The 41,541-nt window shown below is 68.6% G+C and carries 33 protein-coding genes and 2 pseudogenes; 5 read left to right on the forward strand and 30 right to left on the reverse strand.

Annotation, left to right across the window (positions count from 1 at the left end):
- The 8 genes from AB0C29_RS01045 to AB0C29_RS01080 form a co-directional block, all read right to left on the reverse strand.
- A partial coding sequence (locus AB0C29_RS01045; protein ID WP_360813701.1) for an NAD(P)/FAD-dependent oxidoreductase occupies positions 1-1,117 on the reverse strand: 1,117 nt, incomplete at its 3' end.
- A gap of 53 nt (positions 1,118-1,170) precedes the next feature.
- Positions 1,171-1,800: a putative glycolipid-binding domain-containing protein gene (locus AB0C29_RS01050; RefSeq protein WP_360813703.1), complete on the reverse strand. Its 630-nt coding sequence runs from the start codon at positions 1,798-1,800 to the stop codon at positions 1,171-1,173.
- Between the two features lie 57 nt (positions 1,801-1,857).
- On the reverse strand, positions 1,858-2,202 hold the full coding sequence (locus AB0C29_RS01055) for a hypothetical protein (RefSeq protein ID WP_360813705.1): 345 nt from the start codon (positions 2,200-2,202) through the stop codon (positions 1,858-1,860).
- Positions 2,199-2,429 (reverse strand): hypothetical protein, encoded by a 231-nt coding sequence (locus AB0C29_RS01060; protein ID WP_360813707.1) that lies wholly within the window; start codon positions 2,427-2,429, stop codon positions 2,199-2,201. The genes AB0C29_RS01055 and AB0C29_RS01060 overlap by 4 nt, the downstream gene beginning before the upstream one ends.
- A gap of 148 nt (positions 2,430-2,577) precedes the next feature.
- Positions 2,578-3,129, reverse strand: coding sequence for a MarR family transcriptional regulator (locus tag AB0C29_RS01065; protein WP_360813709.1), 552 nt, complete (start codon positions 3,127-3,129; stop codon positions 2,578-2,580).
- Positions 3,130-3,165: 36 nt separating this feature from the next.
- Positions 3,166-4,287: an enolase C-terminal domain-like protein gene (locus AB0C29_RS01070; RefSeq protein ID WP_360813711.1), complete on the reverse strand. Its 1,122-nt coding sequence runs from the start codon at positions 4,285-4,287 to the stop codon at positions 3,166-3,168.
- Entirely contained in the window at positions 4,284-7,283 is a 3,000-nt protein-coding gene (locus tag AB0C29_RS01075) for an FAD-binding and (Fe-S)-binding domain-containing protein (protein WP_360813713.1), read from the reverse strand. The genes AB0C29_RS01070 and AB0C29_RS01075 overlap by 4 nt, the downstream gene beginning before the upstream one ends.
- On the reverse strand, positions 7,280-9,052 hold the full coding sequence (locus AB0C29_RS01080; RefSeq protein WP_360813715.1) for a thiamine pyrophosphate-dependent enzyme: 1,773 nt from the start codon (positions 9,050-9,052) through the stop codon (positions 7,280-7,282). The genes AB0C29_RS01075 and AB0C29_RS01080 overlap by 4 nt, the downstream gene beginning before the upstream one ends.
- Before the next feature lie 270 nt (positions 9,053-9,322).
- Here AB0C29_RS01080 and AB0C29_RS01085 point away from each other — a divergent pair, with 270 nt between their 5' ends.
- A complete protein-coding gene (locus AB0C29_RS01085) occupies positions 9,323-9,820 on the forward strand; it encodes a copper chaperone PCu(A)C (protein ID WP_360813717.1) in 498 nt (165 codons plus the stop codon).
- A 362-nt stretch (positions 9,821-10,182) separates the two neighbouring features.
- Here AB0C29_RS01085 and AB0C29_RS01090 read toward each other — a convergent pair whose 3' ends face one another.
- The 8 genes from AB0C29_RS01090 to AB0C29_RS01125 form a co-directional block, all read right to left on the reverse strand.
- Positions 10,183-10,470, reverse strand: a complete 288-nt coding sequence (locus AB0C29_RS01090; protein WP_360813719.1) for an FtsX-like permease family protein — start codon at positions 10,468-10,470, stop codon at positions 10,183-10,185.
- Between the two features lie 307 nt (positions 10,471-10,777).
- Entirely contained in the window at positions 10,778-13,519 is a 2,742-nt protein-coding gene (locus tag AB0C29_RS01095; RefSeq protein WP_360813721.1) for an AAA family ATPase, read from the reverse strand.
- Positions 13,520-13,570: 51 nt separating this feature from the next.
- A complete protein-coding gene (locus tag AB0C29_RS01100; protein ID WP_360813763.1) occupies positions 13,571-15,049 on the reverse strand; it encodes an AAA family ATPase in 1,479 nt (492 codons plus the stop codon).
- Positions 15,050-15,112: 63 nt separating this feature from the next.
- On the reverse strand, positions 15,113-17,881 hold the full coding sequence (locus AB0C29_RS01105) for an AAA family ATPase (RefSeq protein WP_360813723.1): 2,769 nt from the start codon (positions 17,879-17,881) through the stop codon (positions 15,113-15,115).
- On the reverse strand, positions 17,878-20,424 hold the full coding sequence (locus AB0C29_RS01110) for an ATP-binding protein (RefSeq protein WP_360813725.1): 2,547 nt from the start codon (positions 20,422-20,424) through the stop codon (positions 17,878-17,880). Before AB0C29_RS01110 ends, AB0C29_RS01105 begins: the two co-directional genes overlap by 4 nt.
- Positions 20,425-20,547: 123 nt before the next feature.
- Positions 20,548-21,591: a DUF4331 family protein gene (locus AB0C29_RS01115; protein ID WP_360813727.1), complete on the reverse strand. Its 1,044-nt coding sequence runs from the start codon at positions 21,589-21,591 to the stop codon at positions 20,548-20,550.
- A 47-nt stretch (positions 21,592-21,638) separates the two neighbouring features.
- A complete protein-coding gene (locus AB0C29_RS01120) occupies positions 21,639-22,571 on the reverse strand; it encodes an NADP-dependent oxidoreductase (protein WP_360813729.1) in 933 nt (310 codons plus the stop codon).
- A 2-nt stretch (positions 22,572-22,573) separates the two neighbouring features.
- Positions 22,574-23,362: an alpha/beta hydrolase gene (locus AB0C29_RS01125; RefSeq protein WP_360813731.1), complete on the reverse strand. Its 789-nt coding sequence runs from the start codon at positions 23,360-23,362 to the stop codon at positions 22,574-22,576.
- 224 nt (positions 23,363-23,586) lie between these two features.
- On the opposite strand from AB0C29_RS01125, the gene AB0C29_RS01130 reads away from it, so the two are divergent.
- From AB0C29_RS01130 to AB0C29_RS01140, 3 genes are all read left to right on the forward strand, one after another.
- Complete coding sequence (locus AB0C29_RS01130) at positions 23,587-24,447, forward strand: alpha/beta hydrolase (protein ID WP_360813733.1); 861 nt, start codon at positions 23,587-23,589, stop codon at positions 24,445-24,447.
- A gap of 45 nt (positions 24,448-24,492) precedes the next feature.
- Positions 24,493-24,684, forward strand: a complete 192-nt coding sequence (locus tag AB0C29_RS01135) for a hypothetical protein (RefSeq protein WP_360813735.1) — start codon at positions 24,493-24,495, stop codon at positions 24,682-24,684.
- A gap of 71 nt (positions 24,685-24,755) precedes the next feature.
- Entirely contained in the window at positions 24,756-25,178 is a 423-nt protein-coding gene (locus tag AB0C29_RS01140; RefSeq protein WP_360813737.1) for a DUF1622 domain-containing protein, read from the forward strand.
- A gap of 1,791 nt (positions 25,179-26,969) precedes the next feature.
- Here the strand turns inward: AB0C29_RS01140 and AB0C29_RS01145 are convergent.
- From AB0C29_RS01145 to AB0C29_RS01155, 3 genes are read right to left on the reverse strand one after another with little or no spacing between them, the layout of a single operon-like run.
- Positions 26,970-27,650: a DUF4386 domain-containing protein gene (locus AB0C29_RS01145; RefSeq protein WP_360813739.1), complete on the reverse strand. Its 681-nt coding sequence runs from the start codon at positions 27,648-27,650 to the stop codon at positions 26,970-26,972.
- A 55-nt stretch (positions 27,651-27,705) separates the two neighbouring features.
- Positions 27,706-27,963, reverse strand: a complete 258-nt coding sequence (locus tag AB0C29_RS01150; RefSeq protein ID WP_360813741.1) for a hypothetical protein — start codon at positions 27,961-27,963, stop codon at positions 27,706-27,708.
- A 33-nt stretch (positions 27,964-27,996) separates the two neighbouring features.
- Positions 27,997-28,920: an NAD(P)/FAD-dependent oxidoreductase gene (locus AB0C29_RS01155; protein ID WP_360813743.1), complete on the reverse strand. Its 924-nt coding sequence runs from the start codon at positions 28,918-28,920 to the stop codon at positions 27,997-27,999.
- 77 nt (positions 28,921-28,997) lie between these two features.
- Here AB0C29_RS01155 and AB0C29_RS01160 point away from each other — a divergent pair, with 77 nt between their 5' ends.
- Positions 28,998-29,615, forward strand: coding sequence for an XRE family transcriptional regulator (locus AB0C29_RS01160; protein WP_360813745.1), 618 nt, complete (start codon positions 28,998-29,000; stop codon positions 29,613-29,615).
- 164 nt (positions 29,616-29,779) lie between these two features.
- Here the strand turns inward: AB0C29_RS01160 and AB0C29_RS01165 are convergent, their stop codons facing one another.
- From AB0C29_RS01165 to AB0C29_RS01215, 11 genes and pseudogenes are all read right to left on the reverse strand, one after another.
- On the reverse strand, positions 29,780-30,298 hold the full coding sequence (locus AB0C29_RS01165; RefSeq protein WP_360813747.1) for a CBS domain-containing protein: 519 nt from the start codon (positions 30,296-30,298) through the stop codon (positions 29,780-29,782).
- The gene (gene narI / locus AB0C29_RS01170) at positions 30,295-31,023 is read right to left on the reverse strand and encodes a respiratory nitrate reductase subunit gamma (RefSeq protein WP_360813749.1); all 729 of its coding nucleotides are present in this window, start codon (positions 31,021-31,023) and stop codon (positions 30,295-30,297) included. Before narI ends, AB0C29_RS01165 begins: the two co-directional genes overlap by 4 nt.
- On the reverse strand, positions 31,020-31,715 hold the full coding sequence (narJ, locus tag AB0C29_RS01175) for a nitrate reductase molybdenum cofactor assembly chaperone (RefSeq protein ID WP_360813751.1): 696 nt from the start codon (positions 31,713-31,715) through the stop codon (positions 31,020-31,022). Before narJ ends, narI begins: the two co-directional genes overlap by 4 nt.
- Complete coding sequence (gene narH, locus AB0C29_RS01180) at positions 31,712-33,361, reverse strand: nitrate reductase subunit beta (RefSeq protein ID WP_360813753.1); 1,650 nt, start codon at positions 33,359-33,361, stop codon at positions 31,712-31,714. The genes narJ and narH overlap by 4 nt, the downstream gene beginning before the upstream one ends.
- A 1-nt stretch (position 33,362) precedes the next feature.
- Complete coding sequence (locus tag AB0C29_RS01185; RefSeq protein WP_360813755.1) at positions 33,363-37,124, reverse strand: nitrate reductase subunit alpha; 3,762 nt, start codon at positions 37,122-37,124, stop codon at positions 33,363-33,365.
- A 73-nt stretch (positions 37,125-37,197) separates the two neighbouring features.
- Positions 37,198-37,644 carry a hemerythrin domain-containing protein gene (locus tag AB0C29_RS01190; RefSeq protein WP_360813757.1) on the reverse strand — a complete coding sequence of 149 codons (447 nt, stop codon included), beginning with the start codon at positions 37,642-37,644 and terminating at the stop codon, positions 37,198-37,200.
- 19 nt (positions 37,645-37,663) lie between these two features.
- Complete coding sequence (locus AB0C29_RS01195; RefSeq protein WP_360813764.1) at positions 37,664-38,887, reverse strand: MFS transporter; 1,224 nt, start codon at positions 38,885-38,887, stop codon at positions 37,664-37,666.
- A gap of 239 nt (positions 38,888-39,126) precedes the next feature.
- The gene (locus AB0C29_RS01200) at positions 39,127-39,381 is read right to left on the reverse strand and encodes a DUF2249 domain-containing protein (protein ID WP_360813759.1); all 255 of its coding nucleotides are present in this window, start codon (positions 39,379-39,381) and stop codon (positions 39,127-39,129) included.
- A gap of 53 nt (positions 39,382-39,434) precedes the next feature.
- Positions 39,435-39,767, reverse strand: a complete 333-nt coding sequence (locus AB0C29_RS01205; RefSeq protein ID WP_360813761.1) for a cupin domain-containing protein — start codon at positions 39,765-39,767, stop codon at positions 39,435-39,437.
- A gap of 126 nt (positions 39,768-39,893) precedes the next feature.
- Positions 39,894-40,694: pseudogene (locus AB0C29_RS01210) on the reverse strand (IS481 family transposase); the annotation flags it as partial.
- 307 nt (positions 40,695-41,001) lie between these two features.
- A pseudogene (locus tag AB0C29_RS01215) lies at positions 41,002-41,541 on the reverse strand (SPFH/Band 7/PHB domain protein); the annotation flags it as partial.

The following is a 41,541-nucleotide window of genomic DNA, read 5'->3' on the forward strand; positions in this document are numbered from 1 at the left end:
GCAGGCCCCGCAGCGGCAGCCCGAGCGGTTTCGCGGTGGCCGCGGTGCCGCCGAGGTCGACGGCGAAGCCGAGGCTGGCGTGCCGGTACGGCCGGCGTTGCCCGATGCCGTAGTCGGCGGCGATGTTGCCCGCCGCCCGGACGCCCTGGCGCTGGGCGTGCTGGGCGGTCATCGCGGTCAGCTTTCCGGGCCGGGTCAGGTCCGGCACCGCAGCGGCGTCACCGCAGGCGTAGATGCGCGGGTGACCCGGCACCCTCAGGTAGGCGTCCACGGCGATGCGACCCTGCTCCAGGCGCAGGCCGGTGTCGGTCACCAGCGGATCGGGCCGCACACCGACCGACCACACCAGGGTGCGGCCGGCCACGAACTCGTCGCCGAGGCGCACCCCGTCAGAGGTGACTGCACTGACGGAAGTACCGGTGCGCACGTCTATGCCGCGCCGAGTCAGCACACCCGTGGCCGCCTCGGACAGCCGGTGGTCGAGGTGCGCGAGGATCCGGTCGCCGTGGTCGATGAGCATCCACCGGGGCTTTTCGATCAGGTGCGGGTAGCGCTCGGCGAGCTGCGCGGTGAGCAGCTGACCCTGGGCGGTGACTTCCGTGCCGGTATAGCCGGCCCCCACGACCACAAAGGTCAGCCGGGCAGCGCGTTCGACAGGGTCGCTGCTGCACGCGGCGAGTTCGACCTGGCGGATCAGGTGGTCGCGCAGGTACAGCGCCTCAGGCAGGCCGCGGAAGCCGTGGGCGTTGTCCGCCACACCCGGAATGGGCAACAGCTTGTTGACGCTTCCGACGGTCACCAGTAGCCGGTCGTATCCCAGCGACGCACGACGGCCTTCCGGGTCGTGGTAGTGCACCCGCCGCTGGTCAGGCTCGACGGCGGTGGCCTCGCCCGGGACATGCCGGATGCCGGGCAGGGTTTCGGCCAGGGAGATAGTGACGTGGCGGGGGTCCAGGATCCCGCCGGCGACCTCGGGAAGAAGCGGCAGGTAAAGGAAGTAGTCGGTCGGGTTGATCAAGGTGATGTCGGCGTTGCCTCGGGCCAGCCGCGACAGGCGGCGGGCGGCGTGATAGCCGGCGAAACCGGCGCCGATGATCACGATGTGTGGGCGCGTCAAGGCGGTCCTCCGCGAGGTTGTGCTGCGCGAGCCAAGTTTCAGCGGCCCAGGACTCAGTGGGCCAGCCGCAGCCGGGCCGGTTGATAGGTGACGACCCGGTCATCGTCGAGCTCGTAGCCGGAGGCCGGCTCGTCGCCGCTGACGCGTAGCCGGTGTTCGCTGACGAGCTGATAGGTCGAGACGCCGGGGAGCACGACCAGCGATGGGGTGAGGATCCGGATCGTCGGCGCGGCGACAGCCCGGTCGCCGGCGGCCAGCCGTAGCCGCCGCAGCGCCCAGGTAAGGAATATCGGTGAGTCGCTCAGCCGGATGATCGCATCCGGGTGCAGCCGTGTGGAGTCGTCGATGCCGGGCAGCGGTGCGCCGCGGTGGCCACCGTCGGTCAGCGCGCCGTCGAGGTCGCCGGTCTCTTCGGTACGGCAGGTCCACCCGTGCTCAGGATCGCGGGCCAACCGTAGCGTTCGGTTCCAGTCGCCGCCCTCGCACGTCACGGTCAGGTCACGCACGACCGCGTCGGCGTCCAGTTCGGCGTGCCAGCGCTTGGTGTGCGGCACCGGCCCGGCGATGACGGCCGAGCCGCTCGCCGCCCGCGGGTCGTTGCCGACCGGGAAGACCAGCTCAGTGCCGACCGTGTCCGTGCGCTGCCAGATCAGCGGCGCGCGCTGCGCGCTGGTGTCTCGCACGCGATGTCCGGCAGTGCCCTGCGACGAGGCCAAACCCATGGTCATCTCCTGTTCAGGTCAAGCGGCGGACGGTCGTGCGTAGGAGCCGCCGAGAGCCACATGGGCGGCACGTTGTGCGTCGGTGAATGCGGCACGGCAGCTCGCGGCGTCACGATGGACGGCCGGCGATTCGGCGATCACCATCCCGTCGCGGCTGGTCAGCTGCCATTTGAGGTGACCATCACGAGCTGCCACGACGCTGACCGTGCCGTTGCCGTCACGCAGCCGCGCCAGCGCCTGCCGGCTCGACGCGGCGTCCGGTCCAGCAGTGGTGCGTGCCAGCACGTCGGCGCCGTTGCCGGTGCGGCTGACCAGCCGCCAGCCGGACCCGGCGCCGCGGGGGCCGGGCACGAGGGCTATCACGGCCGCCCTCCTCCCGTGTCGGTGGCTGCCGCGGTGTCGCCTTGCTCCGCTCGCGGTGGGCGACCGGCGGCCTTGCGCCGACCGGTGAGTCCGTTGACGACGGCCTCGATGGTCTGTTCGAGGTAGTTGAAGTCCGGTACGGCGACCGCTTCGGCCCGTTCGTGCAGGTTGGCCGCGGTGACGGTGTCGTCGATACGAGCGACGTGATGCTCGCCGTTGTTGTCCATGATTGCGCTCCGCTCATCCTCCAAGACTTCTTACCCAGTGCCTTGCACATAACCATCATTGCACTATGCAAATGTTTGTGCCAGTGAGCCCGGGCAGATGCGACCAGGATGAGATCGGCGTGGCAGCGTGCGCGGCAACAGGCTCCGGTCAGGTGGACTGACCGTCCTCCGACGCGACGGCGTCGTCCGGGCCGTCCGGTTCGTCGTCGGCCTCGGTGGCGTGTGCGCTCCAGCCCAGCCACCAGTCGTGCTCGTCCGGCTCCCCCGCCGCCTCGGCGAACGCGCACAAAGCCTGCGTGACGACCGGCTCCCAGAGCTCAGCCGTCGCGGTTACCAACCGTTCGAGTTCGGCGCGGCGGCGGGTCATCACCTGTTCGACGATGTCGTGGCCGGCCTTGGTCAGCCGCAGGCGTACGACCCGCCGGTCGCTGGATGAACGCGTTCGCCGGACCAGGCCTTTGCGGACCAGCCGGTCACACATGCGGGTGCCGGTGGACGGGTTGACCCGCAGTTCCTCGGCGATGTCGATGCTGCGCTGCGCGCCCCGCACGGCCAGCACCACCAGGGCGCGGAACTGCGGCAGGGTGACGTCTCCGTCGATGCCGGCCAGGGAACGGGCGGTCAGGCCGACGAAGGCTCGGCTGGCCAGCATCAGGGCCTGAACGGCGTCCTCGTTGACCGCGGGAACAGATGTTTGCATACGGACATCATTGCATTGTCATGACACTGGAGCGGGTCAGCCGATGCGGTACGGCGAGGCGGTCTCGTCGCGGAAGGTGAGACCGTGCCCGGGTCGCGACAGGTCCGGTCGCAGCAGGCCGCCGGGCAGGGGCGCGGCGGCGCCGTCGAACAGCATGGTCTCGATGCGCACGTGGTCGTGGAACCATTCCAGATGTCGCAGGTTCGGTGTGGCAGCGGCGGCGTCGAGGTGCAGATGGGGCGCGCAGTGCCCGGAGATCTGCAGGTTGTTCGCGGCGGCGACGGCGGCGACGCGCTGCCACTCGGTGATGCCGCCGCATCGTGACAGGTCGGCTTGCAGGCAGTCCACGGCGCCGGCCTGCACCATGCGGGCGAAGTACGGCAGGTCGTAGCCGTATTCGCCGGCCGCGACGTCCGCGGCGATGGCGCTGCGGATCTCGTGCAGGCCGACGAGGTCGTCGGAGGACACCGGTTCTTCGAACCATCGCACGTCGCAGTCGGCGGCTTCGCGGGCGACGCGGATGGCTTGTTTTCGGGTGTATCCACCGTTGGCGTCGACGTACAGTTCGGTGTCGTCGCCGATGATCTTCCGGGCGTGGGAGATCCGGGTGAGATCGCGGCCGACGTGCTCGCCCCAGGATTCGGCGATCTTCATCTTGACGCGGGGGATGCCCTGCTGGTGCACCCAGTGGTCGAACTGGGCGGTGAGCTGGCTGTCGTCGTAGCTGGTGAAGCCGCCGCTGCCGTAGATCGGCACCTCGTCGTGGACCATGCCGAGCAGCCGGGCCAGCCTCAGGCCGAGCAGCCGGGCTTTCAGATCCCACAGGGCCACATCGACGGCGGAGATCGCGCAGGCGGCGATGCCGAGCCGGCCGATGTTGCGGGCGCCGCGCGACATCGCGTCGTAGGCGCCTGCCACATCGAATGCGTCGCGGCCCCGCACCAAGGGCGCGAGCACCTCCTGGACGAACGGCCGGCAGGCCGCCGCGCCGTAGGTCCATCCGGTGCCCACCTGATCGCCGGCGTGGGCGCGGACCACGATCATCGTCGTGGAGGTCCAGGTGATGGTGCCGTCGGCCTCGGGGGCGTCGGTCGGAATGCGGTAGGCGGCCGCGGTGACGAACTCGACCGGGAGTTCGGCTTCTATGAAAGAGGTCATCGTTGCCTGGCTTCCGGTCGCGTCGACACGGCCCGTTCCGGGAGCTCGTCGATGGTGACGCCGCGCAGGGCGGCGTTGACCACTTCGGCGAGGTGGACGGGTTGGCGGGTGGTGCCTGCCTCCTGGATCTGTGTACGGCAGGAGAATCCGTCGGCGAGGATCAGGGTGGTGTCGGCGGCGGCGCGTACGGCCGGGAGCAGGGCCTGCTCGCCGACGGCGAGGGAGACCTCGCGGTGATCCGGCGTCATGCCGAAGTTGCCAGCGAGGCCGCAGCAGCCTGAGGCCAATTTTTCGTTGTCGAGGCCGACGCGGCGCATCAGCTCCTGGTCGGCGTCGTAGCCGAGGACCGCGTGGTGATGGCAGTGGGTCTGGCTGATCGCCTGCGGTCGCTGCCCGCCGACATTGCGCAGCGGGGGCAAGGCGATGTCGTGGTCGTCGACCAGTAGTTCGGCCAGGGTGCGGGTCTGCTTCCTCAGGCGGAGCACGTCCTGGTCGTGGCCGAGCAGGTCGAGGGCATCGGAGCGGAACACCGCGGTGCAGGAGGGTTCCAGGCCGATGATCGGGGTGCCGGCGTGCAGCCAGGGGGCGAGCACGCCCAGGGTGCGTCGCAGCACCTTGCGGGCGATGTCCAGTTGTCCGGTGGAGATCCAGGTGAGACCGCAGCAGACCTGCTGCCTGGGCATGTCGACGCGGAAGCCGAGCCGTTCGAGTACACCGACCGCCGCCGCGGCGATGCCCGGGGCAAGGTAGGTGGTGAACGTGTCCGGCCACAGCAACACCGTGCCGCGCTCCCCCGTCCCGCCTGGCGTACGCGCGTGGAACCAGCGTTTGAAGTCAGCGGTGGCGAACCGGGGCACGTCACGTTTCGGGTCGATGCCGCCGAGCCGTTTCACCAGTGTGCCGAGCAGCGGGGCGTGGGTGAGCGTGTTCGTCAGGCCGGGGGCGAGGGCGGCGGCGCGGGCGGCGGCGGGCAGCCAGCCGAGCGTGTAGTGCGCGGCCGGGCGTAGCCGGCCGGCGTAGTGGTGGGCGAGGAATTCGGCTTTGTAGGTGGCCATGTCGACGTGCATGGGGCAGTCGCGCTTGCACCCCTTGCAGGCCAGGCACAGATCCAGAGCGTCGGCGACGGATTCGTCGCGCCAGCCGTTGATGGTTTCACCGCGCAGCATCTCGAACAGCAGCCGGGCCCGGCCGCGGGTGGAGTGCTGTTCATCGCGGGTCACCTGGTACGACGGGCACATCACGGCGTCGCCCGGGTCCTGGCGGCGACATTCGCCCACTCCGGCGCAGCGCAGTGCGGCGCGCGCGAAACTGCCATCGTCATCGCGATAGTGGAAGTAGGTGTCCGGTTCCGCCGGCGTGTAGTCCGCGCCCAGCCGCAGCTGACCGTCGATGGGATTGGCGTGAACGACCTTGCCGGGGTTCATCCGGTTGTCCGGGTCGAAGATCGCCTTGAACTCCTCGAACGCGTGCACGACGTCGTCGCCGTACATCTTGTTCAGGAGCCGGCCGCGGGCCTGGCCGTCGCCGTGTTCGCCGGAGTAGGAGCCGCCGTAGCCGCTGACGAGGGCCGCAGCGTCCTCGACGAAGCTGCGGAAGTCACGGACACCGTCGGCGGTGACCATGTCGAACGGGATGGAGGTGTGCAGGCAGCCGTCGCCGAAGTGGCCGTACAGGCTGGCGGCGTCGTAGCCGTAGCGGTGCAGCAGCTTCTGGAAGTCGCGTAGGTAGTCGCCGAGCTTGTCGGGCGGTACGGCGGAGTCTTCCCAGCCGGGCCAGGTGTCCGGTCCACCGCCGGGTGTGCGTGCGGTGGCGCCGAGCGCGGCCTCGCGCACGGCCCACATCTGCTCACGGTGTTTCGGGTCGTCGTAGAACTTGGCTTCGTCGTGGTGCAGTTCGGCGAGCATGTCGTGGATGGTGGCCTTGGCCTGCTCGGCGGTGTCGGCGCCGAAGTCGGCCATGAGCCAGGCGCCGCCTTCCGGCAGCATTCGCAGTGCTTGTGGGCGCATGTGCTCCTCGCCCTCGTAGTGCACCAGTTTGTCGTCCAGGCCTTCGAGCGCGACCGGCGCGTACTTGTTGACCGTCGGTACCGCGTCGGCGGCCGTGGCGATGTCCGGGAACGCCAGCAGCACCAGGACACGTTCGGGTGGTTCGGGCAGCAGCCGTAGCTCCGCGCGCAGCACGGTGACACAGGTGGACTCGGTGCCGACCAGCGCCTGGGCCAGGTCGAAACCGTGCTCGCTAAGTAGAGCGGGCAGGTTGAATCCGGAGATGCGGCGGGGTAGCTGTGGGAAGGCGCGGATGCGGTCGGCGTTGCGGTCGCGAAGGGCACGGACCCGCCGGTAGATGTCCGCCTTTCGATCGCCTGCGGCGAGGATCGCCTCGAGTTCGTTGTCGCTGGTGGCACCGACCCACATGCGGGTGCCGTCGTAGGTCAGGACCTCCAGACGGCGCACGTTCGCGGCGGTGGTGCCGCTCCACTGTGCTGTGGAGCCGCATGAGTTGTTGCCCAGCATCCCGCCGATGGTGCAGTGATCGTGGGTTGCCGGTTTCGGGCCGAAGACCAATCCGCCGTGTCTGCGGGTCTGGGTGTTCAGCTCGTCCAGGACGACCCCTGGCTGCACCACGGCCAGGCGGTTCTGTTCGTCGATGGATTCGACCGCGGTCAGATGCTTGGAGAAGTCCATGACGACCGCGACGTTGCAGCACTCCCCGGCCAGGCTGGTGCCCCCACCGCGCGAGAGCACCGGCGCACCGAACTCGCGGCAGACTGCCACTGTCGCCACGACGTCGTCGAGAGTCTTGGGGACGACCACGCCGATCGGCACCTGCCGGTAGTTCGACGCGTCGGTCGCGTACAGGGCGCGGGTGCCCGCATCGAAGCGGACACCGCCGCGGACCCTGGCGCGCAGCGCGGTCGCCAAGGCGGCCGCGTCGACCGTGCGCCGGTCGCCGGCGCCGGCTCGGGGCTGGGGGTCGGGAAGGGCGACGCGGGTCATGCGTCCCCCTTGAGCTGAGCGATCTTGTCTTTGAACAGGGTGGTGGCGATGGCTGCCTTGTGCGGCTGGCCGTGCAGGAACGCAGCCGCGAACTTCTTGGCCTGCTCGTAGCTGACTTTGCCGGGCATCGGAGGTTCGTTCGGGTCGACCGCCACGTCGACCAGCGCCGGGCCCGGATGGGCGAGTGCTTCGCGCAGAGCGCCGCGCAGGTCGCCGGGCTTGGTGATCCGGGCGCCGAAGCCGCCGCATGCCTGCGCCCACGCCGCGAAGTCAGGTTGCGGAGAGCCGAACCGCACCCCGTGTTCCGGGTAGCCCAGAACCATCTGTTCCCACAGGATCTGCCCGAGCGCGTTGTTGTTGTTGATCACTACGGTGATCGGCAGCCCGTAGCGGCAGGCGGTGGAGAACTCCGCCATCAGCATGGCGAAACCGCCGTCGCCCTGCAGGGCGATGACCTGCCGGCCGGGGAACGCGTGCTGGATACCGATCGCGTACGGCAGGCCCGGCGCCATTGTGGCCAGATTGCCCGACAGGTAGAACTCGCGCCCGCCGCGGATGGTGAAATGCCGTGCCGCCCAGGTGGCGATGGTGCCGGAGTCGCAGCAAAGCACAGCGTCGTCAGTGGCGAGCTCGTCGATGCAGGCAGCCAGGTATTGCGGGGCGATCGGATCCCGTTGCGGGTCCTGCAGGGCGGCCATCTTCTCCCGCCAGTCGCGCATCGCCGCCTGATATTTTTCGAGGTGCGACCGGTCCGGTTGCCGGCGCAAGCGCGGTAGCAGGGCTTCCAGTGTGGCGCCGACGTCACCGACCAGCGGCACTGCGGTCGGCAGCCGGGTGCCCACGCGGGTCTGTTCGACGTCGATCTGTACCACTTTCACGCTGCCGGGCTCCGGCAGGTGTTTCGTGTAGGGAAAGTTCGTGCCCAGCATGATCAGGGTGTCGATGTCACCCATCAGGTCCTCACTCGGTGCGGTACCGAGCAGCCCGATCCCGCCGGTGGTGTACGGCGAATCGTCGGCGATGACCATCTTGCCCGGCAACGATTTGACCACCGGCGCGCCCAACTTCTCGGCCAGGGCCTCGACCAGCGTTCCGGCACCGCGAGCGCCGACGCCGGCCAGGATGGCGGTCCTACCGGCGGCATTGAGCGTGGCCACCGCGTGGGTGAGGTCGTCGTCGCGGGGCCTTGTCGCCGCCCTCAGGTACACCGGGGCGGTGCTCGACGGATTCGCCGGCGCGACATGCTGATACGGATCCTCACCGGCCGCGGCGACCTGAATGTCGTTGGGCACACACAGGTGCGAAACGCCGCGCCGGGCATAGGCGTGCCGGACCGCCAGATCCACCAGCGCCGGCAATTGCTGCGGGTTGACCACCATCTGGTTGTAGACCGCCACGTCGGCGTACAGCTTGGTCAGATCCACCTCCTGTTGGTAACCGGTACCCAGCACCGACGTCTCCTGCATCCCGGTGATCGCCAGCACCGGCGCATGATCCAACGCGGCGTCGTACAAGCCGTTAGCCAGGTGAATGCCGCCCGGCCCGGACGTCGCCAGACACACCCCGATCCGGCCGGTGGCCTTGGCATAGGCACTGGCCATGAAGGCCGCCGCCTCCTCGTGGTGCACCAGCACGAACCGCACCCGATCGGCGTTACGGCGCAGCCCTTCCATGATCCCGTTGATGCCGTCACCGGGGATCCCGAACACCGTGTCGACGCCCCAGTCCGCCAGCCGGGAGATCAGAACCTGAGAAGTAATCGTCTCCATGAACCCAAAGTACCGTGTTATGCACCAGGCAAACATTGCATATGGCAAGTTTTTTGCATCGTGAGGTTTCAGGGCACCGCGGGGCGGTACCTCTGTGGCATGCAGCGTCTCGTAAAGCTCGAATCGACGACAGCGATGCGACCTCTCGGCCGACCTCTACCGCCGTACGGCAGAGGTGCGCAACGGAGCCTTCGGCGGCGTTCCGGCCTGGTGTGCCTGCTGGCCATCGCGCTCACCACGGCGCTCGCGGGCTGTGGTGATCCTCAACAGGTGGTCGCCAGCGGCGCGATCGGTGCGGAGGGCCGCAGCGGCGACATCCTGCTGCGCGGTGTACGGGTCGCCGCACCGCCACAGCCGCAATACCCAGCAGGCGCCGACGCGGACGTGTGGCTCACCTTGCTCAACGAAGGCCGCCAACCCGACACGTTGACCGGGGTGTCATCACCGGACGCGGACACCGTCATCATCCGCACCGACGACAACTGCGACGGGACCGCCACCACCGTCAGCAGCCTCAGCCTGCCGGCCGCCGACACTCTTCCCGGACCCGTACACAGTGACAACCCGTCGACCACCAGACCGTTCGAGTCCTACAGCCTGCGCCTGGTCAATCTGACCCGCGACGTCCCGGCCGGCACGACAGTGAGCCTCACATTCCAATTCCAGCGCGCACCCGCGGTAACCCTGGAGGTGCCGGTACGCCCACGCCAGGACCAGGCAGAACCTGGTCATCTCTGCGACTCCCCTGCGGCAGCACCCAGAAGCTGATTCAAAGACCGAACCGTCCGATACAGGGGAAAAGCAGCAAGCACTGTGGTTGATCGCATCGCGGACCTCTGGGACCGCGCACTCCACACCCCTGTTCTAGCCCCCCAGATCGACCAGTACCTAGACGACGATCCGATCCGGGCCCGCTTCTCGCCCGGGGCCGGTGAACGGCCTCGCTGCTGGTGCAGCCGATGATGGATGGTGGGGCGTCGAGCCCTCCCCTTTGACCGTCCCGCGCTGGACTTGCTACCAACCCGGCGGCCGCACCAGTGACAGGAGACCACCACGAGCGCGACGGATCGCACGGATTCTGTGGCGCAGACGCAACCGCGTGGGCTCCTGTGGTCTTGTGGGGCGGCTGTCTATTCGTTGTGCAGCACGATGGCGATGCTAGCCCGGGCCGCCGACCGGGCCGGCAGGAAGGCGCCGAGCGCCGCGATGACGACGCCGGCCAGGGCCAGCGAGGCGAGTGTCACCGGGCCGTAGACGTGCACCATGCGGGCGGGAAAGGCGACCTGGGCCGCTCGGGCCATGGCCGGCATGACGAGGTGGTGGGCCAGCACCCCCAGCGGGATGCCGAGCAGACCCCCGGCTGCCCCGAGCGCCGCCATGGACGTGACGACCATCGCGGTGACCTGACGTGGTGTCATCCCGCACATTCCGCTCAACTTGCCGAGGTGGGAAGGGAGCCGCCGTCAAGTGCTGACGAAGGTGGCGAAAGCGGTGAGATCCTAACGCAAAGGTTCAAGAGGACCTCGTGGCTGGCGCCGACGGAACGCGAAACATGCGTGGCGGTGGTGCCGGTGCGGATTCACAGCAGGTCCTTGTCATCGCGGGCGCCTTGCCAGATACGTCAGCCACCGAGAATTTCGCGAGGGCGGCGACACGAGCAGATGGTGGAGTTCAGACGATCGTCATCGGCGTATCGCAGCACACCGCCGCGGCGCGGACGCCGCCTCAGTCGGTGATACCGGCATCGGCGAAGCGCGCCGCGATCTGGCCCCGACCCGAGACTCCCAATTTAGGAAAGATGCGGTAGAGGTGGGATCCGACGGTGCGGGAGGAGAGCGCCAGCCGATGGCCGATTTCGCTGTTGGACAGGCCCTCGCAGACCAAGCGGGCGATCTTGAACTCCTGTGTCGACAGGAGAGCGGCCAGCGGCTCGGCAGCGCTGACTTCGTCCCGGCGCTGGCCGGCTGCGTCGAGTTCGTCGAGAGCCTCCCGCGCCCACGCGGTGGCCCCGAGTTGGTGCAGTGTCTGCTGTGCCGTCCGCAGCGGGATGCGGGCGCGGTTCGCCTGATGATGTCGGCGCAGCCAGCGGCCGAAGGAGAGCTGCAGGCGAGCCCTCGGCCACGGCCAAGCGGCCAGCTCGGAGGCCAGGCCAGCAAGATGGAGCTGCTCGGCGTCGTCATCAGCCGACAGGACCGCTCGGGCGTAGGCGAGCTGGGTCGTGAGCAGAGGAGACGGCGCTGCCCCGGTCGTCCTTTCCATCATGGCGACGATCGATCGGCCGTCGTCCGGCTGCCCGCTGCGCGCCGCCGCCTCGGCGAGGTACATGATCGCCCGGCTCTGTTCCCCGCGGTGATGGCTCGGATCGCGCGGATCGAAGATCCGGCTGAGGGAGGTCATCGCCTCCAGGTACCGGCCGGACGAGATACCGGCGATGCCGCGGGCGACCTGCGCTCTCGTCAGGGCGCCGCTCCCTCGTCGCGTGGACGGATGTTGCTCGACCTGTGTGGCCAGCCCCAGCGCCCTCGCCACGTCACCGCGCAGAGCGGCGGCCTTGGCCGCCGTAGCCATCAGGTTCACCTGCAGGTAAGTCCCCGTGGACGAGGTCAGGGTATGAGCCTCGGCCAGCGCGGTCTCACCGCGGTCCCAGTCGCCGACGTCGAAGTGCATGTCTGCCGACAGGCTCAGCACGCCGCCCAGCGTGCCACGTAGTCCGCGGGCGCGCAGCGTGGCCTCGGCACGGTCGAGCAGTTGCAGACCTCGGACATAGTCACCGACAGCGTGTGCTGCCACGCCCAGGTAGTACAGCGTTTCGCCATCCGCATCCTCGTCGACCTCGGCCAGGGCGGAGGCGACAGCCCGGCCGTTGCCGGCGGAATCGATCAGGGCCCACATCGCGACGGCACGCGCCTCCGGATGCCGCCTTGCCAGCCGGTCGGTCAGGGCGTTCACGGCTCTGCGCGTACGGGCACTCGAAGGTCGCGACGATGCGCTCAGTGCCGCTGCGTATCCGAGGTCCATACCGAGATCGACATCCTGGCGGGCGAGAGCGAGATCGGCGTGGGCGCACAGACGCCGGATCGCGGAGGTCCCGCCGGTGGCGACGAGGGTGTCGCCGGCCAGCAGTTCGGCGCGCATCCGGTCGAGGTCGGCGAGATCGTCACTCATGGCCTCGGTACGCAGCTGTGCAACAGTGTCGCCGTCGCCGAGCAAAGCGGCTTGTCGAGCACCGAGCAGCAGGCGCCGTCCGCGCTCACCTGCCGTGGTGCTCAGTGCGGCGGCGCGGCGCAGGGCCGGCACAGCCGCTGCGGCGTCACCGTGCCGGATGCTGTCGTAGCCGTGCCGTTCCAGATCAGCGGCGATCTTGTCGTCGGGTCCGGTGGCGCCGTACGCACGGTGCCACGTGCGACGCCGGGAGTTCATCGTGACGACCTCTCCGAGGGCTCGCTGAGCTGCTTGCCGCCGGCTGGCCGGTTCGCGTCGGGCAACAGCTGACCTCACCAGTGGATGGGCCATGCGGATGCGGGTGTCGTCGTAGCTCAGCAGACCGAGCGCCACAGCCGGGTCTAGAGCAGCCGTCGTCACCGTCCCGCCACCCAGCAGTGTGGCTGCGGCGATGACCTCCTGCAGGCTGTCGGCCGTAGTGAGGGCTGCGACCAGCACGGCGTCGCGGCTGGAGGTCGGCAGATCGGCCAGGCAGTCGCCGAAGGCGCGAAGCAGCGCCGGGCTCAGGGGCAAGATGGGCTCCGGCGCGTCCAAAGGTGGGGTGGCTCGGTCAGCGGCCGAGCGCCCGAGTTCCACGAGTGCCAGCGGGTTGCCCACCGCGTGGTCCATGACCCATCGGCGCTGCGTCCGGTCCAGGGCGGGTGCGAGCCGGGCCAGCAGTCGATGTGCGGCGATGTCGTCGAGTCGCCGCAGCGGAATCGAACGCAGAGCACCCCAGGTTTCCGTCGGCACCATCGAATCGGTCGAGGTCGCCACCACGACGACGCGGCGCCGTTCAATACGTCGTGCCAGGAAGGTCAGGACGTGGCGGCTTTCTTGGTCCAGGAGCGGCATGTCGTCCACCGTGAGCACGACTCGGCTGCGCGACGCGGCCTCGCTGACCAGCTCAACGGTTGCCAGCGAGACCGCCAGCAGGTCCGGACGACGACCGTCGTGGATGCCGAGGGCGGTCAGCAGTGCACGCCGCTGAGGTGCCGGCAGCGTCTGTGTCCTGGGCAGTAGCGGTCGTAGCAGCCGGTGCAGGGCCGCGAACGGCAGCTCGGACTCGGCCCGGCTGCCTGCCGTCTCGAGGACTTCACACTCCGCCGAGCGTGCGATGTCCTCGGCGGCCAGCAGGCACGCCGTCTTGCCGATGCCTCGCTCGCCCAGAAGCAGCAGAGCCTCTCCCGGGCCGTTCGCCTGCGTGATGGCATCCGACAGGAGCGTGATCACGTCGTCGCGGCCGACCAGGGTCTCCGCGCTCATCGCTCACCGAGCCGGATCCGGCTTCCGGCGGCTTCCGCCGAGGGCCATTCATCAGTGCTGAGCTTTTGCATCCGATTGGCAGCGCGTACGCAGCTGTATCTTGCTTCCATACCGACCCCCGCCTGACGTTAGGCGGGTGCGGGATCGTGCGTTCTGAACTGCGCTACTGCAGTAGTGCTTAACTTTCGAGCGCGGGACCCAGCGCGGGACCAAGCGCGGCACCGAGCTGGTTACGCGCGGTGATGCCGATCTTGGGATAGATGCGGTGGACAGCAGTCGCACGGCTCTCGCGGAATCGCCCGAACTCACGGCTACCTCGGCGGCCGTCAAACATCGCAACGCGTGTTTGAGCGGGTCAGGGGTCAGCTCCGCGGCCCGCTCCAGCGCGGCCAGCGAGGTGTGGCGACCGCCTCGGGTTGCCGCGCGGGTCGCTGCCGCCTCGATCGCCGCCGCTGTCTGTTCGTCCGGCTCCACAGCGGCCGCAGCGAGGTGCCAGGCCCGGCGGTCAGGCTGCTCGCGCACCACCTCCGCCAGGACGCTGTGCGCGACGCGCCGGTCGGCCGGCGATGCGCCCTGGTACACCGCTGAACGGACCAGGGGGTGGCGGAACAGGATCTCGCCCCGGTCGACGGTGAGCAGGCCAGCATCCACCGCGAACTGCAGTGTTGTCAGCGTGTCGCCCGCGTCGGGTTTCAGCAACGGCGCCGCGAGCAGCAGCTCCCGCGCTGAGTCCTGGTCGTTGGTGGCGGCGAGCAGGGTCAGTGCCTGAGCTCCTGGCGGCAACTCGTGCAACCGGGCGGAGAAGGTCGCTTGCAGCCGGCTGGTCAGCGGCAACGATCCGGGCAGGCCGTCGGCCGGCCCGGCGCCCGCGCGGGACAGTTCGAGCAACGCGAGCGGATTGCCGGCGGCGACTCGCAGGATGTGCCTGCGGGCCGGCATTGCCAGATCGGGAGCGTTGAGGTCGAGCAATGCTCGGGCGGACTCGTCGTCCAGCGGGTCGATGTGCAGCTCGGGCAGGCCCGTGGTCGTCAGCGGCGAGACGTAGCCGTCCCGGATGATCAGCGAGACAGACACCGGTTCGGCGCCCAGCCTGCGAGCTACGAAGTCGAGTACCTGTCCGCTCGGTGCGTCCAGCCACTGGGCGTCGTCGACGAAGATCGCGATCGGAGATCGGTCGGCTGCCGTGGCGAGCAGCTCCAGAACAGCCAGGGCCAGGATGAACGGCTCGCCGGCCTGTGCTTCGCCGGTGCCCATGGCCGCAGCCAGAGCCGCCTGCTGACGAGGCGCGAGGGTCCCGGCCAGGGGCATAATGGGGCGCAGCATCTGGTGGAGCCCCGCGAAGGGCAACGACGCCTCTGCTTCGACCCCACGGGTCATCAGAATCTGCGTACCGGTCAATTCGCGGCAGACCGCTGAGATGAGCGCCGACTTTCCCACGCCGGCCTCACCTCGCAGGACCCACGCCCCTCCCGTTCGGCCGGCACGGACGAGATCACCGACGGCGAGGATCTCACGGTCCCGGCCGATCATCGCTGCCACGCGGCCATTGTCCGCCGCGGGATCCGGTGCGCCTAATCCGACCGGTCGCTCTGATCAGGATTCCTTGAGCCGCGTCGCCAGCTGTGCCCGCGACTTGATACCCAGCTTGGGGAAAATCCGATAGAGCCGCGAACCGACCGTCCGCGGTGACAGGTAGAGCTGTTGACCGATCTCGCGGTTGGACAGGCCCTGCGCCGCGAGGTGGGCGATCTGTCGCTCGTCCGCGGTCATCAGGGAGTCCGCACCGGCAGGGGCCGGCGTCGCATCGCTTTCGCCCGCGGCCCGCAGTCCCGTTCGCGTTTGCCGGGCCCAGCCGGCCGCGCCGATCAGCTCGAAGGTGCCCAGCGCCGAGCGTAGCGGCTCGCGGGCCTCGGCCGGCCGGCGCCTGAGCCGCAGCCAGTTGCCGTAGGCCAGCTGGATGCGGGCTCTCGGCCACGGCCATCGAGTCAGGTCCGCGCGCAGGGCCGCCTGGTACAGGTCTTCGGCTTCCGCATGGTCGGCGAGCACCGCACGGGCGTACAGCAGGTGCACGAGCAGTACCGGCGAGGGGATCGTCTCGGCCAGGATCTCCATCCGGTGCAGGACGGCGCGGGCGTCCGCCAGCCGTCCGCAGCGCGCGGCGGCCTCAGCGAGGAACATGAGCCCGCTGAGCTGTTGGCGGGCATGGTGCCGCGGGTCGCGAGAATCGAAGATCGGTGCGAGTTCGACGTACGCCGACGCGTGCTGTCCGTCGGACAGGTGAGCCACGCCGCGGGCGATCTGTGCCAGCGAGAGGAAATCTCGCTGCACCCGCTCGGGACAGGCCGCCTCGATGTCCGCCGCGTGCCGCAGAGCGGCATCGCAGCTCCCGGTCAGGGCGGCGAACACGGCCTCGACCGCGGCGATCCCTGCGCTCCAGGTGGGCTGACCCGTCTCGGCTGCCAGCCGCCGGCCCTCTTGCAGGCTCTGAGCTGCTCGTCGCCAGTCGCCCAGGTCGCAGCGTACTGCCGCCTGGACCGCGAGCACATGCGGCAGCAGCCCAAGTTGTCCCTGCTCACGCAGCCGGGACTCGGCGGCGTCGAAATAGTCCGCGGCGAGGACCTCAGCGCCCACGGCGCGTGCCGCCATACCGAGCTGACGCAACTGATCGGGATCGGAGACGCTGCCGGGTGCGGCCGCGGCGAGCCGCCGCATCGTCTGTGCACCCTCGGCGAGCGGCTCGGTCATCGCGATCGCCGCGATGCTCCGGGGATCCTCGCGTGCCGACGACAGGCTCCGGGCAACCGCCACGAGCTTGTTCCGGGCGGCCGGCTCGGTGTCCGCCCACCAGCACCGCAGGCCCGCGGTGAAGAGCAGGTCCAGCGCAAGGTCTCGTTCGCCGGAGCCGGCGGACCGGGCCGCGTACCGGCACAGTTGCCGCACGCGCGCCGCATTGCCCAGATCCGCCTCGACGAACATCTCGCGCAGCCACTCGGCCCGGGCCAGGTCCAAGGCGGACAGGTCATCGTGTTCCGCCCCATCGAGCAGCCGGTTCACCAGGTCGGCACGTCCCAGGCCGTACGCGTGCCGTGCCGCCAGCAGAAGCCGCAGGCCCCGCCGACGAGATCGGGTCGTCAGCTGTGCGGCCCTCTCCAGGACGATGACTGCGGTCATCACGGACCCACGCCTCAGACTCTCGACATGGCTGGCGTCGAGACGGTCCGCCACGTCATCGTCTGGTCCCTGCACGGACTGCGCCTGATGCCAGACGCTGCGGTGGGGCTGCCCGGATAGTGCGACGCTCATCGCCGCGTGCGCGGCACGTCGGCGACGACGAGACTCCCGGTACAGCACACCCGATCGGACCAGCGGATGCCGGAACCTGACGGAAACCGCATCGAGGCTGACCAGTCCGGCCTGCTCGGCCGTCTCCACAGCGTCGGTCGTCACCGGTACGCCCGCGAGAACCGTTGTTCCGGCGAGCACCTCGTTCAGGTCCTCCCCCGTGGCGACGGCGGCGACCAGCAGCACATCCCGGACATCACCGGGAAGTTCTTCGATGCGTGCCGCGAACGCCCGCTCGAGGCGGGAGGTCAGCGACACCGATGCCGACGTCATGTCCCGGACGTCCGTCCGCGTCGAACGCCAGGCCGCCGGGAGTTCCACCAGAGCCAGCGGGTTGCCACAGGCCTGGCCGAGGATCACCCGGCGCTCGACGACCGTCAGGTCGGCAGCCACCTGATCGATGATCTCCTGCGACGACTGCTCGTCGAGGCCGGTCAGAGCGATCTCGTCGGCGCCGGCGACGACCACCGGCACGTCATGACCGGCCCGCAGTCCGGTGATCATGACAACCCGGTCGTGCCGTATCCGGCGCGAGAGGAAGGCCAGCACGTCGTTGCTCGGTGCGTCCAGCCATTGGGCGTCGTCGACGATCAGCACGACCGGGCGGCGCACCGCAGCGTCGACCACGAGGGTCAGCGCGGCCAGAGCGATCAGAAAGAGCTGCGGGGTGGGTCCCTCTCGCAGGCCCAGGGCTGTCAGCAGGGCCCGTTGCTGAACAGACGGAAGCGAGCCGACATCGGCAATCAGCGGCCGCAACAGCTGGTGCAGGCCGGCGAACGGCATCATCGACTCCGACTCGATGCCGGACGCGCTCAGCACGAGCGCGCCGTCCGCCCCAGCCGTCGTGGACGCCATCCGCAACAGACTGGACTTGCCGACGCCAGCCTCGCCGTGTACCACCGTCGAACTGCCCTCAAACCCGATTCTGGCCAGCGCACGAGCCAGGACTGCCCATTCCGGTCCGCGTCCGACGAGTCCGATGTCCGCGGCTGCCCGTGGCCGCGCGGCGGCGTGAGTCATGGCCGGCGACCAGGCTCCGGCGGAAGTGATCCCTGCGCCGAGCTCAGCGCTTGCGCTGCGCGTACTGACCACCGGGCCGCGCCGATGCGGTCGAACGCCCGCCGGGCGGGAGCGAGGTGGGTCACCGCGTCGTGGTGGCGGCCGGCAGCCACCAGCCACCGCCCGTACTCCAGCTCGATCCGGGCCCTCAGCCATGGCCAGCGCCCCAGGTCGTGCCGGAACGCCGCACGGTAGTGACCTTCCGCGTCGTGGGTCTCGGCGAGCACAGCCCTGGCGTACAGAAGGTTGACCCTTAGCAGGGGCGCGGGAGTGACGACGGCGACGGTCTCCAGGACCTCCATGATCCGGCGGGCCTCCGACGTCCGCCCACAGTCCACGGCGGCCTCGGCCGTCAGGGAGAACCCCCCGAACGACTCCCGCAGGTGGTAGCCGGCGTCGGTGGGGTCGTACTGGCGTTTCAGGCAGGCGAACGCCGCAGCCGGACGGCCCGCGCTCAGCAGGGCGGTGCCGCGGGCCTGGTAGCCCAGGCAGATCCGGTCGTTGACCTGGGAGCGGACCGCTTCGGCCTCCGCGTCACGCATCAGTTCCAGGGCTGCCTGCCATTGGCCGCGCAGCGCCATACCGCGGGCTTCGACCAGCACGTTGTTGTGGGCGAAGAGCGCCTGTCCGGTCTCCACGGACACCGCGTCGACCTCTTGACCCGCGGACACGGCGCCGGACCAGTCGCCGAGCTCGAGCCGGATGTGCAGTTGCAGGGCGAGCACGACCGGAAGCAGCCCGAGGCGTCCTTTCGCCCGGAACGACTGCTCCGCGCGATCCAGCAGGTCCGTGGCCAGGACAAGGTCGCCGATCCCGTACGCGGCCATGCCGTACATGCGCAGGGCATCGGCATCGGTGACCGAGTCCAGTGCGGCCGATCGCAGGCACCCGGCGACGTCCGCACCGCGCAGCACCGGTTCGGCGACCGCGACCGCCGCGACGTGCCGGGGGTCGCGGACGGCATGGGTCAGCCGGTCGAGGACGCCGACGATCCTGGTTCGGTCCTCCACGCCGCTGTCGGCCCACCAGACGCGCAGGGCAGCGCTGAGCAGCAGGCTCAGGGCCAGGCCGGCATCACCGTTTCGATCGGCATGCCGGGCACTGTCGCACAGCCTGCGGACCAGCGCCGAATCGGCACTCACGTCGCCGTTCAGCGCCTCGGACAGCCAAACCACGCGAGCCCGGTCGACCTCGCTGAGATCGACGTCGGATGCCTCGCGAAGGATCCGGGCGACGGCGTCGGCCCGTCCGACGCCGAACGCGTGGGCGGCGGCCTGCAGCAACCGTCGGCCGCGCCGCGTCGACGAGCTCGTCAGCTGGGCCGCGCGCTCCAGGCTGGACACGGCCGACATCACCGCGCCGCGGCTCAGCGAGTCCGGCACGGTGGCGGCCAGTTCGTCAGCGACGGCGTCGTCCGGACCCACGATCGACCAGGCCCGGTGCCAGGTTCGGCGGTAACCGTCCGTGACGGTCAGCGCGTCGGCCAGGGCATGGTGCGCGGCGTGCCGCCGCGCCGGCGTCTCGCGCTGCAGGACCCCGGAGCGGACGAGCGGGTGCCGGAACTCGATCGAGGAAGGCCCGGCAGTGATCAGGCCGGCCAGCAGAGCGGGCTGGAGCACCGGATGGGTAGGTTCCACCGTCCCGAAGGCCGACAGCGCGGCGAGAAGCTCCCGGGTGTCGTTGGAGGAACCGACCGCGGCCAGCAACAGAGCGTCCCGGGTGGCCGGCGGCAATCCCGCCACCCGACCGGCGAACGCGTGCTCGAGACGGGCCGACAGAGCGGGCGGATGCTCATCGGTCGGAGGTCCGTCACCCCAGGCCCGGGGCAGTTCCTGCAGAGCCAGCGGATTGCCCAGCGCCTCGTGACGGATACGCCGCACCGCGGACGGGCTCAGCCCGTACGCGGACGCTCTGAGGATCTGCTCGGCGGCCTCGTCGTCGACGCCGAGGATCGGCAACCGGGGGAAGCCGGCGTCGGCGAACAGCCCGGGGTGACCGGTGCGCGTGGCGCCCACCACCACCAGCTGCGCTGCCGGGCTGCGGTGTGCGATGAAGGTCAGGATCTGGTGTGACTGGGGGTCCAGCCACTGCACGTCGTCCAGCAGCAGGACCAGAGGACCTCTGCTGCGGTGCGTGACCAGCAGGGCGAGTGCCGCCTCGGCTATGAGGAACAGATCCGGTGTCGGACCGTCGGAAAGCCCCAAGGCAGTCGCCAACGCGTCACGCTGGACGGGGGGCAGATCAGTCAGCGAACCGATGAGCGGAGCCAGCACCTGGTGGAGACCACCGAAGGGTAGATGCATCTCGTTCTCGGCCCCGACTGCTGCCAGTACCGTGAACCGAGCATCACGGGCGATCGCCCGGGCCGCCGCCAGCAACGCGGATTTGCCGATGCCCGGTTCACCGGCCAGGAGCAGCACCTCACCCCGCTCACGTCCCGCCGCGATGACGGAGGCGAGCGTCGCCAGATGCTGCCCCCTGCCGAGTAGCACATCGTTGCTCATCGCGCCGCTTCCGACCGCTCGATCACGCGACCTCCTCGTCAGGGCCCGTCTGACGCTAACCCCGATCGAGGCGCAGCGGCATGCGTCAACTGACTGCGTTGCGGGCGCCGGACCTGGCGGGGATCACGCCTCGCCGGCCGGTGCGGCCGGCACCACGTACGGGAAGGTGGCGGTCCGGGTGTCGCTGGTGGCCGCGGCCGGCAGGCCCGTGCTGACGGCGGAGTTGGTGACCAGCGAGAAGACCACCTCGGGTGCGTTGTCGCCCAGGCAGCGGCCGTTGAAGTCGGTGAAGCCGAAGACGGCCGGCGTGCCCACCTGATACGGCAGGGTGTCGGGAATCAACCGCTGGGTCACCGCGTCTGCGTAGGCGTCGGGGTGGCGGGTGGTGCCGAGCCGTCGGACGGTGGCGGCCACGAGATCCCGGATGTTCTTGGCATAGTTGGCCTGGTCATCGACGGGATGTGTGGCATTGGCCTGACTGGCGGTGTCGCTTTCCGCGTCGCGGAAGACGGGCCAGATCATCGGTAGTCCGGCGCGGCTGATCTGACGCCAGCCGCCGGAATCGGTGGCGAGCCGGGTGGTGCTCCACACGCGGATCATCCGGTCCGGGAAAACGGCGGAATCGCGATGCGGGATCCTGACGACGATGCTGTTGACGGTGGACCCCGCGAAGGTGCTGGCGGCCTGCCCGGCAAGGAAGCCGGTGACCGTCGCGTCCTGACCATGCTGAATGAGCTTGTCGACCTCGCCGAGCTGGGCGAGATCGAGGAAGAACGGATCCCGTACGCGTCCGGCCCAGACGCTCAGCCCGTCGGGGCCGTCGCAGCGGGCACCGCAGCGGCCACGGCCGATCACCGATCCGGCGACATCGTCGCGAGCAGCGGCATCGTCCTCCAGACGCGAGACCTCGTAGGTCTGCGCGCCGCTGCCGGTCTCGGGCTGAAAGACCAGGCGGAAGGTGAGGTTCTCGACGGGGTCGTCGTCCAGGTGGATCCGGAACTCGTAGCGCGCCTCGTCATGGAAGCCGAGAGGCCGCTCCGTACCGGCGAGAGAAGTCCGGACGTTCATGATCAGTACGGTGGCGTCGGCGTCGTCGAAGACGTACTGGTCGGTGATGTTGAGCCGGGAGTCCTGGCGGGCCAGGGGTGAGTCGAGATGGTGCGACATGACGTCGATCCGTTCTGTCGAGGGAGACCGGGGTCGGAAGGCATCGATCAGGGACGGGCGATCAGGACGATCTTCCCGGGCCGGCGTGGGCCGTGGATCGCCTCGAAGGCGGCCCGGCCGTCGGTCAGGGCGAAGGTGCCGGCGACGACCGGGCGCAGATCTCCGCTGTCGACCAGGGCGGCGATCTTCGTCAGTTCCTCGTGGTCCGGGCGCACCACGAAGAACATGGCCTGCACGGTGTTTCTGCTCGCCCGGGCCGGGTCCGGCGGCGCGGCAAGGGTGATCAACCGGCCGCCCGGGCGCAGCACGGCGTAGGAACGCTCGAGGGTGTCACCGCCCACGGCATCGAGGACGACATCGAGACCGGACAGTTCCTCGTCGAAGCGCCGGGTGGTGTAGTCCAGGAACTCCGCTGCTCCGAGCGAACGGACGAACGCTTCGTTGGCGGGCAGGTCGGTGGCGATCACGTGGGCGCCGAGGGCGGCGGCGAGCTGGACGCCGTAGACGCCCACTCCGCCGGCGCCGCCGTGCACGAGCACACGTTCACCGGCCCGTACCTGCGCATGATCCACCAGAGCCTGCCAGGCGGTGAGGGCGGCCAGGGGTAGGGCCGCGGCCTCGATGTGCGTCGCCTTCGCCGGCTTGGCGGCCAGGGCCGAGGCGGGGACCGTCACGAACTCCGCGGCCGCGCCGTTGCGGTCGAAGTCCACCAGGCCGTACACCTCGTCGCCGACCGTCCAGCCGGCCGCGTGTTCACCCAGGCCGGCGACCACGCCGCTGACCTCGTGTGAGGGGATCACCGGCGTACGGTCGGCGCCGTCACGCGTCTGCCACGACAGATCCCACAGCAGCTCGGTGAGCGTGATCGCGGCAGCGTGCACGGCCACGAGGACCTCGCCCTCGCCGGGAACCGGAACCTCGACGTCCTCGACGGCCAGCTGATCCGGACCGCCCCGATGGTGGGCACGCAGGGCCAGCATGGTCACATTCCCTGCTTCTGCAGCCACTCGAGCGCTGTCGTCGCGACTTCTCGCCAGCCGCTGTCGATGGTCAGTGAGTGCCCACGATCCGGAAACACGATCACGTCGGTGACCGCGGTGGAGTGCCGGTACTGCTTGGCGGTGGCCTTGGTGATCACTTCCGGCACCGTGTGGTCCTGGCCGCCCGCGATCAACAGCAGCGGACCGCGGTCCTCGTTACCCGTGTCGACCTCAGCCGGTGAGTGCAGCGAGAAGTTCGCCGCCGCCGCCTCGAACAACGGCTTGCCCGGGGCAGGAATGCTCCATCGTTCGTGGAGCGCGTCGGATTCCTTCTCGCTGACCGCGTTACCGAAGCCGAACCGGAACTGCTCAGCGGTCAGCGACACCGCGCGGTGGCGATTGGCCGGATTCTTGAACACCGGCAGCGTGGAGTGCAGCGCGGACAGCGGCAGGGGCAACACGCCCTTGATCTGGGCGGCATCGACAGCGACCGCGCCGGCCACGCGGCCCAGACCGAGCAGCTTCTCGGCGATCATGCCGCCGAACGAGTGCCCGACCACGATCGGCGGCTCGCCGAGCTCTCCGATGATCCCGAGGTAGTGGCTCGTCACGTCGTCGATGCCGTGATCGGCGATGGTGTCCGCGCTCTCCCTGGCTGCGGCCACGGTGTCGGGGGTTCCCGGCCACTCGGGGGCGAGAGTGTCGTACCCGGACGCCTCGAACAGTTCCCGCCAGGCGGCCCAGGAGGTCGAGTGCAACCAGAGCCCGTGGATGAAAACGACAGTCGGCATGGGGTCTCCCTGTTCGTTCAGTGATGCCCTCAGCGTGTCGGCGACAGTCGTGGCCGCGCTTCGGTCAATCGACTCCACGGCATGACCGTCCACCCGCGCCGTCATCGCTTGTTTCGAGCCGTGACCGAGAACGCCATGGGCAGGCCGGCAGTCGACTGACTCAAGACCGTCAGCCGGTCGCGGACCTAGCGTCGCCCCATCACCTCCCGACCGAGAGGATCGCCATGCACCGCTATCCGCCCCGTCACGCCGCGACGCCCATCCACCGCACAGTTCGCACCCTGGCCACCGCAGCGACCGCGCTGCTGTTGTTGATCATCGGTACCGTCTCCGCCTCGGCGAGCCCTTCGGTGCCGCGCGGGGCGAAACCCACGATCGTGCTCGTGCACGGTGCCTTCGCCGACTCCAGCGGCTGGAACGCCGATGTCGCCGCCCTGCAACGCCTCGGCTATCCCGTCGTCGCCGCGCCCAACCCCCTGCGAGGCCTGACCCGCGATGCCGACTACGTCCGTTCGGTCCTGCAGACCATCACCGGGCCGATCGTCCTGGTCGGGCACTCCTACGGTGGCGCCGTGATCACCAACGCCGCACGCAGTGTGAGCAACGTGAAGGCGTTGGTCTACGTGGGCGCATTCGTACCGGCCCGGGGCGAAAGCATCGCCACGGTCCTGGACCCGACGGTGTATCCCGGCTCCCTGCTCGGGCCGGACACCGTCGCGCTCCGGCCGTTCCCCGATCCCGCCGTCGCCGGTGGTGTCGACTACGACCTGACGATCAAGCCGGCGGCTTTCCGGAGTGTCTTCGCCGGCGACGTGCCGGCGGCCTCCGCGGCGCTGATGGCGGTCACGCAGCGGCCGTTGTCGCTGACGGCGAACACCGAACCGTCCGGCGAGCCGGCGTGGCAGACCATTCCCAGCTGGGACCTCATCACCCTCGACGACCACGCCATCGCGCCGGCCGGCCAACGGTTCATGGCCCAGCGCGCGCACGCGCACATCCGTACCGTGCGGTCCTCGCACGCCGTGATGATCTCGCATCCGGATGCCGTCGTGCGCATCATCGTCGAAGCCGCCCAGCAGAGCTGAAAGTACGCTGCCGGCTTGCTCCGAGCCGCGAGTCTGGAGGACGCGATGTCCCGAATACGAACGAAGACACAAGTCCTGGCCGTCATGCGCCGGCTCGGTCTGGCCGACAAGATCAGCGAGGCCGAGGCGCTGCTTCCCGATGTCGTCGATCTCGACCGGGATGCTGCCCTGTTCGCCGCATGGGGCATCGACCTCGACGTCGACGCCCTGATGGATCGGCTCGGTGGCGGACCGTAGCCGGCATCACCGCAGAGGCAGCCCCGCTCACCTGCCGATGTCGAAGACCCTGCTTCGGGAGGTGATCATCCGTGGATGACGTGATCGGGCAGGCGTCGTTGTCGGCAGCGGTGGATCTGTTGGTGCGGATAGTGGAGACCGCCGGTGCGGTCATCATCTTCACCGGTGCTGTGGTGGCGTTCGCGCGGTTCGCTCTTGCCGGGCTGTCTCATCGGCGTACCGAGAGGTTCACGCCGGTGCGGTTGAGTCTGGGGCGGTTCCTTGCCCTGGGCCTGGAGTTCCAGCTCGCCTCCGACATCCTGCGCACCGCGATCGCTCCGACGCTCCGCGAAATCGGGGAACTCGCCGCCGTCGCGGCCATCCGGACCGCGCTCAACTACTTCCTGGCCCGCGAGATCAAACAGGAGCGCAACGAGCTGGCTCGACGCGAGGAGCAGGCGTCGGACGTGTCGGAACTCGTCGCAGACTCCCGCGCACTGCGCGGACGACTGTAGTGCCGTACGCGTCGCCGCTCGTAGTTCAGGCTTTGCCTGGCGTGCTGGGCACCTGTCACGGCGGAGGCGCGCGCAGGTCGGGCTTAGGCGACGCACGACCGGTAGCAGCGCGCAGTGCCGGCGACCGCGGGCGAAGTGGAGTTGAACGGCTCCATGAGCGTGATGTGTACCGTTTCGCGTCGGCGAATTCGCGACGGCCGCGCACCTGGCCTGGGCGTCGGCGACCTCGGGACGGCGCGAGCCCGGCGCGCTTGAGCACCTTCTGCGTCTGCCGCCGGGACTGCGGCCCACTCAGCGCAGCGACGTACGCGGCTCGCTACATCATCGCGGCGGAACTGGTGACGTGGTCGGCGGTGGATCAAGGCGCGTACTGGCGGAGCAGATCGGGCGTGACATCCGCGAGTCGGCGGGGGCAACCGTGCCGTGCCGCAGGGCGTCGACGGCCGCCGTGGCGGCCAGGTGCACCGCCGGAACCTGCTGCTGACCGTCGAGACCACCCTTCTCGCGTGCCCCTTCGATGCTTGGCTGGCAGTACAGCACATCGAGGCCGTAGTGCGATCGGAACAGGCTCCAGCGGTGGGTCTCGATGCACTGCCCGCTGAGTCCAACACTTTGGCGACCGTTTGAGAGCAGGTTGTCGCAACGGGCCTCGCGCCGAGGTGTCTATGGGCCGACGTGGCCTTCGAAGAAACGCCTCCTGCGCGCCGGAGGTGAACACCTTTCTCTGCAGCAGGGGGTGCGACAACCCGCGTTCGCTCAATGTCTGGCGCCGGCTGTGGCGCGGCGGAGCAGGTCGGTCCTGGTGCGAGCGTAGATCGGTGGGGTAGGTGGTAGTTAACGCGCGTCAGCGAGGCCACCGTGGTTGAAGGGATGGTCCGGTGTTGGGCGGGGTAGCTTGCTGTCCGTGTTACCGAGGATTCGTGGTTCACCTGCGTTCGGCAGGGTGCCGGGATGTGGGAGTACGTCTGTGGTGGGCGACGTCGACTTCGAATTCCTGCTCGGAGTGCGGCATCGGTCCACCGCGCCGTTACGCAGGGTTCGGTGTGAACTCGCCGCCGGGCATGGCGGTAGTCACGTCGCATTTGTGATGGCCGCTGACGACGGTGACACTTGGTGGTGGACACGGTGGGATGCGGTGCGTCGCGAGGTCGTTCAGCTCGACATATGCATTGTTGTGGACCTGCCGAGTGCGGATGACTGCCTGCTGCCGGTCCGTCACCCCGGGCCCCACAGCTTTCAGTTGCAGTTCTCTGCGATTCAATGACCAGCACGACCCGGCCCGACGTCGAGCCCGCCGCGTGACGGACCAGGTCCTGGCTCACGTAGCTGTTCAAGGACGGATCCGCGGTTGGCGTTCAGCACGGGCTCGTGGTGATGGGCGGCTTGGTGCGCAAGCTGATCAGCTAGGCGGCCAGTGCGGTCGGTCGCTTGCGCTGAACGATGGTGATCTGGCGGGGCGGATGGTTGTCCGCGAGTCGAGGACGCGGATTCGGGGATCGTTGCTGAACATCACGGCCGGGACGAGGGAGATTCCTAACCCGAACCCTGATCGAGTGCGAGCCTGAGACCGTAGTCGGCGGTTTGCAGCTGTTCTGCGGTATGAAACCGGCGCGTGTCGCGATGGTGTCCAGGCAGACACGGTTGGGTATGCCGTGACTGCCGGCTCTCCAGTGTTCGGCAATGTCGGTGCGGAATGGGGAAGGCGGGCTTGCCGATGGTGCGGCTCTCGCCAAAAAACCGGCACCGGGTACAGGTGGTTACGAGCCGGTGTTACCGGTGAGGAGTTCGCTTTCAAGCTGGGCCGGGATCGGAGTCGGCTTGAAGCCCTTTGACGATGAGGTAGACGCCGAACGACAGCTCCCAGATGAATTCCGGGATCGTTGCAATGCCCTGCAACGCGGACCCGCGTTCGGTGACGCCGAGCATGATGGCGATGCCAGAGGCAGCGACCAGTGGACCGCCGATGATTCCCAGCATCGCCAGGCCTCGCGGCACGAGTCCGGATCGGTACATCAGGTAGCCGAGGATCATGCCGTTAGCAATGCCGGCGAGGATGCCGGGCCCGACCAGGAACGCCCGGTCATAAATCGCGACGAAAACCTCGCCGAGAGCGGCGTCGGTGCCGGCTGTGCCTTGCTGGCGCATGTACACGAACGTGAGCAGGCTGACGAGTCCGATGGCGATGAAGGTGCCCTCGATGAGCCGGGCGGCGACGTAGCCCAGCGCGAGGCTTTGGCTGTAGCGCCTGAACAGTGCGTACGGGACGACGGCTGTGCCGACGTTGGCGATGATGAGGATGATTTCGAGGGTGGCGCCCAGACCCACGCTGACGGTGGGGTCGGCGCCGGTGCCGGTGATGAGGGCGGGGTTGTCCCGCACCGGGGCGTAGAGGATGAAGTAGGCGGGGATCGAGGTGACGAAGGTGACGACCATCAGCCAGCCCGTGAGGGTGGCGATCTTCCTCGTGTTCATGGGTTGAACTCCTTCTTGCCGGTGGGGTGGAAGCGGGCGCGGCGGCGCTGATGACCTAGCGGCTGGCGCGGCGAGTCAGAAGCCTGCCGCGGAGTTTGTGCAGCTGAGGCATCAGTCCGTAGATGACGATCGGCACCGCGATGGTGACCAGAACGAAGGTGCGCACCACAGGGGTGAGCCTGCTGAGCCAGTCGTCGAGGGTGACGTTCAGGGCGACGAGGGTCGGGAAGACGGCGAGCCAGATCATCAGGGCCAGCTGGTGCTTGCTCGGCGGTGCGACGGCGGGCCGGGTTTTCGACGTCGGACGGGTCATGGTGACTCCTTCGATCGCAGGTTCGTGACTTGGTCAGGGCTGGTGGAGCCGGACGGCGACGCGGACGTCCTCGTCGACGAGGTCGGCGTTGAGCGCGATGGCAGCCGCGGAGCCGGCGCCGGCGGCGGTGATGACCTGGGCGCGGGGGTCGATGACATTGCCGGCGGCCCAGACTCCGGCGACGCTGGTGCGTCCCGTGGCGTCCGTGGTGGCCCAGCCGGCGGCGTCGACGCCGCAGCCGAGGCCGGTGAGCAGGCGGTTGTTCGGCACGAAGCGGGGCGGCACGAACAGCGCATCGCGGGGCACGACACAGCCGTCGTGCAGCTGGACCCCGCGTAGCTGGTCGTCGTCGATGACCAGCCGGTCGATGCCGCCCTCGACGATGCCGATGCCGCGGGCGGCCAGCTCGCTCCGCTCGACGGCGGTGAGGGTGTCGGGGGCGGTGAAGTAGATCAGGTCGTGGGTCCACTGCCGGACGATCTGCGCGTACCCTGCCGAGCCTGCAGTGCCACCGATGACGCCGAGCCGGCGGTCGCGGACTTCATGGCCGTGACAATAGGGACAGTGCAGCACGTCGCGGGCCCACCGCTCGCGCAGCCCCGGCAAGTCCGGCAAGTCATCCCGCAGGCCGGTCGTGACCAGCAGCCGGCGCGCCGAGATCCGCCGCCCGTCGGCGAGGCCGGCCTCGAACCCGCCGCGCCCGTCCGACGCCAGGTCGGTGACTGTCCCGTCGAGGATTTCCCCGCCGTAGTGCCGAACCTCGTCACGGCCGTACCTGAGAAGTTCACCAGGTGGCAGGCCATCGCGGGACAGGTAGCCGTGCATGTGCGCGGCCGAGGCGTTGCGCGGATGTCCGGCGTCGATCACGACGATCTTGCGGCGGGCCCGGGACAGGACCAAGGCTGCGGACAATCCGGCGGCTCCGCCGCCGATGATGGCTACGTCGTACTGACTCATGGCCACCACGCTGGACCCTGGAGAACCTCCGGCCAACGAACGTTGCCGTTTCTGGGAAATCGGAGTGGGATGAGGTCGTGGATGACACGTCAGCGGCCCTCACCGCCGTGCTCGATCAGGTCGGAACCCGTCTCAAGCGGGTCCGGACACAACGCCGGATCACCCTGACCGCCCTGGCGGACACCACGGGCATCTCCAAGAGCACGTTGTCGCGGCTGGAGAACGGGCAGCGGCGACCCACCCTGGAACTGCTCCTGGCACTCTCGCAGGCATACCGAGTGCCGTTGGACGATCTCGTCGGCGCGCCCGAGGTGGGTGACCCGCGTGTCCGGCTCAGGCCCGGCCGGGTCAAGGGAAGGGCGGTCATCCCGTTGACCCGACAGCCGGACGGCATGCAGGTATGGAAGATCGTCATCCCCACCAACACGGTCGACCCGGAACCACGCGGCCACGACGGCCACGAGTGGATCTACGTACTGTCCGGGCACATGAGGCTCGTCCTCGGTGACCAGGACTGGGTACTCGGACCCGGCGAGATCGCCGAGTTCGACACCCAGGTGCCGCACTGGTTCGGCAGCACCGGCAACGAGCCCGCCGAGATCCTCAGCATCTTCGCGCGGCCAGGTGAACGCATGAACCTCCGAACACCGCCGCCACAGGCGAAGTTATCCTCGCGCGCGCTGAATGACAGGTAGCGCGAGCGATCCCGGATCGGTCCGTCCCGGTCGTGATCCGATCAGTGGCCTTCGGCCAGGAGTGGATCATCCGCAGCGGCATCTGCCAGTTGGGAAGCTGCAGCCGCGGGTGATGTTGTGGCGGTGAAGGGCACTGCCCGTCGCCGCCACCAGCGACCTCGCCCTCACCGTCGACCAAGCCCGTCTTCAGGGCAACTGTCAGGCATGGAGATCTGAGACGTCACCTCTTTACGACTTAGTGCGCGAGCTGTGACGTCAGCGTCGGAGCAGAATCCCGTCTTACGTTGTTTAAGGCATATCAGCCCAAGCAGCGATCCGTCTGCGTCGACCACAGCCGCGCGTCGGATTCCCTGACCGATCAGCAGGCCGTGCACCACAGACGTCGGAGTGTCCGGTGATACGGTCCGGCCTGCGAGCGTCGACCAGGCTAGAGCCAAACCGAGGGTTGCGGATGGCGGGAGGTCGGTCCTCATCAAGGTTCCGACCAGCCTCCTGCCTTCGGTCAACAGCACCAGGTGCACATGGTCGCTGCTCAGGGCTGCGCGCGTCTGCATGATCGAGGCACGAGCGGAGAGTGTCTTCGGGTGCCGGAGCATGACCTCATGGACCGGTGTCTCGGCGGTGTTCTCGCGGGGGTCAACAGCGTCTTCGCTGACATCGGGGAGGCGCGTCCCGGGGGTCATTGCGAGATTCGGTCCCAGCCGCGCCTCGGCCGGTGGCTGCCCAGCTGGTCGTCGCGGCTGCGGTAGACGATGTAGGGGCGGGTCAGGTAGCCCACGGGTGCGCTGAAGACGTGTACGAGCCGGGTGAATGGCCACAGCGCGAAGAGCCCGAAGGCGGCCAGTGCGTGCAGCTGGAAGCCCAGGGGGGCCTTCGCCATCAAGCCGGCATCCGGTTGGAAGGCCAGGAATGAGCGGTACCAGACCGAGACGCCCTCGCGGTAGTTGTACTCACCACCGATGGTCATGATGGAGCCGGCGATGGTGTTCCACATCCCGAGTGCGATCACGACCGCGAGGAAGGCGTACATCACTTTGTCCATGCGGGTGGTCGCGGAGAAGACGGGACCGACCGTGCGGCGGCGGTAGATCAGGATCACCATTCCGACCAGCGCTGCGGCGCCGGCTAGCAGACCGCCCGTGACGGCCACCACGTGATAGCTGTGCTCGCTGATCCCGATCGCGTCCGTCCACGACTGCGGCACGAGGAGACCGACGATGTGACCACCGACGACTCCGAGCATCCCGAAGTGGAACAGTGGGCTCCCGATGCGCAGTAGCCGGTTCTCGTAGAGCTGACTCGACCGGGTGGTCCAGCCGAACTTGTCGTAGCGGTAGCGCCACAGGTGCCCGACGACGAAGGTCGTCAGGCAGACGTAGGGAACCACGACGAAGAGGAACTCGTTCATCGGCGTGCTCCTGGGAATGACGGCATGGGCAACAGGGTCGGTTTCGGCGCGGTGCCGGCGCTGAACTGCGGAGCAGCGAACGGCGCCAGCCCCACCTCCTCCTCGGGAGGACCATTGGCGGCGAGACGGCGTACCGCATCCCGCTCATCGCCCCGTAGCGCCGGCAGGGTCGCCGAAACCGCATCGATCAGGGCCGCCCAGGGCGAGGACATGTCGGCGAGCGAGAGGCGCAGCAGCTCCAACCCCGCCCGGTGATCGAGTAGCAGGCTTCTACCCTGGTCATGGTCCACGGTCGCGGCGAACTCCAGCACCACGCAGAGGTGATCGGGCAGCTCCGAGTCGTCGAGCTCGTAGCCGGCGCTGAGGTAGGTCTGCTTGAACCGCAGCAGGGCCATTCCTCGCTTGCGGGTATCACCGTGGGCGAAGTAGGTCAGGAACAGGTTGCACCGGCGACGGTTGTCGAAAGTCTTGACGTATTCGGCCTGCAGCTGCGGCAGGGGCGTCTGTGCCAGGTGGTCCGCGAACTCGCGGATTGATTCCCTGATGGTCACCGGCAACTGCTGCAAGGCGCCCCGGATCAGCTCCAGGCGCGCCAGCATCTTGGGCTCCGGGTAGTCGAGCAGCAATGACACCGACTGCCAGGCGATCGTCAGCTGGTGCGGTGCGAGGCCGGCCTTCGGTCGCCGGTTCATGAGTCTGTCTTCCGCGGCGGGAAGAGTCCTGGAGGTGAGCCCTTGCCGTCCCAGTTCAGGAGGTTGACGCGCGTGTCCTTGTCGGCGGGCGAGGCGAGCGTGTCGGCTGTCTGGCGGTCCTGGAGCATCTGGAAGTTCTCGACGGCGATCGGTGTCGGTGCGCCGGAGCCCTCGCCGAAGAGGTCCTGCTGCCCGCCGCCGTACGCCGAGACCGAGCACTCGGTCGCCAGTTCCTCCAGGGAGTGAGCCTGCTCGGCGTGCGCCGGAGGGATGACGTAGCGCTCGTCGTACTTGGCGATCGCGAGGAGCCGGTACATGTCGTACATCTCTTCCTCGCTCATCCCGACGGCGGCCGGGATGCTGCCGTCGGGGTCGCGGCCCATGTTGATGTCACGCATGTAGCAGCGCATGGCCGCCAGCTTTTTGAGCACGGCGTCGACCGGTCCGACATCACCCGCGGTGAAGAGTTCGGCGAGATATTCGATAGGGATGCGCAGGGCGTCGATCGCCGCGAACAGGTTGCCCTTGTCCTCTGCGTCCTCGCCGGTTTCCTGCACGACGTCCACCACGGGTGAGAGCGGTGGGATGTACCAGACCATCGGCATCGTGCGGTATTCCGGGTGCAGCGGTAGGGCGACCCGGTAGGTGTTGATCAGGGCGTAGATCGGGGAGCGCTGGGCGGCCTCGATCCAGTCGCGGGCGATCCCTGCCTTCTCCGCCTCCCGCATGACGTCGGGGTCGAACGGGTCCAGGAAGACCTCGCGTTGCGCCTCGTAGAGTCCGTGGTCGTCCTCGGTCGACGCCGCCTCGAGGACCTTGTCGGCGTCGTAGAGCATCAGGCCGATGTAGCGCAGCCGGCCGACGCACGTCTCGGAGCAGACAGTCGGCAGGCCGACCTCGATCCGCGGGAAGCAGAACGTGCACTTCTCGGCCTTGCCGGTTTTGTGGTTGAAGTAGATCTTCTTGTACGGGCAGCCGGACACGCACATCCGCCAGCCCCGGCACTTGTCCTGGTCGACCAGGACGATGCCGTCCTCCGCGCGCTTGTAGATCGCACCGCTGGGGCACGACGCCGCACACGACGGGTTCAGGCAGTGCTCGCAGATCCGCGGCAGGTAGAACATGAAGGTCTGCTCGAACTCGAACTTCACCTTGTCGGCGATCTTCTTCAGCATCGGGTCACGGTGCGCGGTCGCGGTGGACCCGCCGAGGTCGTCGTCCCAGTTGGCCGACCACTCGATCTTCATGTCCTTGCCCGAGATCAACGATTTCGGGCGCGCGACCGGCGTGTGCTCCTGAGCGGGGGCATCAGTGAGTGTGGAGTAGTCGTAGGTCCAGGGTTCGTAGTACTCCCCGATCGAAGGGAGCTTGGGGTTGGAGAAGATCGTGAGCAGCTTCTTGAACCGCCCGCCGCCCTTGAGCACCAGCCTGCCGCGCTTGTTGCGCTCCCAGCCGCCCTTCCACTTCTCCTGATCCTCATACGTCCGGGGGTAGCCGAGACCGGGGCGGGTCTCCACGTTGTTGAACCAGATGTACTCGGTGCCGGTGCGGTTGGTCCACGCCTGCTTGCAGGTCACCGAGCAGGTGTGACACCCGATGCACTTGTCGAGGTTCATCACCATCGCCATCTGGGCCATGACGCGCATGTCAGTACTCCACGTTCTGTGAGCGCTTGCGGATGACCGTGACCTCGTCGCGTTGGTTGCCCGTCGGGCCCAGGTAATTGAACGCGAACGTGAGCTGGGCGTAGCCGCCGATGATGTGGGACGGCTTCACCAGGATCCGGGTCAACGAGTTGTGGATGCCGCCCCGTTTGCCGGAGGTCTCGGCGATCGGTACGTCGATCAACCGGTCCTGTGCGTGGTACATGTACACCGTGCCCTCGGGCATCCGGTGCGACACGATCGCCCGGGCGACCACGACCCCGTTGCGGTTGACCGCCTCGATCCAGTCGTTGTCCTGGATGCCGACCTTGGCCGCGTCCCGGTCGCTGATCCAGATGTTCTGGCCCCCGCGCGAGAGCGACAGCATGAACAGATTGTCCTGGTACTCCGAGTGGATGGACCACTTGTTGTGCGGGGTCAGATAGCGCACCGTGAGCCCCTCGACCTCGGCCCCCGCCCCGTCGGAGACGTTGCCGAGCGCCGGTTCCGAGAACAGGGCCGCCATGTTGAGCGGTGGCCGGTAGACGGGCAGGCCCTCACCGAGCTCGGTCATCCAGTCGTGATCGAGGTAGAAGTGCATCCGGCCGGTCAGGGTGTGCCAGGGCTTCATGCGCTCCACGTTGATGGTGAACGGCGAGTACCGTCGCCCGCCCGTTTCGGAACCCGACCACTCCGGTGAGGTGATCACCGGCACCGGGGGGCCCTGGGTGTCGGCGAAGGTGATCTGTTTGCCTTCGTGCTCCTCGGCGAGGTCGGCCAGCCGGACACCGGTGCGCTTCTCGAGCGTCTTGAACCCCTGGGTGGCCAAATGCCCGTTGGTGGTCCCGGACATGGCCAGAATGGCCTCGCAAACGTTGACGTCCTTCTTCAGCGACGGCCTGCCGTCGGCCACACCACCGCGCACGGCGCCGTTCTTGCGCCGCAGGTAGTCGACCTGCGCGCCCAGCTCGAAGGTGACACCTTTGGTGGTCGCGCCGAGGGTGTCGACCAGGGGGCCGAGCGCGTTCATCTTCTCGGCGATCGCGCCGTAGTCACGTTCGACCTCGACGAGTTTGGGCATGGTGACGCCGGGGATCGGCTCGCACTCGCCCTTCTTCCAGTCCCGCACGACACCGTGCGGGTTGGCCATCGCGTCCGCGGTGTCATGGGTGAGTGGGACCGCGACGACGTCCTTGCGCACGCCGAGGTGGACGGCGGCGAGCTCGCTGAACTTCGCGGCGATGCTCTGCCAGGCGTCCCAGTCGGTCCGGGTCTGCCACGGGGGCGCGATCGCCGGGTTGAAGGAGTGCACGAAGGGGTGCATGTCGGTGGTGTTGAGGTCGTGCTTCTCGTACCAGGTTGCCGCCGGCAGAACGACGTCGGAGAAGATGGTGGTGCTGGTCTGCCGGAAGTCGATCGTCATGAGCAGGTCGAGCTTGCCCTCGGGTGCCTGGTCCCGCCAGGTCACATCGACCGGGCGTTGGTCCTTCGGTGTCTCGGTCGCCCGCACGGACGAGTCGGTGCCGAGCAGGTGCCTGAGGAAGTACTCGTTGCCCTTTCCGGACGAGCCGAGCAGGTTGGCCCGCCAGATCGAGAGGATGCGCGGGTAGTTCTGGGGTGCGTCGGGGTCCTCGCCGGCGAAGTCGAGCTCGCCGGACTTGAGCTGCTCCACGACGTACGCGCCGACCGGTTTACCGGCGGCGGCCGCATCGTCGCTGAGGTCGAGCGGGTTGCGGTCGAACGTGGGGTAGGACGGCATCCATCCCATCCGCGCGCTCTGGGCGATGACATCGGCCGTGGACTTGCCCGCCAGCTGGCCTTTGCCGGTGGTGGCGGAGAGGGTGTCCGCGCCGAACTGGTCGTACCGGAACTGGTTGGTGTGCAGATACCAGAAAGCCGTCTGGATCATGTTGCGGGGCGGGCGGTTCCAGTCGAGGGCGTTGGCGATCTGCGTGTAGCCCGTGATCGGGCGGACCTTCTCCTGCCCGACGTAATGGGCCCAGCCGCCGCCGTTGACGCCCTGGCATCCGGTGAGGTTGGTCAGGGTCAGGAACGCACGGTAGATCGTGTCGGAGTGGAACCAGTGGTTCGTGCCGGCCCCCATGACGATCATCGAGCGGCCCCGTGACTCCTCGGCGTTCGCGGCGAACTCCCGCCCGATCCGGGCAGCGGTGGCAGCCTTGACACCGGTTATCACCTCCTGCCAGGCGGGGGTGTACGGCGAGTCCGCGTCGTCGTAGCCGCGGGCCCACTCCCCCGGCAGGCCGTCACGGCCGACGCCGTACTGCGCGAGCAGCAGGTCAAAGACCGTGGTGACCAGGTGCCCGTCGACGCGGCGGACCGGGACGCCGCGGGGAAGGTCGGCGGCCGCGCCGTCCGCAGTGTCGAAGCGTGGCATCCGCACCAGGACGGTCTCCTCGGCGCCCTCGAGCAGGGACAGCTGCGGGTCGACGTCACCGAGGTCGAGATTCCACCGGCCGATACCGGCGTCGCCGAACCGATGACCGAGCGAGCCGTTCGGAACGACCGGCTCACCGGTACGTGCGTCGATGACAACGGTCTTGAAAGCGGAGTTCTCCTGCGCCGCGACGGTGGGGGCCAGGTCGGCGGCCGTCAGGAACTTGCCTGCGGTGAAGGCGCCGTCGCCGGCGTCGTCGAGCTTCACCAAGTGCGGCAGGTCGGTGTAGGTCTTGACGTACTCGGTGAAATACGGCGTCTGCCGGTCGACGAAGAACTCCTTGAGCACGACGTGGCCCATCGCCATGGCCAGCGCACCGTCGGTCCCCGGCCTGGCGGGCAGCCACTCGTCGGCGAACTTCACATTGTCGGCGTAGTCAGGAGCGACCGCGATCACCTTCTGGCCACGGTAACGGGCCTCGGTCATCCAGTGCGCGTCGGGAGTGCGGGTGACCGGGAGGTTGGAACCCCACATGATCAGGTAGCCGGCGTTCCACCAGTCGCCCGACTCCGGAACGTCGGTCTGGTCACCGAAGACCTGCGGGGACGCGACCGGCAGATCGGCGTACCAGTCATAGAAGCTCAACATCGAGCCACCGACCAGATTCACGAATCGTGCACCCGACGCGTGCGAGACCATCGACATCGCCGGAATGGGTGAGAAGCCGGCCACCCGGTCGGGACCGTACTTCTTGATCGTGTGCACGTGCGCGGCCGCGACGATCTCGCAGGCCTCCTCCCAGGTGGCGCGCACGAGGCCACCCTTGCCGCGGGCGGATTTGTAGGCCTTCGCCCGCCGCGGATTCTCCACAATGTGCTCCCACGCGCGCACCGGATCACCGTCGTGCTGCTTCTTCGCCTCACGGAACATCTGGAGCAGGACGCCGCGGACATAGGGATAGCGGACCCGGGTCGGCGAGTAGGTGTACCAGGAGAACGCCGCACCGCGCGGGCAGCCGCGGGGCTCGTACTCCGGGGAATCCGGACCGACCGACGGGTAGTCGGTCTGCTGGGTCTCCCAGGTGATGATGCCGTCCTTGACGTAGACCTTCCACGAGCAGGACCCGGTGCAGTTCACCCCATGCGTCGAACGGACCACCTTGTCGTGGCTCCACCGGTCCCGATAGAAGTCGTCGGCCTGACGGCCACCCCGCTTCGTGAGGGTCCGCAGGTCATCGGACACCGTGCCCTTGGTGAAATAACGACGGGTGCGGACCAGGGCGTCGCTCAGCGGACCGTCCAAACCCGGCCGATCAGAGGGTTCCTCCGCAGTGCCGGTGCGGTCGCGGGGGTTCTGGGCGGTCGTCATGAGATGGACATCTCCTCGTCTTGTCGACGCGCCGTCCGGCGTACGACGGTCGGGCAGCGGCAGGGTCAAGTGGTCAGCGACCGGGAGCGGGCAGCAATGTGCCGACTGTCGCCCGGATGGTGTCGATCGCGTCCCAGTCCGCGGGGTTCAGGGTGGCGAGAGCGGCGGGAAAGACGCCGTCCTGCTCTTTGAGGATGTGTTCGCGGAGCAGGTCGAGGGTCTCGACGAGCCGGGCGGGCCAGGCAGGATCGGCGGGTGCGCCGCCGGTAGCTTCGCCGAGGACCGCCTCGATGTGCCGGTGCTCGGCTTGCAGGACCGTGACCTGGCCGGGGAAATCGGCGGCCAGCACCGGGAACAAGCCGTGCTCCTCGACATAAGTGTGTGGTTCGAGGACGCCGGTGATCTGCCGGGCCAGTTCTGCCATGCGAGCGGTGTCGGTAGCGGCGTGGGCGCCACGGACCTCACCGATGAGGTTGACGACCATGTCGTGTTCGCGGGTCAGGTCCTCGATCGCGGTCACGGCTTGGCACCCGCAGTACTCACACATGAGCGGCACTTCCCTTGCCTGGGGTGAGGCGGGTCGCTTGGCCCTGGACGCCGGCGGACGTCTGGCGCACGTTCTTGGCGACAGCGGTGACAGTCAGCACCAACGTGGCGAGGGCGACGACAGCGAGGGCGGCCAGGCCAAGGGCGTACGAGCCGTACTGGCCGTAGAGAGCGCCCATGATCAATGGTGGGACGAACCCGCCGAGGCCACCGGCGGCGCCGACGATGCCGGTGACCGAGCCGACCTGATTCTGCGGTGCCAGCAAGGCGACCAGGGCGAAGGTCGCGCCGCTACCGGCACCCAGAGCCGCGGCCATGGCCAGGAACGCGATCGTACCCAGCGGCGCGAGACCGGGGGTGAACGCCTGGACAGCCGCGCCGGCAACCACCACGGCCAGCGATGCGGCCAGGACGCGGGTGGGGGCGAAGCGGTCAGCCAGCCAGCCGCCGAACGGACGCATCACCACCGCGAGCAGCACAAAGCCGGCCATTCGGTTGGCGGCGTCGGCCTGACTGAGCCCGTAGGCGGTCTTCAGGTAGGCCGGTAGATAGACGGAGAACGCGACATAGCCGCCGAACAGAACCGCGTACAGGCCGGCCGCCTGCCGGGTGACCCGCAGACGTGCGGTGTCGGCCAGCCGCCGCAACAACGTCCCTGACGGAAGGGCCCGGCCGGGTGCGTCGCGCAGCAGCAGTGCGGCCAGCAACGCGTAGGCGCCCAGAGCGATCGCGGTGACCACGAACGGGGTCGCTGTGCTCCCAGCAGTGACGAGTTTGACCGTGGTCAGCGCGCTGATCGCAGTGCCGCCCATGCCGGCGCCGAACACCCCGATCGCCAGCCCCCGCCGCTCGGGCGGGAACCAGGCGTTGACGAACGGCACGCCGACCGCGAAGGCGGTGCCGCCGATGCCGAGGAAGAACCCGCCGACCAACAGCCCGGCAAGCGACGTGTGCCCGGACAGACCCAGATAGAGCACCGGGACGATCGTCGTCAGCGAGACCAGCGGGAACATGACCCGGCCTCCGAACCGGTCCGTCAACGCCCCCACCGGGATCCGGCCCACCGAGCCGACTACGACCGGGACCGCGACCAGCAGAGCCTGCTGGAACGCGCTGAGCTGCAGCGCGTCCTTGAACTTCGGGGCCAGCGGGCTGAGCAGGGCCCAGGCCCAGAAGTTGACTGCGAACCCGACGGTGGCCAGAACCAGCATCACCATCCGCTGCCCGCCGGTCACTTGCGCGGGGCCAGACGAGGCTGCCCGGCGATCCCGTGTGCTCATTGTCGTCTCCAACGTCGTTCGCGTCGCAGATGCCGGCTGCCATCGGCTCAGGTCGCCCGTGCGACGTCCCCCACCAGGATCTCCGCTTCTCACCCGGCCGAACAGGGTCTTTATTCCCTACGGCACGGGTCCTACATCCGTCGTCGCAGACGCTGTCCGGCCGGAGGAAGACACGGTCAGGCGAGCGCAGCCAAACGTTCCAGGCACACCTGGCCAACCTCGGGCTCGGACTGCAACCGTCGGGCCCGGATCTGCCCGCCGGAGCAATCACCGTTCTTGACGAGGACCGGGTACGGCGCATGGGAGGCGACCAGAACCACAGCATCGCCGAGCGACAGCGCCGTTGCCATGGACGATATCAACGCGCGCCTCCAATCGAGCTTGGTTTCGCGCACATCAAGGCAGCGGCGCCAGCGAGAGCGCCTGTCCACACCCGTGCCAGCGGGGTGTATCGCTCATCGTCGTGTCGATGATCGCGGCAGTCTCAGTTGTGCTTGGCCACGGTGAGCAGCACAGCGCAGTCCTCAAGCGCTTCGAGTGCGTGCCGGGCGTCGGGCACGATGATGAGGTCACCGGCAGAGCCCTCCCAAGCGACGTCGCCGGAGCTGAGGCGAACACGCCCCTGCAGCACATGCACGGTGGCTTCACCAGGGTTCTCGTGCTCGTCCAGTCGGCGGCCAGCTACCAGGGCGATCAAGGTCTGGCGCAGGGTGTGCTCATGACCGCCGTACACCGTAGACGCGCTGCGCCCGCTGGAAGCTTCGCGCGCGACGACGAGCTGCTGGCGGGCAAGGGCGGTCAGTGACGATTTCTCCATGATCGTACCTTGTCACACTGCCAAGCAGCCGAGTCCGCCACGCCGTTCGGCAATGGTCGGCGCCGTGGCGTGCCGCGGTGGCGGGGCGATTAACGTCCTTGGTGCTCGCCGTGACCGCGCGGGGTAGATGTGATGTCCAGCCAGGTTGGTCCACCTGGTGATGGGAGCCTGTTTGCTGATGGCGGTGTGGGGCCGGTGGTGGTTGTAGTCGTGCAGGAAGGCCGGTAGCGCGGCGCGTCGGCCTTTTCGCTGTTGTAGAGCTTGGCGAAGGCCCAGCCGTCGGCCAGGGTGCGGTGGAAGCGTTCGATCTTTCCGGTGATCGGTGGCCGGTAAGGGCGGGTCTTCTTGACCGTGATGCCCAGCTCGGCGCAGGTGTCACGCCAGAGATGTGATTTGTAGGCCGAGCCGTTGTCGGACAACACGCGCCGGGTCGTGACCCCGCGGTGGGCGAACCAGGCCACGGCCCGGCGTAGGACACCGGTGGCGGTGACAGCGGTTTCGTCGTCGTGGATTTCGGCGTAGGCGACGCGGGAGTGGTCGTCGATGACGGTGTGCACGAACGCGGTACCGATCATCGGGCTGCGGTGCTTGCCGTGGCGGCCCGGTTCTTCTCGCCTTGTCGCCGGCCGAGGTAGCGCCAGCCGCCGCCGTCGGGCACCTTGCCGAGTTTCTTGACGTCGACGTGCAGCAGGTCGCCCGGACGATCGTGTTCGTAGCGGCGGATCGCCTCGCCGATGATCCGGTCGAGGTGACCGAGCCGGTTCGCTCGTTGGCGGACCAGCACGGCGTGCACGGTGGAGGCAGCCAGACCAAGCTTGTCAGCGATCGGGACCGGATCCCAGCGTCGCTTACGCCGCAGGTGCAGGATCTTGCGCACGACCGGTCCACGATCAGACGCGCCAGCCGCAATCGCGCCCGCGGGGTCAGCGCGGCGCTAGCCTGGGAGATGAAGGCCTCCAAGCCTGGTCAGTGGGTCTTAGACAGCTCCACTGCACCGTTGGAGGCCTTCATCTGTACACCAGATCCGCCCCTGATCGTCAGATCGAGTGGTCGCACTTCCTCGACCAACGTCCCTGGACAGCACACCTAGGCTTGACGCTCTTGCCCTGTGGTTTGTGTTTCCGGTGTGCTTGGCGTGCGGCCGGCAGCGGCGTGCTAGCCCGATGACAGCGCCCGTCGACTTTGATCCGTGGCGCTGTATAGGTTCCGCTGCGCCGTTGGAGGCATCCCTCCGTTACACGGGCCGGCTCTGACCGTCGGATCGGATGTTCACCACCCCTCGACCGGCATCCTCTGACACCGCACTCAGCTGTCCGTTCGTCGGCCCGGAGACCTGCGCCTCGGCCGCACGGACCTGGGCGTTCACGGCGGCGGCCTCCTTGGCCGCTTCCTCGGCGGCCTCGGCCGCCTCGCGTTCGACCGCAGCGGCGTCGACCTTGCCCGTCGGCAGGTCGCCGACCATGTTGGCCAGCCCGCCGAGCGCGCCGCCCATGCCCTCCAGGGCCCGGGTCAGCTCGGTCGGCACGATCCAGACCTTGTTGGCCGAGCCGTTGGCGATCTGCGGCAGGGCCTGCAGGTACTGGTACGCCAGCACCTTCTGGCTGGGGTTGGCCTCGTGGATCGCGTGGAACACCGTCCGGATGGCCTTGGCCTGACCCTCGGCGGTCAGGATCCGGGCCTGCCGGTCACCGTCGGCGCGCAGCACCGCCGACTGCTTGTCACCCTCGGCCGTGAGGATCTGCGACTGCTTGACACCCTCGGCGGTCAGGATCGC

It is taken from the genome of Actinoplanes sp. NPDC048791 (genome assembly GCF_040650095.1).
Lineage (GTDB): Bacteria > Actinomycetota > Actinomycetes > Mycobacteriales > Micromonosporaceae > Actinoplanes.

Bases quoted from the DNA above. Each gene is read 5' to 3' on its own strand.
- AB0C29_RS01095 (WP_360813721.1), bottom strand. From the start codon at position 13,519: ATGAGCGCGGAGACCCTGGTCGGCCGCGACGACGTGATCACGCTCCTG.
- narJ (WP_360813751.1), bottom strand. From the start codon at position 31,715: ATGAACCGGCGACCGAAGGCCGGCCTCGCACCGCACCAGCTGACGATC.
- AB0C29_RS01065 (WP_360813709.1), bottom strand. From the start codon at position 3,129: ATGCAAACATCTGTTCCCGCGGTCAACGAGGACGCCGTTCAGGCCCTG.
- AB0C29_RS01185 (WP_360813755.1), bottom strand. From the start codon at position 37,124: ATGACGACCGCCCAGAACCCCCGCGACCGCACCGGCACTGCGGAGGAA.
- AB0C29_RS01110 (WP_360813725.1), bottom strand. From the start codon at position 20,424: ATGAGCAACGATGTGCTACTCGGCAGGGGGCAGCATCTGGCGACGCTC.
- AB0C29_RS01120 (WP_360813729.1), bottom strand. From the start codon at position 22,571: ATGCTGGCCCTGCGTGCCCACCATCGGGGCGGTCCGGATCAGCTGGCC.
- AB0C29_RS01105 (WP_360813723.1), bottom strand. From the start codon at position 17,881: ATGACTCACGCCGCCGCGCGGCCACGGGCAGCCGCGGACATCGGACTC.
- AB0C29_RS01205 (WP_360813761.1), bottom strand. From the start codon at position 39,767: ATGGAGAAATCGTCACTGACCGCCCTTGCCCGCCAGCAGCTCGTCGTC.
- AB0C29_RS01145 (WP_360813739.1), bottom strand. From the start codon at position 27,650: ATGAACACGAGGAAGATCGCCACCCTCACGGGCTGGCTGATGGTCGTC.
- AB0C29_RS01070 (WP_360813711.1), bottom strand. From the start codon at position 4,287: ATGACCTCTTTCATAGAAGCCGAACTCCCGGTCGAGTTCGTCACCGCG.
- AB0C29_RS01090 (WP_360813719.1), bottom strand. From the start codon at position 10,470: ATGACACCACGTCAGGTCACCGCGATGGTCGTCACGTCCATGGCGGCG.
- AB0C29_RS01100 (WP_360813763.1), bottom strand. From the start codon at position 15,049: ATGATCGGCCGGGACCGTGAGATCCTCGCCGTCGGTGATCTCGTCCGT.
- AB0C29_RS01130 (WP_360813733.1), top strand. From the start codon at position 23,587: ATGCACCGCTATCCGCCCCGTCACGCCGCGACGCCCATCCACCGCACA.
- AB0C29_RS01150 (WP_360813741.1), bottom strand. From the start codon at position 27,963: ATGACCCGTCCGACGTCGAAAACCCGGCCCGCCGTCGCACCGCCGAGC.
- narH (WP_360813753.1), bottom strand. From the start codon at position 33,361: ATGCGCGTCATGGCCCAGATGGCGATGGTGATGAACCTCGACAAGTGC.
- AB0C29_RS01155 (WP_360813743.1), bottom strand. From the start codon at position 28,920: ATGAGTCAGTACGACGTAGCCATCATCGGCGGCGGAGCCGCCGGATTG.
- AB0C29_RS01165 (WP_360813747.1), bottom strand. From the start codon at position 30,298: ATGACCCCCGGGACGCGCCTCCCCGATGTCAGCGAAGACGCTGTTGAC.
- AB0C29_RS01195 (WP_360813764.1), bottom strand. From the start codon at position 38,887: ATGGTGATGCTGGTTCTGGCCACCGTCGGGTTCGCAGTCAACTTCTGG.
- AB0C29_RS01125 (WP_360813731.1), bottom strand. From the start codon at position 23,362: ATGCCGACTGTCGTTTTCATCCACGGGCTCTGGTTGCACTCGACCTCC.
- AB0C29_RS01135 (WP_360813735.1), top strand. From the start codon at position 24,493: ATGTCCCGAATACGAACGAAGACACAAGTCCTGGCCGTCATGCGCCGG.
- AB0C29_RS01080 (WP_360813715.1), bottom strand. From the start codon at position 9,052: ATGGAGACGATTACTTCTCAGGTTCTGATCTCCCGGCTGGCGGACTGG.
- AB0C29_RS01060 (WP_360813707.1), bottom strand. From the start codon at position 2,429: ATGGACAACAACGGCGAGCATCACGTCGCTCGTATCGACGACACCGTC.
- AB0C29_RS01075 (WP_360813713.1), bottom strand. From the start codon at position 7,283: ATGACCCGCGTCGCCCTTCCCGACCCCCAGCCCCGAGCCGGCGCCGGC.
- narI (WP_360813749.1), bottom strand. From the start codon at position 31,023: ATGAACGAGTTCCTCTTCGTCGTGGTTCCCTACGTCTGCCTGACGACC.
- AB0C29_RS01115 (WP_360813727.1), bottom strand. From the start codon at position 21,591: ATGTCGCACCATCTCGACTCACCCCTGGCCCGCCAGGACTCCCGGCTC.